37 protein-coding genes, 1 tRNA gene, 2 rRNA genes and 1 pseudogene (1 of these 41 only partly in view) are annotated in these 45,000 nt (G+C 52.1%); 17 read left to right on the top strand and 24 right to left on the bottom strand.

Annotation, left to right across the window (positions count from 1 at the left end; translation table 11 throughout):
• The 4 genes from L5220_RS08075 to L5220_RS08060 form a co-directional block, all read left to right on the top strand.
• Positions 1-3,419: ribosomal RNA gene (locus L5220_RS08075) — 23S ribosomal RNA — on the top strand (it extends 127 nt beyond the left edge of the window).
• A 125-nt stretch (positions 3,420-3,544) separates the two neighbouring features.
• Positions 3,545-3,661: ribosomal RNA gene (gene rrf, locus L5220_RS08070) — 5S ribosomal RNA — on the top strand.
• Between the two features lie 260 nt (positions 3,662-3,921).
• Entirely contained in the window at positions 3,922-5,190 is a 1,269-nt protein-coding gene (locus L5220_RS08065) for a S41 family peptidase (RefSeq protein ID WP_499572848.1), read from the top strand.
• The gene (locus tag L5220_RS08060) at positions 5,190-5,522 is read left to right on the top strand and encodes an ArsR/SmtB family transcription factor (RefSeq protein WP_099799604.1); all 333 of its coding nucleotides are present in this window, start codon (positions 5,190-5,192) and stop codon (positions 5,520-5,522) included. The genes L5220_RS08065 and L5220_RS08060 overlap by 1 nt, the downstream gene beginning before the upstream one ends.
• 2 nt (positions 5,523-5,524) lie before the next feature.
• On the opposite strand, the gene L5220_RS08055 is transcribed toward L5220_RS08060, so the two are convergent.
• Both L5220_RS08055 and L5220_RS08050 read right to left on the bottom strand, forming a co-directional pair.
• Positions 5,525-6,658 carry a cob(I)yrinic acid a,c-diamide adenosyltransferase gene (locus tag L5220_RS08055; protein ID WP_448514091.1) on the bottom strand — a complete coding sequence of 378 codons (1,134 nt, stop codon included), beginning with the start codon at positions 6,656-6,658 and terminating at the stop codon, positions 5,525-5,527.
• Positions 6,659-6,692: 34 nt separating this feature from the next.
• The gene (locus L5220_RS08050; RefSeq protein WP_448514092.1) at positions 6,693-6,860 is read right to left on the bottom strand and encodes a DUF8621 family protein; all 168 of its coding nucleotides are present in this window, start codon (positions 6,858-6,860) and stop codon (positions 6,693-6,695) included.
• A gap of 161 nt (positions 6,861-7,021) precedes the next feature.
• Here L5220_RS08050 and L5220_RS08045 point away from each other — a divergent pair, with 161 nt between their 5' ends.
• Positions 7,022-8,209 carry a 1-deoxy-D-xylulose-5-phosphate reductoisomerase gene (locus tag L5220_RS08045; RefSeq protein ID WP_448526772.1) on the top strand — a complete coding sequence of 396 codons (1,188 nt, stop codon included), beginning with the start codon at positions 7,022-7,024 and terminating at the stop codon, positions 8,207-8,209.
• 151 nt (positions 8,210-8,360) lie between these two features.
• Positions 8,361-8,433: transfer RNA gene (locus L5220_RS08040), tRNA-Ala, on the top strand.
• A 77-nt stretch (positions 8,434-8,510) separates the two neighbouring features.
• Here L5220_RS08040 and L5220_RS08035 read toward each other — a convergent pair.
• Positions 8,511-9,500, bottom strand: coding sequence for a DNA-methyltransferase (locus tag L5220_RS08035; RefSeq protein ID WP_448514093.1), 990 nt, complete (start codon positions 9,498-9,500; stop codon positions 8,511-8,513).
• Between the two features lie 272 nt (positions 9,501-9,772).
• On the opposite strand from L5220_RS08035, the gene L5220_RS08030 reads away from it, so the two are divergent.
• The gene (locus L5220_RS08030) at positions 9,773-11,443 is read left to right on the top strand and encodes an alpha/beta hydrolase (protein WP_499572845.1); all 1,671 of its coding nucleotides are present in this window, start codon (positions 9,773-9,775) and stop codon (positions 11,441-11,443) included.
• Here L5220_RS08030 and pgsA read toward each other — a convergent pair.
• The 5 genes from pgsA to L5220_RS08005 form a co-directional block, all read right to left on the bottom strand.
• A complete protein-coding gene (pgsA, locus tag L5220_RS08025; RefSeq protein ID WP_499572843.1) occupies positions 11,425-11,934 on the bottom strand; it encodes a CDP-diacylglycerol--glycerol-3-phosphate 3-phosphatidyltransferase in 510 nt (169 codons plus the stop codon). The genes L5220_RS08030 and pgsA overlap by 19 nt on opposite strands.
• Positions 11,935-12,019: 85 nt before the next feature.
• Entirely contained in the window at positions 12,020-13,063 is a 1,044-nt protein-coding gene (gene glpX, locus L5220_RS08020; RefSeq protein ID WP_448514096.1) for a class II fructose-bisphosphatase, read from the bottom strand.
• A 236-nt stretch (positions 13,064-13,299) separates the two neighbouring features.
• Positions 13,300-16,719, bottom strand: coding sequence for a phycobilisome rod-core linker polypeptide (locus L5220_RS08015; RefSeq protein WP_499572841.1), 3,420 nt, complete (start codon positions 16,717-16,719; stop codon positions 13,300-13,302).
• A gap of 183 nt (positions 16,720-16,902) precedes the next feature.
• The gene (gene thiL / locus L5220_RS08010) at positions 16,903-17,907 is read right to left on the bottom strand and encodes a thiamine-phosphate kinase (RefSeq protein ID WP_499572839.1); all 1,005 of its coding nucleotides are present in this window, start codon (positions 17,905-17,907) and stop codon (positions 16,903-16,905) included.
• A gap of 34 nt (positions 17,908-17,941) precedes the next feature.
• Positions 17,942-18,451 carry a TIGR02652 family protein gene (locus L5220_RS08005; protein ID WP_099799597.1) on the bottom strand — a complete coding sequence of 170 codons (510 nt, stop codon included), beginning with the start codon at positions 18,449-18,451 and terminating at the stop codon, positions 17,942-17,944.
• A 253-nt stretch (positions 18,452-18,704) separates the two neighbouring features.
• Between L5220_RS08005 and L5220_RS08000 the strand changes: the two genes are divergently transcribed.
• Both L5220_RS08000 and L5220_RS07995 read left to right on the top strand, forming a co-directional pair.
• Positions 18,705-19,892: an RNA-guided endonuclease InsQ/TnpB family protein gene (locus L5220_RS08000; RefSeq protein ID WP_499572837.1), complete on the top strand. Its 1,188-nt coding sequence runs from the start codon at positions 18,705-18,707 to the stop codon at positions 19,890-19,892.
• Between the two features lie 66 nt (positions 19,893-19,958).
• Entirely contained in the window at positions 19,959-20,924 is a 966-nt protein-coding gene (locus L5220_RS07995; RefSeq protein WP_499572835.1) for a sensor histidine kinase, read from the top strand.
• Here the strand turns inward: L5220_RS07995 and L5220_RS07990 are convergent.
• Positions 20,860-21,978: a glycosyltransferase gene (locus tag L5220_RS07990; RefSeq protein WP_499572833.1), complete on the bottom strand. Its 1,119-nt coding sequence runs from the start codon at positions 21,976-21,978 to the stop codon at positions 20,860-20,862. The two genes, L5220_RS07995 and L5220_RS07990, sit on opposite strands and share 65 nt — an antisense overlap.
• 123 nt (positions 21,979-22,101) lie before the next feature.
• On the opposite strand from L5220_RS07990, the gene L5220_RS07985 reads away from it, so the two are divergent.
• Positions 22,102-22,353, top strand: a complete 252-nt coding sequence (locus L5220_RS07985) for a ferredoxin-thioredoxin reductase variable chain (RefSeq protein ID WP_499572831.1) — start codon at positions 22,102-22,104, stop codon at positions 22,351-22,353.
• 12 nt (positions 22,354-22,365) lie between these two features.
• Positions 22,366-23,046, top strand: coding sequence for a response regulator transcription factor (locus tag L5220_RS07980; RefSeq protein ID WP_448533335.1), 681 nt, complete (start codon positions 22,366-22,368; stop codon positions 23,044-23,046).
• A 10-nt stretch (positions 23,047-23,056) separates the two neighbouring features.
• On the opposite strand, the gene L5220_RS07975 is transcribed toward L5220_RS07980, so the two are convergent.
• Together L5220_RS07975 and L5220_RS07970 are read right to left on the bottom strand one after the other, a co-directional pair.
• Positions 23,057-24,658 carry a dipeptide ABC transporter ATP-binding protein gene (locus tag L5220_RS07975; protein ID WP_499572829.1) on the bottom strand — a complete coding sequence of 534 codons (1,602 nt, stop codon included), beginning with the start codon at positions 24,656-24,658 and terminating at the stop codon, positions 23,057-23,059.
• A gap of 12 nt (positions 24,659-24,670) precedes the next feature.
• A complete protein-coding gene (locus L5220_RS07970; protein ID WP_099799592.1) occupies positions 24,671-25,489 on the bottom strand; it encodes a photosystem II manganese-stabilizing polypeptide in 819 nt (272 codons plus the stop codon).
• Positions 25,490-25,772: 283 nt separating this feature from the next.
• Between L5220_RS07970 and L5220_RS07965 the strand changes: the two genes are divergently transcribed.
• From L5220_RS07965 to L5220_RS07950, 4 genes are all read left to right on the top strand, one after another.
• Entirely contained in the window at positions 25,773-26,300 is a 528-nt protein-coding gene (locus L5220_RS07965; RefSeq protein ID WP_499572827.1) for a hypothetical protein, read from the top strand.
• A gap of 103 nt (positions 26,301-26,403) precedes the next feature.
• On the top strand, positions 26,404-27,951 hold the full coding sequence (locus L5220_RS07960) for a serine/threonine protein kinase (RefSeq protein WP_099799590.1): 1,548 nt from the start codon (positions 26,404-26,406) through the stop codon (positions 27,949-27,951).
• A 115-nt stretch (positions 27,952-28,066) separates the two neighbouring features.
• On the top strand, positions 28,067-28,237 hold the full coding sequence (locus L5220_RS07955) for a CAB/ELIP/HLIP family chlorophyll-binding protein (RefSeq protein ID WP_499572825.1): 171 nt from the start codon (positions 28,067-28,069) through the stop codon (positions 28,235-28,237).
• 261 nt (positions 28,238-28,498) lie between these two features.
• Complete coding sequence (locus L5220_RS07950) at positions 28,499-29,506, top strand: GntR family transcriptional regulator (protein ID WP_198406038.1); 1,008 nt, start codon at positions 28,499-28,501, stop codon at positions 29,504-29,506.
• 35 nt (positions 29,507-29,541) lie between these two features.
• On the opposite strand, the gene L5220_RS07945 is transcribed toward L5220_RS07950, so the two are convergent.
• The 5 genes from L5220_RS07945 to bchB all read right to left on the bottom strand — a co-directional run bounded on the left by L5220_RS07945 (position 29,542) and on the right by bchB (position 35,757).
• Entirely contained in the window at positions 29,542-29,694 is a 153-nt protein-coding gene (locus L5220_RS07945) for a hypothetical protein (RefSeq protein WP_499572823.1), read from the bottom strand.
• 266 nt (positions 29,695-29,960) lie between these two features.
• Entirely contained in the window at positions 29,961-31,067 is a 1,107-nt protein-coding gene (locus L5220_RS07940) for an esterase-like activity of phytase family protein (protein WP_499572821.1), read from the bottom strand.
• Between the two features lie 9 nt (positions 31,068-31,076).
• Positions 31,077-31,907: a Tic22 family protein gene (locus L5220_RS07935; RefSeq protein ID WP_499572819.1), complete on the bottom strand. Its 831-nt coding sequence runs from the start codon at positions 31,905-31,907 to the stop codon at positions 31,077-31,079.
• 333 nt (positions 31,908-32,240) lie between these two features.
• A complete protein-coding gene (gene ftsH4, locus L5220_RS07930; RefSeq protein ID WP_448514862.1) occupies positions 32,241-34,097 on the bottom strand; it encodes an ATP-dependent zinc metalloprotease FtsH4 in 1,857 nt (618 codons plus the stop codon).
• A 133-nt stretch (positions 34,098-34,230) separates the two neighbouring features.
• On the bottom strand, positions 34,231-35,757 hold the full coding sequence (gene bchB, locus L5220_RS07925) for a ferredoxin:protochlorophyllide reductase (ATP-dependent) subunit B (protein WP_499572816.1): 1,527 nt from the start codon (positions 35,755-35,757) through the stop codon (positions 34,231-34,233).
• 193 nt (positions 35,758-35,950) lie between these two features.
• Here bchB and L5220_RS07920 point away from each other — a divergent pair, with 193 nt between their 5' ends.
• Positions 35,951-37,096 (top strand): citrate synthase, encoded by a 1,146-nt coding sequence (locus L5220_RS07920; RefSeq protein ID WP_448514860.1) that lies wholly within the window; start codon positions 35,951-35,953, stop codon positions 37,094-37,096.
• Here L5220_RS07920 and L5220_RS07915 read toward each other — a convergent pair.
• From L5220_RS07915 to L5220_RS07880, 8 genes are all read right to left on the bottom strand, one after another.
• A complete protein-coding gene (locus L5220_RS07915; RefSeq protein ID WP_499572814.1) occupies positions 37,088-37,840 on the bottom strand; it encodes a cobalt-precorrin-6A reductase in 753 nt (250 codons plus the stop codon). The genes L5220_RS07920 and L5220_RS07915 overlap by 9 nt on opposite strands.
• A gap of 1 nt (position 37,841) precedes the next feature.
• Positions 37,842-38,021, bottom strand: a complete 180-nt coding sequence (locus L5220_RS07910) for a hypothetical protein (RefSeq protein ID WP_099799582.1) — start codon at positions 38,019-38,021, stop codon at positions 37,842-37,844.
• A gap of 21 nt (positions 38,022-38,042) precedes the next feature.
• Entirely contained in the window at positions 38,043-39,005 is a 963-nt protein-coding gene (locus tag L5220_RS07905) for an aldo/keto reductase (RefSeq protein ID WP_448514858.1), read from the bottom strand.
• 5 nt (positions 39,006-39,010) lie between these two features.
• The gene (locus L5220_RS07900) at positions 39,011-40,135 is read right to left on the bottom strand and encodes a GGDEF domain-containing response regulator (RefSeq protein WP_448527200.1); all 1,125 of its coding nucleotides are present in this window, start codon (positions 40,133-40,135) and stop codon (positions 39,011-39,013) included.
• A gap of 308 nt (positions 40,136-40,443) precedes the next feature.
• A complete protein-coding gene (locus L5220_RS07895) occupies positions 40,444-40,713 on the bottom strand; it encodes a CD225/dispanin family protein (protein ID WP_448514855.1) in 270 nt (89 codons plus the stop codon).
• 221 nt (positions 40,714-40,934) lie between these two features.
• The gene (locus L5220_RS07890; protein WP_448514854.1) at positions 40,935-41,252 is read right to left on the bottom strand and encodes a c-type cytochrome; all 318 of its coding nucleotides are present in this window, start codon (positions 41,250-41,252) and stop codon (positions 40,935-40,937) included.
• Positions 41,253-41,451: 199 nt separating this feature from the next.
• Positions 41,452-43,944, bottom strand: coding sequence for an HAD-IC family P-type ATPase (locus L5220_RS07885; protein WP_499572810.1), 2,493 nt, complete (start codon positions 43,942-43,944; stop codon positions 41,452-41,454).
• 3 nt (positions 43,945-43,947) lie between these two features.
• The gene (locus tag L5220_RS07880) at positions 43,948-44,379 is read right to left on the bottom strand and encodes a universal stress protein (protein ID WP_448524397.1); all 432 of its coding nucleotides are present in this window, start codon (positions 44,377-44,379) and stop codon (positions 43,948-43,950) included.
• A 475-nt stretch (positions 44,380-44,854) separates the two neighbouring features.
• Between L5220_RS07880 and L5220_RS07875 the strand changes: the two are divergent.
• Positions 44,855-45,000: pseudogene (locus tag L5220_RS07875) on the top strand (photosystem II D2 protein (photosystem q(a) protein)); the annotation flags it as partial.

Below are 45,000 nucleotides of genomic sequence, written 5' to 3'. Positions count from 1 at the left end.
CCAGTAACTCTAACGCCAATCCATAACGTTAGAGAGCCAACCCGGCGAACTGAAACATCTTAGTAGCCGGAGGAAAAGAAAGAAAACTCGATTCCCCGAGTAGCGGCGAGCGAAACGGGAACAGCCTAAACCAACGAGCTTGCTTGTTGGGGTTGTGGGACAGCAACATGGAATTGAGCGGCTAGACGAAGTAGTGGAATGCTACACCAGAGAAGGTGAAAGTCCTGTAGTCAAAAGCTTAACAATCCTAGCTGTATCCCGAGTAGTCCGGAGCACGTGAAATTCCGGATGAATCTGCGAGGACCACCTCGTAAGGCTAAATACTCCTGTGTGACCGATAGCGCATAGTACCGCGAGGGAAAGGTGAAAAGAACCCCGGAAGGGGAGTGAAATAGAACATGAAACCGTAGGCTTACAAGCAGTCGAAGCTCGATTTAACGAGTAACGGCGTGCCTGTTGAAGAATGAGCCGGCGACTTATAGGTACTGGCAGGTTAAGACGAAAATGTCGAAGCCATAGCGAAAGCGAGTCTGATAAGGGCGTTCGTCAGTATTTATAGACCCGAACCCGGGTGATCTAACCATGGCCAGAATGAAGCTTGGGTAACACCAAGTGGAGGTTCGCACCGACCGATGTTGAAAAATCGGCGGATGAGCTGTGGTTAGGGGTGAAATGCCAATCGAACCCGGAGCTAGCTGGTTCTCCCCGAAATATGTTGAGGCATAGCGGTTGTGACTATAGCAGGGGGGTAAAGCACTGATTCGGTGCGGGCTGCGAGAGCGGTACCAAATCGAGTCAAACTCTGAATACCCTGTGTACACACAGCCAGTCAGACGGTGGGGGATAAGCTTCATCGTCGAAAGGGAAACAGCCCAGACCACCAGCTAAGGTCCCTAAATTGTCACTAAGTGGTAAAGGAGGTGGGGATGCATAGACAACCAGGAGGTTTGCCTAGAAGCAGCCATCCTTAAAAGAGTGCGTAATAGCTCACTGGTCAAGCGTTCCTGCGCCGAAAATGAATGGGACTAAGTGACGTACCGAAGCTGTGGACTTACTACGTAAGTGGTAGGGGAGCGTTCTGCATTAGTTTGAAGCACTAGCGTGAGCAGGTGTGGACGAAGCAGAAGTGAGAATGTCGGCTTGAGTAGCGAAAACATTGGTGAGAATCCAATGCCCCGAAACCCCAAGGGTTCCTCCGGAAGGCTCGTCCGCGGAGGGTTAGTCGGGACCTAAGGCGAGGCCGAAAGGCGTAGTCGATGGACAACTGGTCAATATTCCAGTACTCATCTTGGTTTGTGCAGAGGGACGGAGAAGGCTAAGTCAGCCGGATGTTGGTTACCGGTTCAACTGTCCGAGGTGTTGAGGAGCGGCGAAAACGCTCTGAGCTGAGGCAGGAGTACGACCCACTACGGTGGGGAAGTGATTGATGTCATGCTTCCAAGAAAAGCTCTAAACACGCTAAGCCAAGATACCCGTACCCGAAACCGACACAGGTGGGGGGGTAGAGTATACCAAGGGGCGCGAGATAACTCTCTCTAAGGAACTCGGCAAAATGGCCCCGTAACTTCGGGAGAAGGGGTGCCACCGAGAGGTGGCCGCATTGAAGAGATCCAGGCGACTGTTTACCAAAAACACAGGTCTCCGCTAAGTCGTAAGACGATGTATGGGGGCTGACGCCTGCCCAGTGCCGGAAGGTTAAGGAAGCTGGTTAGCGTAAGCGAAGCTAGCGACTGAAGCCCCGGTGAACGGCGGCCGTAACTATAACGGTCCTAAGGTTAACGAAAGCTAGCCTTAGTAAAACTGAACCATATGCGGGAAAATCCTCTGACAGCTTGTCACTACTCGTTCAGCGAGGTGCTGGTCTTTCTTGAATTGAGAAAGCTTATTTTTGGGCACTGCTGTGCTGTTCAGTAAAAATGTGAAAGACATGGGGATAATCCGCAGGAAAGACCTAGAGGTATCTAGGAATCCTCAGAGACTTGATGTTCAGGTGCGACAAATGAATTTAGATGTTCAATGGATTGTTGGCTTTGTTGATGGTGAGGGGTGCTTCCATGTTGAAGTTAATCACCATCAGCAGATGGCAACTGGTTATCAGGTGTTACCTGAGTTCACCGTTGTTCAGCATCGGCGAGATGTAAAGGTTCTCTATGCCTTAAAAGCCTACTTTGATTGCGGTGTGGTTCGGGTGAATCACGGCGATCGCATGGCTTATCGGGTGCGTAGTATCCATCATCTTGCAGAGCACATTTGTCCTTTCTTTATGAAGCATCCCTTGAAAACCAGTAAATCGATAGATTTCCTGAAATTTAGGGATGTTGTGCTCCTGTGTCAGTCAGGAGATCACCTCAAGGAAGAAGGACTATTAAAAATCCAACGCATTGCATCGCAAATGAATCGTGGTCGCACAAGGTAAAGTCCAGCTTTATCAGAAATGGTAGAGATCAACTGAGCGAAATTCCTTGTCGGGTAAGTTCCGACCCGCACGAAAGGCGTAACGATCTGGATGCTGTCTCGGAGAGAGGCTCGGCGAAATAGAAGTGTCTGTGAAGATGCGGACTACCTGCACCCGGACAGAAAGACCCTATGAAGCTTTACTGTAGCTTGGAATTGGGTTCGGGCTTTGCTTGCGCAGGATAGGTGGGAGACGTTGAAGTATTCCTTGCGGGGAATATGGAGTCATCGGTGAGATACCACTCTGGCAAGGCTAGAATTCTAACTCTCTGCCGTTATCCGGCGAGGGAACAGTTTCAGGTGGGCAGTTTGACTGGGGCGGTCGCCTCCTAAACGATAACGGAGGCGCGCAAAGGTTCCCTCAGGCTGGTCGGAAATCAGCCGTAGAGTGTAAAGGCATAAGGGAGCTTGACTGCAAGACCTACAAGTCGAGCAGAGACGAAAGTCGGCCTTAGTGATCCGACGGTTCCGCGTGGAAGGGCCGTCGCTCAACGGATAAAAGTTACTCTAGGGATAACAGGCTGATCTCCCCCAAGAGTTCACATCGACGGGGAGGTTTGGCACCTCGATGTCGGCTCATCGCAACCTGGGGCGGTAGTACGTCCCAAGGGTTGGGCTGTTCGCCCATTAAAGCGGTACGTGAGCTGGGTTCAGAACGTCGTGAGACAGTTCGGTCCATATCCGGTGCAGGCGTAGGAGCATTGAGAGGAGTCCTCCTTAGTACGAGAGGACCGGGAGGAACGCACCTCTGGTGTACCTGTTATCGTGCCAACGGTAAACGCAGGGTAGCCATGTGCGGAGAGGATAACCGCTGAAAGCATCTAAGTGGGAAGCCCACCTCAAGATGAGTGCTCCCATGGCATAAGCCAGTAAGGTCACGGGTAGAACACCCGTTAATAGGCTCTCGATGGAAGTCCAGTAATGGATGAAGTCTAGGAGTACTAATAGACCGAGGGCTTGACCTCATCACTCAACAGGTGTCTGATAATACTGACAATCACTATTTAGTTTTAATTCCTTGTTTTGTTGCTGAAGCCTAGCAGTTAAATTATCTAGGTTCTAAAGTTTTCTAAAGTTATTAACCTATTTGCCTAGTGTTTATGGCGCGGTGGAACCACGCTGATCCATCCCGAACTCAGAGGTGAAACATCGCAGCGGTGAAGATAGTTGGAGGGTAGCCTCCTGCAAAAATAGCTCAATGCTAGGCAAAATATTTTTCCCCATCTAGTCTCTAGGTGGGGAATTGTTTTTTAAGAAGTGTTAAGTTGGGACGGTTTTTGGATAGGAGGGTGGCATGGGATTGTAGATGGGCTATAGTGCATCCAATAACATGGGTGTACTAGTTCTAGTATGCTAATTGTCTCTCCTCACAGGGTTTGTGTTGCTATGCCTCAGGTTGATGTTTTGAGTTTGCGTTATTGGGCAGTTGTTGCATCGTCGGTTTTGGTGTCTGGGGCAGTCGCTTTCTTGCCTGTTCCTAGTTACGGTGCTTTGAAAGATAGTCCTAAGGCATTGGTGGATGAGGTGTGGCAAGTTGTGCAGCAGGAGTATGTGGATAGTTCGTTTAACCGTCTGGATTGGTTGGCGGTACGGCAACAATTGTTGGAGCAGCATTATACCTCTCGTGAGCACGCCTATAGCGCCATTCAGGGGATGTTGCAGCGATTGAATGATCCTTATACGCGGTTTATGACTCCGGAAGAGTTTGCGATTTTGCGAACCCAGACATCGGGGGAAGTTTCAGGGATTGGTATTCGCTTGGGGATGGATGAAAAGACGCAGCAATTAACTATTTTGGAGCCGCTGGCTAACTCCCCAGCAACTCGCGCGGGTATTGAGGCGGGCGATCGCCTCCTTGCGATCGATGGCCACTCAACACGGCGAATGTCTATTGAAGAAGCATCACGGCGGATTCGTGGTCGGGTGGGTACGCCGATTGAGTTGCAATTATTTCGCCCAAATCGAGGCACATTTCGCTTGACGTTGATGCGGGCATTAATTGAGTTGCCAGCGGTGCGATCGCTCGTGAAGGAGGAAGGGGATCAACGGATTGGTTATATTTATCTCAGTGAGTTTACTTCCCATGCGGCGGATCAAGTACAGGCAGCAATCCGGCAGTTACAAGCAGAACAGGTGAATGGGTTTGTGCTAGATCTGCGGGGAAATCCGGGGGGGTTGCTGCAAGCGGGGATTGATATTGCTCGTATGTGGCTTGATCAGGGAATGATTGTGCGCACTGTGGATCGCAGTGGCCATAGTGAACAGGCTCGAGCAACGCAATCTGCCCTGACTACGTTGCCCTTGGTGGTGTTGGTGGATCAGCGTTCGGCAAGCAGTAGCGAGATTTTAACAGGGGCGTTGCAGGATAATGGTCGTGCTATTGTGGTGGGTACAAAAACTTACGGTAAGGCTCTTGTGCAGTCTATTCATCAACTCAGTGATGGCTCGGGGTTATCTGTGACGGTGGCGCACTATTACACGCCAAAGGGTACTGATATTAACCGTATGGGAATTACCCCTAACATCATGGTGACGTTGCCCCAAGAGGTGAGTCGTAATCCACGCCTGTGGGCAACTGCTGCGGATCCGCTGTATCAAGAGGCGGTGGTGCAATTACGACAGGCAATTTATCGGTCGCAATTCGTGACTCCTGTCAATACAGCACAAACATCCAATAGCGAGGCAGGTGCTGATAATATGTGCCAAGTTGATGATCCCTGTTCTCCGGTGAAGTAATGCTGCAAGGGTCATCGAATTTGGTTTGCGATCGCCCCGATGGCATGATACAGCTTGGTTTTCATGCGCTTGCAGAGCCGCTGCGCCTTGAGGTGATTCAAATCTTACATAACGAGGAAGTGTGTGTGTGCGATTTGTGTGCCCGCCTCAACCTCTCGCCGTCAAAGCTATCGTTTCATTTACGGGCATTGCGGCAGGCAAATTTAGTATTGTCTCGTCAAGACGGTCGCTGGGTGTACTATCGCTTGAACCGTCCCCAGTTTAAGGTGCTAATGGACTATTTAGAGCAGTTCTCTGCCGGAGACACTGTCATTGGGCGGGTCTGCCTTTAGGTTTAGAAATCAACGCCGCGCTTGAGATCAATCCCTTTTTCGGCATAATGCTTATGGCAAATCATTTCGGAGTGGACACTAGCGATGTCAAAGTAGCTGGGGGGATTTTTACAGCGTCCAGTAATAATTATTTCAGTGGTACGGGGTTTGCGAAGCAGGCTTTGAATGATGGACTCAACGGGCAGTAATTCCAGATCAACGGTGGGATTCAGCTCGTCGAGAATAATGGTTTTGTAGAGTCCAGAGGCGATCGCTGCCCGTGCAATTTCCCAGCCGCGCTCGGCTTCGATGTAGTCAATTTCCTGTTGCTGCCCGCGCCAGACGATGGCATCCCGACCGCAACGCTGGTGATCCACAAGGTGAGGATAGCTTTCTTTGAGGGCAGCAATGGCGGCATCCTCGGTATAGCCTCGTCCTCCCTTAAGCCACTGGAGGATTAACACTCGATGGGACTGATCCCGACTGATGCCGGTGCCAATTGCTTGCAGGGCTTTACCAAGGGCGCTGGTGGATTTGCCTTTGCCCTCGCCAGTGTAAATTTCAATACCTTCGATCCCCTGCTGGTGGGCGGTGGGATGTACCAGTGGCCGCATTTCTGAGTGGAGATCTGCAATTTGTAGCAGTGCCGGAGGGGCACCGCGACCGGTGGCAATGATTTCGAGATGATCGGGTTTGCGGCGCAGGGTTGCCACGACTTCGTCAACGGGTAATAAGCCGAGATCCAGTACCGGATTCAGTTCATCAAGGACAATGACTGAGTAAAGACCGGAGGCGATCGCCCCTTTGGCTATATCCCATCCCCGCTGAGCTTCTTGGCGATCGAACGTGGTGATTTGTTCGGCATTAAAATACTCAGCGCGACCGGTGCGCACTTGGTCAATCAAATGGGGAAACCCTCGTTGCAGGGCTTCAATGGCAGCATCTTCCGCGTAGGTACGACCGGGGCCTTTAAGAAAGCGCAAAAGTAGCACCCGTGTTGGCCACGCGGAGGCAATACCTAAACCAATGGAGCGCAGGACAACACCAAGAGCGGCCTGAGACTTGCCCTTGCCGGTACCATCATAGACGTGAAGCTGGCCGCTGACCCGTCCGGGGCGAGCCTGAGCCGTTTGAATGCCGATACCAGCGCGTGTCATGGGAAAGTGTAAAGCTGAATATGTAAGGATTTTATCAACTTCCGTCCTTGAGGATCACAGCTTCAATGGTTAGGGTTTGGGGGCTGACGGCAGTAATGGCCCAACGCAGTGGTCTCCCCTGCTGCCGCAAATACTCCTCAACAACATGATCAAGGTTGTTAGGCGTCGTAGGACGTTGCAGGGTGGTGTGGATCAGGTCCATTTGCATCATTTCCATGATGGGTGGAATCTTACTTGGCTCCATCGTAGTCCCTTGGCTAGTTTTTCTATTATCTCTAGCCTTGTCACCTGCAAAGGGACGATTGCCTTCTGTCCCCTCCTGCGGTAGATATTAAGGTGTCCACTGACCCTACCCCAACCACTGTGAAAGCACTGAATCTGCTCGGCTCCACTGGCTCTATCGGCACCCAAACCCTTGATATTGTTGCCCAATACCCCGATCGCTTCCGCGTGGTTGGCTTGGCAGCAGGTCGGAATCTAGAGCGGTTAATCCCGCAAATTCGTCAGTTTAGACCTGAAATTGTTGGTATTGCTGATCCGAACCAATTGCCAGAGTTGGCAGACGCATTGCGCGATCTGCCCTATACACCGGAACTCGTGGCTGGGGAGGCGGGTATTGCTGCAGTTGCCGCCTATGGCGATGCCGATGTGGTTGTGACAGGGATTGTGGGATGCGCCGGTTTGGTGCCGACGATCGCCGCCATTAAGGCCGGTAAGGATATTGCCCTTGCCAATAAAGAAACCTTAATTGCGGGTGGGCCTGTAGTGTTGCCACTGTTACACGAGTACGGTGTGAAGCTGCTACCTGCAGATTCTGAACACTCAGCTATTTTTCAGTGTTTACAGGGGGTACCTGCGGGGGGACTACGCAAAATTATTCTTACTGCCTCTGGTGGTGCCTTTCGCGACTGGTCAGTGGAGCAACTCGCTGATGTGACGGTGGCGGATGCCCTCAAGCACCCCAACTGGTCCATGGGGCCGAAAATTACCGTGGACTCGGCCACGCTGATGAATAAAGGGCTGGAAGTGATCGAGGCTCATTATCTCTTTGGCATGGACTACGATAACATCGACATTGTCATCCACCCGCAAAGTATTATTCACTCCCTCATTGAGCTACAGGATACATCGGTGTTGGCGCAGTTAGGCTGGCCGGATATGCGTCTGCCCCTCCTCTACGCTCTCTCTTGGCCGGAGCGGCTACCAACGAATTGGTCAGCTCTTGATTTGGTCAAAGCGGGAGACCTTACCTTTCGTACCCCCGATCACCATAAATATCCCTGTATGGGGCTGGCCTATGCCGCAGGTCGTGCTGGAGGAGCAATGCCAGCGGTACTGAATGCTGCCAATGAACAAGCGGTGGCTCTATTTATTGCCGAGGCGATTTCATTCCTTGATATTCCCCGCCTCATTGAACTAACCTGCGATCGCTACCACCACCAAAACATCAGCACCCCTACCTTAGAGGATATTCTGGCTGCTGATTGCTGGGCACGGCAGACGGTGCTTGAATTGGCACAGCAGGAGCGATCGCCCGCCCTTGCTCTTTAGCTTAATCGGCGGCAAGCCCCGCACTGTATGCGTGAATTGTGTTTACTCAAGAGCAAGCTCAGTGTCGGGAGTCGTTCATCATTTTCGAATCCAACTGGTAAACAGTTGACAAATGCTATCGCTGTAGGGGATGATAATTTTCTGCTGATCAGGGGCTATAGCTCAGTTGGTAGAGCACTTCAATGGCATTGAAGGGGTCAGCGGTTCGAATCCGCTTAGCTCCATACGCATTTCAGGTACCCATAAGGGGATTTCAGGATCTTTAGGCTTATCCTGTTGAAAGAGTCAATTCCGGCGACGATCATTCGTATTCACCCTGTTTTTCTAAAAGTCGCACCTGAGACGTTTCCCGCCACTCTTCGGGAATTTGAGCCACTTTTTCCTTGCCTGTGGGCTGATGAACTGGCTTTCCGAGAGGACGGTAACGAAGCGTGCCATTAAAATAATCTGAAAGACGTTCGCGGGCTATCTCGACGTATTCTGACTCTTTCTCGCACCCTATTGCTCGACGATTGTGCATTACAGCAGCGATAAGAGATGAACCTACGCCCATATAGGGGTCAAAAACCCAATCATTTTCATTTGTAAGAGCAAGAACACAACGCTCAACCAGCTCAATAGGGAATTGGCAGGGGTGAATTGTCTTTTCAGGATGATTTGATTTTACATTAGGAATATCCCATACTAATTCTTCCCAATCTTGTAACATGATTTCCCAGATGTCAGAGGGATTTTTCCCTAAAGGATTGCCTGAAGGTTCTCCCTTACGTGGTCCCTTGAAGTGACGTTTGCCAGGGTACTTAGCTGGCACACGAACTGAATCAAGATTAAAGATATAGTGGTCAGATTTTGTAAACCAGAGAATAGTTTCATAACGACCTGAAAATCGTCTCGATGCATGTAATCCGTGCCCAAATTTCCAAATAATCCGATTGCGCAACTTCATCCCAAGTTCTTTGAAAATTGGGTAATAGAGACTATCCAGAGGGTAAACTTCACCATTCTGAATAAAGTTGCCTACCTGCCAACAAATGTTGCCATCATTTCGTAGAACTCGATAAAGTTGGGTAATAACCTTAGCTTGTGATTGTAAGTAGTGTTCAATTGAGACACGATTCTCGTATTCCTTACCCAAGTTATACGGTGGAGAAGTCACAATGAGAGCGATCGAGTTGTCTGGAAGTTGGGCAAGGCAATCAATAACATCTCCAGAAAAGACAACAATCTCAGCTTCTGGACTAAAACTTGTTTCAATAGGCTTTGCAAAACGAAATAGGGGCAATTCACTCACATGCCATACCTGCTATCCCAAACTTGGGATGTTATCTCAATCCTACCGCATTTATTGGGCAGGCTAGCGACTGAACTCATCCGCCGTCACTGACGTTGGATGATACAAATAGTTTTATTTAGCATACGGTCAGGTGCAGTGATTTGTGATTCAGTCATTGACTCGGTAGCATCAAGGGTATGTGCCACGTGCAGTTTGCCTATTAGCGGATAGTGTGCTGAGTCAACTATAGTATTCTAAGTATCCTAGCAATGTGTGAGGATGTCCTCAGAATGGCGATTGTAAAAACCAAGCTCTCACGGCGGCCTTGGCAATGGCTTTCATTAGTCGGTTTAGCTGCTGCCCTCTGGGGACAGGCTGGTTTAACGGCGGAAARAATTAGCTTAGTGTATCCTCCCTTTGGCACGTTTAATATTGATGTTAGTGATCTTGCTACCTTTGCTAGAACTGGCAATGCTAGTCCGGAGCTAACGTTTCTCATTCGTCTCCTTCCGAGTGATCAAGGGGCGCACCTGCGGGAGGCGCTGAATGAAAGTGTGCGACTAGAAGCCACCAGTGTTCGCCAGTTTGTGAATAGTCCCATCGGTCAGGTCTTTTTGCAGCGCATTGGAGAAGTCATTCGGACGGATAATGATCGCAATGGGGGGCAGGCACTCGGTCAAGCCTTGAAAACAGCCGCCTCGTCCTCCTCAGGAATCAATTTTTTGACAGTGTTGCAGGCGTTTCCGGGTCAGAGTGTCAACGTCAATGGTGATTTGGGGCTAAAGGCTGTAGGTGCGTTTACCCGTGCCATCAATGAGGAGCGCCGGACACGTGAATTTATCGCGCGGTTGGCGGCACTTCAGCCTCCAGTGACTTTGCCTACTCATGTGCCCAACCCTAGCCAAAAGGGACCGTTTCAGTGGCAGAAACAGACGATTCAATTTGTGAATCCGAACCGCTCTGCTAACGGTATTCCCGCTGATCTTTACGTACCAACGGGCACCCCCACCGCTGCACCGTTAATTGTCATTTCCCATGGGTTAGCATCGGATCGATTGACCTTTGCCTATCTGGCAGAGCACTTAGCGAGTCATGGATTTGCGGTGCTGGCCGTCACTCATATCGGATCAGATGCACAGCGAATTGGCAGTTTTCTCTCTGGTGCTCCTGTAGATTACGAAAACCTACCAAAGGATTGGGCGCAGCGCCCTCTTGACTTGAAGTATGGCATCGATGCGGTGGCGGCGTTGGTACAACAAACTCCCACACTAAATATTGATACCAATAATGTTGGCCTATTTGGGCAATCGATGGGGGGGTTCACGGTCTTGGCCGCCGCAGGGGGGACGGTGGATTGGACGGCGGTTCAGCAACGCTGTCAGGCGATCGCCAACGACCTCTTTGTCTTTAATATTTCTGCTCCTCTGCAGTGTCGCAGCTTGGGAGCACCCTCTCAGCCCACAAACTATGCTGACCCACGGGTGAAATCGGTGATTGCCGTTAATCCGGTGAGTAGTGTGTTGATTGGCTCGAGTGGCATGGCCAATATCAATGTCCCTGCTCTCATTATCTCGAGTAGCAAGGATGTCTTTGCGCCGCCCCTGATCGAGCAGGTGCAGCCCTTTACAGAGCTGGCTGCTTCCCCCAAATACTTGGCGATGCTGGTGCCGGGAACCCACTTTTCGACGATTGGGGTGAGTGAGGCTGGGGTCTTACCAGTACCCAATGATTTAATTGGCCCTGATCCGCGCCAAGCAGAACCGTTTGTCAAGGGCATTGGCGGTGCCTTTTTTGGGGTATTTAACCAACGCAATGAACAGTTACGTCCCTTTTTAAGCCAAACCTTTGTGAATCAAGTTGCACAGCCATCCTTTCAGGTCTATTGGGTGGATCGCATTAATCCGCAACAACTCCAAGAGGTTATTGCGGGACGGGTTGGCACTCAGCCCGAACGCAGGTAAGTCCAGCCAGAGATTAGGGTGAGGGCGATCGCCCCCCCATAAACCATCATCGTGGGCACGTGCCATGGGGCCGGTAAGGGTGCAAGCAACAGAGTAACCGCCAGAATCTGGCTCACGGTTTTTGCTTTGCCCCAAACACTTGCCCCCTGAATCTGAGATTGGTGAATGCGCCAACTCGCAATGCCCAGTTCCCGCACCAGAATAAGTGCCACCGACCATGCGGGCACCTCTCCCCACTCAATACACAGCAATAATGGCACCAGTATGAGCAGCTTATCCACAAGCGGATCCAGTACCTTACCCAGATCGGTGACTTGATTGAGTCGCCGCGCCAAGTACCCATCTAGCCAGTCGGTCAGTGCTGCCGCCAAAAACAAGCCCACTGCCCACCAGCGATGCTGTGAGCTAGGGTCAATGCTAAGCACTGCCACAATTACGGGAATCACGAGCAGGCGAGCAAGGGTAATGCGAGTTGCAAGGTTTAAGGGCACGAGGAATACCTTGCCTTAACGGGGGTAAACACTCCCTCTGGCACTTGTCGGCTCTAGCGAGGGAGTTTATCAGTACTGGGTTGGTTTAGTGCAATTGTAGCGATCGCAGCTGCTTGTCAAACATGTGGATGGTATCAACAAAGCGAGCGGTTTTGGACTGTGTAGAGATGACAAGGGATTGAGTACGTGCCCCACCATTAAAGAAGCGCACGCCCTTCATCAGAACCCCGGGGGTAATGCCACAGGCAGCAAAGAGAACCGTTTCCCCGGAGGCGAGTTCATGGGCATCGTACACCTTATCGGGATCCGTAATCCCTGCCTTTTTCAGTTCCTCTAGGTTTCCCTCTCGGGTACGCCCTGCCCACTCTTTGGTCATCACCACTGCTGGATCATAGACCAATTGCCCTTGGAAGTGTCCTCCCAAGGCTCGCATGGCTGCTGCCGAAATCACCCCCTCCGGAGCCGCGCCAATTCCCATGAGGGCATGGATATTCGTTCCAGAAAAAGCACAGGAAAGGGCAGCAGACACGTCTCCATCGGAAATTAGTTGCACCCGTGCCCCAGCTTCGCGAATTTCCTTGATCAGGTCGTTGTGGCGATCGCGCTTCATCACTACAATCACCAGTTCATCAATGGCACGATCAAGACATTCAGCAAGAATTTTTAGGTTTTCTGTGGCTGACTTGCGAATATCAACTTTGCCTTTGGCTGCAGGAGGGGCTGCCAACTTTTTCATGTAAAAGTCAGGAGCAGCAAACAACCCACCTTTTTCAGAAATGGCCAGCACCGCCATGGATCCAGGTTGGCCATAGGCACAGAGGTTGGTGCCCTCACAGGGGTCAACCGCAATATCAATTTCTAGTAGCTCTTCGGGGTTACAGTACTGAGCCGCATCTTCGCGGGTGCAAATGCCCACCTCCTCGCCAATATAAAGCATCGGCGCTTCGTCTCGCTCCCCTTCGCCAATCACAATCCGACCGCGCATGTGGATCTGATTCATGCGGCTGCGCATGGCATCCACAGCTACCTGATCTGCCATGTTTTTATCGCCTTTCCCCATCCAGCGTGCCGAGGCGATCGCCGCCTGCTCTACTACTTCAATAATTTCTAAGCCGATGACGTTATCCACGCAACTCTCCTAAATGCACAAATTAACCTTACGAAGCAACCTCCTGACGCTCCTTCAGGGGTCTCCTATCCGAGCTTACAGAACTTTGGTTCCTCCAAAATATTTTCTTGGTGCAAATTATTTAGACATTCGCCCCTAGGGAAAAAGATGCCAAAAAATAGGGGGACAGGAACAACATCCCTGCACCCCTATAGCATCGTAAACAACACTATTGCTAAGCAATCCTAGCAAAAGAGCTAGCTGCGATTGGTGGACTGGCTTCCCACCAAGGAGGGTGAGAGACTAGACCACGATTGTTTCACCAGATCCGCATCTGCTTTGACGCTGCCGATATAGTTCCCCGCTGGAATGGTTGGGAACCGCTTGTAGGGCACCACATCTTCGCCAAAGTAGCGGCTGTACTCTGGGCTGTTGACCATCGTTTCCACTGCTGCTTTCAGCCCTTGATCCGCCAAAATCTTGTTGTACTGGCGAATTTCGGTTTGAGTGGCCGGGGCACGTCCCAACAAATGCCGGAACAGAAACTCAATCACTTTTGTATTCGGGTAAGGGGTATAGAAGCGATTGCGATAGATCTCGGAACTGGCCAAGGTTCGCACAAACTCCCGCACCGTAATTTCGCCGTTGCGCAGGCGGCTATCGAGGTCACTGCGGCGGAACTGGCTGGGAACCTTACCGCTGAAGACATCCATCACTTGGCAGTAGATGGCGTTGATCACCTGCTCCACTTCGGACGCGGGTGCCCCCATCGTCATGCGGAAAATACGCGCAGGCCGACGACGAGTGGTACCCACCCCCACCTCTACGGACTGGCCATCCCCATTGCTGAAGGAACGACCCAATTCCACAAAGCGCGGTTTGCTGGGATCTGGCTGCCGAGATTTTGCCTCCTGCTCGGCGATCGCCCGGCTTAAGAGGGGCAGCTTGGTATTATCAAGGCGCGACTTCACTGGGCTAAAGCTAGGCACCACAATTGCATCACTCTGCTTCGTGAGTTGATTGTGGAGTTTTTCTGTGTTCGGGAAATTAGCCGCCGGTAGCGTCGGGAAGCGACGATAGGGCACCGTATCTTCCCCAAACACTTGGGCGTATTCGGCACTACTGACCAGCGCTTGAACAAACGCTTTTAACCCTTGAGTGGCCAGAACTTGGTTGTAGTGGCGAATTTCCGCTTGGTCTAAGGGGGCACGACCCAAGAAGTGTTTTGTCCCCAGCTCAATCACCTTTGTATTGGGGTAGGGAGTGTAGAACTCTTTCTGATACAGCTCGGAGCAGCCTAGGGCTTCAATAAACTCCTTGAGGGTAATTTCGCCATTGCCCAGCTTCGACTCGAGCGCCGTAAACTCGTTACGGACAATGTAGGGGGCAATATCCCGCTCAAAGACTTGGCGATAAGCTGCCTGAACCACCAGTTGCAAATTTTGCTTGTCGTTCAGTTGCGTTAGCTTAAAGACCTTGGTTTGCTCCCGCTGTTTGCTAACCCCTTGGTTGGCACGGAACGCAATGGCAGGCTCAGTGCGCAGCTCTGTTACAGCCCCTAGCTCGACAAAGCGTGGCGTTTCTGCTTTTTCTGGTTTAATGCCAGTTTCTCCAATACTGCCCGTGCGTAAGGAACGCAAGGCTAACCCTTGGGGAGTAATATACCGCTCGTAGGGAACCGTATCTTCACCAAAGGTTTCGCTGTACTCGAGGCTGTCAAGGATCGCATCGACTAAGCCGTACAACCCTTTCTTCGAGGCAATATCAAAGTAGGTGTTCATTTCTTGGCGGCCATAGGTTGGGCGACCCAACAGGCGCCGATGAATGTACTCCACCGCCTTGGTGACGTACAGCGGGGTCCAGTAGAGGCTGCGGAACAGATTAGACTTGGCTAAAATTCGCACAAACTCCCGCACCGAGATTTCACCGTTTTCCAGCTTGATCTCAGCCACTTTTTGGCGCTGACCTTCGTAAACATCGCGGCCAAAGACTTGCAGGTAGGCAGCCCGAATAACCCGCTGTGTCGAGCTTTCGGCAAACTTGACACTATCGCCACCGGTGGCCACAGACCGCTTGCCAATCCGGACATTGATGCTGGGCAACTGATCCAGTTTGAAGACTTTTGGGCCTAGGCTACCGGGGGCAACCCCACGGGCAGCTGGGTTACTGACTTGGTTATTAATTCCGGGGCCACGGTTAATGAGAATACGGCGCGTATCTTTGTTGAAGGGTTGCGGACGGGTGTTGGGGTTTTTCTTCTCTTTCGGGAAGATGGCTCCAAACTGAATTTCGAGGGGATCGTTGCCTGCGCCATAGGGATGCTGATCGGGCAGGGGTTGATCTTGGGCAGCAAAGGTGGTGATAAATTGTGGCACTTTGCGGAAGGGAGCACTGTACTTGAATAGGTCTTGCTGCGCCCCCCAGTTACGGCATTCTTGGGCTTCTTGCCCCAAGCCCCGCAGGTAGGGCACGGTCTCTTCGCCAAAGTAGTCGCTGTACTCCTGAGAATCCACTAGGGCATCCACTAAGGCTGGCAGACCACCGTTAGAGATAATGGCAAAGTACTTTTGCACTTCTTCGCGACTGGAGGGGCCGCGCCCAAGGATATGGCGGAAGGCTAGCTCAAGGGCACGGCTGTTAATGTAGGGTTCGTAGAAGTTTTTGCGGTATAGCGGAGACTTTGCCAGTCGTCGCACAAATTCCTTCATGGAAATGGAGCCGTTTTTCACCTTCGACTCTAGATCCGAAATCCCTAGACCATAGGCACGGGAAATATCCCGCTCAAAGATTTGCCGATAGGCGGCTTTGACAACTTCGGTTTTCTCGGAGGCTGAGAGACCGGGTTTCATGACAAATTTGGGGCGGCGCTCCGCAGCATTGAAGTAAATTTGCGGTAGTTGCAATCCTTGTAGGTCACTGGAGGTACGCTGCCGCAGTTTATCTGATGGGGCGGGGGCAATAAATTCCTTCAGCAGTACGTCAAAGTATTGCTCGACAATGGCGCGACCCTCGGCATCTTTGTCAAAATAGCTGGCGGCAGCACGGCTCATTTCTTGCAGTGCGGCAATGGTGGCATCGGTGGAGCAAGCGGCTTCAATGATTTCCCGCAGGCCACGGGTATTGACGGCGATAATGTTTGGATCCCCTGCCACAATGGCGTAGGTGGTGTACCGCAAAAACCAATCTAAGTCCCGCAGCGATTTTTGCATCCGCTCAGGGCCATAGCGGGCGATGTTGATGGGCTTAAAGCCTGCTGGCGCTCCCCCTCCTGAGGCACTGAACACTGACCGTAATCCTTCTAGGAAACCACCGCGGGTATCTACGTAGGTTGCGGTACCCAGTTTCATGGCTTCTTGCATGTCAATGGCTTGGCCAGTTGCCCCTGTGGTGAACTGCGGGGCATCTTCAGTGCTGGGACGGGAGAGGAAGGCCATGGGAGAGCCACCGACAAAGATGCGGTTGGCGGCTCGGGAGACAATAATATCCGCGTTGCGGGTGAGGGTGGTGGCAATTTCCAGCCGTTTACTGCCAGAACGCAGATAGACAGCAAGCTCGTCTAGTTCACCACGATTCAAAAAACGATCCTGCTGCTCTGCTTGAATAATTGTTGAAACGGGGACAGTTTGATAAAGTTGCGGGCGGGCAACCGAGCTTCCACCACTTGCTTTGACAACCATGGTTACTAAGAGGCTCCCTTTACTTTTGGTTAACGCGCTAACTTAGATTAGAACGATTCGGGGATGGGTCAGCTATTTTTTAAGAAATGTATAAATTCATGGGCACTTGGCGGCGATCGCTGCGACTATTTATGAATTTTTGTAATATTCCTTGACTTTTTCGCCATAATTTTAGGGGGATCATTAGCGGCTAAAGTGTTGAAAAGTTTGCTGATGCTGAAGCGGACGCAAGGCCTTGCCCTGTTGCAGGAGAACCTCAGGGGGTGCGGTAATTTCGCCAAGGATTGCCGCATGGTTGCCTGCCATAGCGCAAAGATCCGGGGCGATCGCTGGGGGTAGGCACAGCACAAGTTCAAAATCTTCACCGCCGTAGAGTGCCCAAGCTAAGGCTTGTTCTGGGTCTAGGTAGGGCAGCTTGGGAATAGCCTCCGCTGAAAGAATAGCGCCAACACCACTAGCGGCACAAATTTGTAGCACTGCATCGGCTAACCCATCACTGCTATCCATCCCACTCACCCGTGGCGCAGGAGACTGCTGCCAGAGCCACTGCACCACATCTAGACGCGGTTGGGGGTGCTGATGGGCGTGAACCCAAAGCTGCCGTAGTTCTGTGGGCACTGTTGCAGCCCATTCTGGTTGGAGTAAGCATTCGAGGCCAGCGCGGGCAGCACCGTGCAGACCAGTTGCAAGAATTAGATCTCCGGGGCGGGCAGTATGGCGGTAAATGAGTCGCTCTGGTGGGGCAGCGCCCAAAATACTAATGCTTAGGCTGAGTACCCCAGAGCGGCAGGTGTCCCCTCCGAAAATAGCAGTGCCATAGGTGTGGCAACAGGCCGCCAGTCCTTGGTAAATGTCCTCGATGACTGCTACCGGACAGTGACTAGGGGCAGCCATACCCACGGTCATCCCGATCGGTGTTGCCCCCATGGCGGCGATGTCGGAAAGGTTGGCAGCGGCGGCACGCCACCCCACATCAAATGGGGTCATGGTCACCACTGGGCTGGCCATCCCCAAGCTAAAATGCACCCCATCCACCAGTACATCTGTACTGAAGACCATCTGTTGATCTTGGGGCGGTGCGAAGACAGCGGCATCATCTCCAATCATTGAAGGGGCGCAGTAGAGCCGTAACCGCTCGATTAATTGGTGCTCGCCACAGTCGCCAAGGGTCATTTCTGGGTCTGACACACCTAACTCCATTCTCTTGCTTGGGCGGCGTGGCCTAGTCAAACATCCGAAAGTAGGGAGGACGGATGGGAGCACCCGGTTCCTTTTCCAGATCAAAGTTAATCACGTCCCAGCGTTCATCGGTGTTAGCGGGGGGGCTAAACTCGACGGGTAGGCCAAACAGGCGCAGCATTTGTGGATCTGTGGAGCCACGCCAAGGGGTATTGCGTTCGAGGTAGGCACAAAATAGGTCGCGGTAGCGTTGGGCAATAATGACCTTTGTTGCTCGGTAGCCTTGGGTATAGAGGCGATCGAGGGCATCGTGAATTTCAAAGCGAATACCGTCGGGGTGAGTATGTTGGCGATACCACTCGCCGTCCCAGAGTCGCCAAATCCGCCCTGACTGTAGATGCATGAGTTCTTGAGTTTTTGCATCCGCTTCAAAGGGGCCATGGCGAGGGCAAAGGTAAGTATCCGTCAGCGTTAAGGCCGAAATCACTTGTCGGCAGTGGGGGCAGCGGATTTCAGGACCAAAGATCGGGTAGTGAGAGCCGGATGAGAGCATGTACAGTTACCACACAGCGGCAGTGGTTCCACCGCGATCGCCCTTATTATAGCGACTGGTCTTTAGGCGACGCTAAAGTGAACGTGAGCCTTGCCAGCCTTTCATCCCCTTTAATGGGCACCCGATGAATGTTTAGCCTCAGGGTTTTATCGAATGTGAGCGAAAAACCCCGTCCGCTTGCATCGGGGATGGATCGCGAACCAATCACCGTGCTTAGTACTGCCTTACACAAATACACGGTACAATCCAAGCCATGGAAAAAGCCTACAGCTACCGTTTTTACCCAACGACCGAGCAAGACACCCTCTTGCGCCGGACAGTGGGGTGCGTACGCCTCGTCTATAACAACGCCTTGGCGTTGAGGACGGACGCATGGTACGAGCAACAGCAACGCATTTCCTACGTGCAGACCGCCGCTGCGTTGACGGCGTGGAAAAAGCAGGATGACCTGCAATTTCTCAACGAAGTCAGCAGCGTTCCTTTGCAGCAAGGATTGAGGCATCTGCAATCCGCTTTCAGCAACTTCTTTGCAGGTCGGGCGAAATATCCCAACTTCAAAAAGAAGCGTAACGGCGGCAGTGCAGAATTTACTAAGTCTGCCTTTAAGTGGAAAGACGGCAAGGTGTTTCTGGCAAAGTGCTCCGAGCCATTGAACATCCGGTGGTCTAGGTCGTTGCCAGACGGTGTTGAGCCATCCACCGTTACCATCCGATTGAATGCTGCGGGGCAGTGGTACATCAGTCTGAGGTTTGACGACCCGCGCGATTTGACCTTGCCACCTTCCGCCAACGCTGTAGGCTTGGATGTGGGGATTAGCAGTCTCGTCACCCTCAGTACTGGGGAAAAGATTGCCAATCCTAAACATTTTGATAGACGTTACAAACGCCTCCGTATGGCTCAAAAATCACTGAGCCGCAAACAAAAAGGGTCTCGCAACTATGAGAAAGCCCGCCGCAAGGTTGCAAAGACCCATCAACAGATTTCCAATGCCAGAAAAGACCATTTGCACAAGTTGACGACTCGGCTGATTCATGAAAACCAAATGATTGTCGTTGAGTCGCTGGCTGTGAAGAATATGGTCAAACATCCCACGCTTGCCCGCGCGATTAGCGATACCGGTTGGGGTGAAATGGTACGGCAGTTGGAATACAAAGCCCAGTGGTATGGGCGAACGTTGATAAAGCTCGACCGTTGGTTTCCCAGTTCTAAACGCTGCGGAAATTGTGGTCACATTGTTGAGCGTTTGCCGCTGAATATACGAGAGTGGGATTGTCCCAACTGTGGAGCACACCATGACCGAGATATGAATGCAGCGATAAACATGTTGGCCGTGGGACACACGGTTACAGTCTGTGGAGCTAACGTAAGATCTGATGGGCATAAGCTCAAAGGGCAGTGGCGAAATCCCGTAAGGGAAGGAAACAGAAACCCTAAGTCGTGAGGCTTAGGAATCCCCGCTGCTTGCGGCGGGGAGGATGTCAACCCGTCAGTATTAGGTTCACGCTCTATGGAACAGCATGCTCCAGTTGAAATTGAAATTACTCATATCCCAGAGTTGTCTGAGGCAGAGCAAACGCTGCTTGATATGCACAGCATTTTGAACACGCTCAATATCTTGATGGGTGAAATTCAGTTTCTGGGCTTGGAGATTGATAACCTTGAGGTGCTACAGCCTAGTTTGCAGCTTTTACAGCAGGTTCTCGATGCTCTCAGCGATCGCCCGACTATTTTGGCCTACCTTAAGAAAATCAGTGCCTTGCGGCAGACGATAACCGACAATTTAGAGGCAGCGCTGCAGCAGTATTCCCACCTTGCAGACACACCCGACGTTAAAGAGGCGATCGCTAACATCCATTCTGTATTTGACATTGTTGAAATTCGCGTACAGCAACTCCTCTCTCGCGAAGCGAACCCCGATGAATGGGTTAGAATGCCTATCCATGAATTGCAGAAACAATTTGAGCAGGTTTTCCAAGCGATTGAAAAAAATAGTAAGGGGCGCTATCGTATCCTCCACAATATCGCCGCCCAAAAAGCTTCAGACTACTATTTGGTGTTTGATATTGCCTCTCCCGATGGTAAGGTCATATTGATGCCACACATTTTTGAAGATGTGATGCGGGATCTCATTGCTAATGCCCGCAAATATACCGATCCTGGGGGGAAAATCATTGCTGGTTTAGCAGAGTGTGCTGATCACCTTAAATTTGTGGTTGAGGATACTGGCTGTGGCATTCCCAGCGATGAATTGGCTAAAGTCGTGGGCTTTGGCCAGCGCGGTTCAAACGTACAGCAGCGGCGAACCATGGGAGGTGGGTTTGGTCTTACCAAAGCTTTTCTTGTTACCAAGCGCTTAGGCGGGCGCATGTGGATCCGGTCTGCGGTGGGAGCAGGCACGCGCATTACCCTCAAGGTGCCATTGCCGATAGAAGGTGCTGCAAGTGCTGTTGTGCTGGCTGATAGTGCGGATTAAACTCAAGGGTTTTCTGAAAGTACGTAATGGCACGTTCCTGTTCTTGGAGGGTCATATAGGTAAACCCTAGGCTATAGGCAGGCTGAGTCGTCATCCACTGGCGATCAAAGGGTTCGCTGCGATCGTAGGTGCCACTACTGAAGAGGTCTAGGCAGCGATGAAAGTAGGGCAGTGCCCCTCGTGGTAGCCCTAGTTCAAAGACAATCAGACCTGCCGCGTAAAGTAGTGGCGGGTAGGCATTAAAGTACCTGAGGCCATAACTGGCATAGTACTGTGCAGTGTCGTAGTCCTTCGCCTCGAATGCCGTGTAGGTTGCCCAAAACAGTAGGTGACGGAGCCAAGTGGTCTCTTGGGGAAGCCGCTGCTGCTCAATATCCTCGGCGATCGCGTCAAGGGCTTGATGGTACCAATCGCGTGACTGCTCGGTTCGACCACAGGCGGCATAGTGATCCCCTAGGCATACCAAGTTCATCAGCCGCCGATCGCCCCGCTCTACCATCTGCTCCAGAATCGGGATATTGCGATCGCGGATTTTTTTGAGAAATTGTTCCTGCGTTTGCTGGTTATGGTGCAACAGATGTATCCCTTTGAGTGTCCCAACCTTGCCTTGAGACGTATTGAATTGTTCATGTAACGCCCCCACAAACCTCAGCCTTGGCTGACGACGGGCAAAGCGAACGTTGGCAAAGTCACTCCAGTTGTGGTGCGTGCCTGCTTCTTGCCGCAACACGCTAAAGCAATCAATCCCTTGATCAAGGAGCTGCGATCGCCAGTGGGAATCCGTAACAATGAGTTCTTCATCGGCATCGATATAAAAAATCCACTCTCCTGTTGCCCACTGTAAAGAATAGTTGCGAGCTGCCGCAAAATCCTGTTGCCACTCAACGGCATAAACATGGGGAGTAAACTCGCGGGCGATCGCCACCGTGTCATCCTCAGACCCTGTATCCACAAGGATGATTTCGTCCACCCACGGCTGCACCGCGGTTAAGCAGCGCCGTAACTGGTGGGCTTCATTTTTAACAATCATGCACAGAGACAGGAGGGGAGCCATTGAACCTTAGGCTGCAATGACGGGATTATTTCCAATTGTGGCAGAGCGATCGCCCATGCCAATCCGTATGCGACCATAAAAATAAAACCCCTGCCAGTCGAGGAGCAACACTGAATGAGTGTCATGGAACAACCAACCTTAAGTGTGGGGTTGCGGGTGCGTGTTAAGCCTTCAACCATCATGTACCACCATCCTGAGCACCGGAATCAACCCTTTGACATTCAAGGGCTGGAAGGAGAAATCATCGCCATCCTCAGCGATTGGCAAGGTCGCCCCATTAGTCCCAACTATCCCTGTCAAGTTCGCTTTAGCCCTAAATTTATCGCACACCTGCACCCCGATGAACTCGAAGTCATCTCTGATCCACCCCGATAGAGGAGCTGACCTGTGGCCGCAACCTTACTGTTAGTTGATGATGAACCTGGGCTGCGAGAGGCGGTCACCGCCTATCTTGAAGACAGCGGCTTTGAAGTGACGGCGGTTCCCAGTGGCCAAGCGGCGCTGGACTATTTGCAACACCATGTGCCAGATCTCATCATTACCGATATCATGATGCCGCAAATGGATGGCTATGCCTTTCTTGAGCAGGTGCGGCAACAACCTCATCTCAATCATATTCCCATTGTCTTTTTGACTGCCCGCGGTATGAAGCGCGATCGCATTCAGGGGTACGATGCTGGCTGCGATGCCTACCTCTCTAAGCCCTTTGACCCCGATGAGTTGGTGGCTATTATCAATAACCTCTTACGACGGCAAGCCGCCGCCCGGGATGACGCAGAACCCAACCTTGCCAGCCTTGCCCAACAAATTGCTGAACTGCGCGCCATGCTTGTGCAAGACGGGGGACGACCGAAACCGCCACCGTCCATTCAACTGGATTTAACCCCCCGTGAAGCCAGCGTGTTGCAACTGGTGGTGCAGGGGCTGATGAACAAAGAAATTGCCAGCCAACTCAATACCAGCGTGCGCAACATTGAAAAGTACGTCAGCCGTCTCTTTGTCAAAACGGGCACCAGTAGCCGTACCGAGCTAGTGCGCTTTGCCCTTGAAAACCATTTAGCGCACTGAGACGGGCAGGTTAGAGGCTTGGTGCTGCCGCCAAGAGCTTTTGGGTGTAGGGATGCTGCGGTTGGGCAAAGAGGGTTGCCGTGGGAGCCACTTCAACGATTTTACCAGCGTGCATCACCGCGATGCGATCGCAAAACCCCCGTGCCACCGCTAAATCGTGGGTAATAAACAAATAGGTAAGCTGGAGGCGTTCTTTCAACTGCTGCATGAGCACTAAAATCTGACGTTGAATATGGGCATCTAGCATACTCACAGGTTCATCACAGACTACAAACTGTGGCTGAGTAATCAGGGCGCGGGCGATCGCCACCCGCTGCCGCTGTCCCCCGGACAACGCATAGGGATAGCGCTGGTAATACTCCCTACTGGGGGTGAGTTCCACTTGGTTGAGCATCTCGAGCACTCGCTGCTGCGCTCTCCCACGGTCAAGCAGGCGATGAATGAGCAGTGGTTCCAACAGGTTTTCCCCCACTGTCATTTTCGGGTTTAGGCAGGCATGGGGGTCTTGAAACACCATTTGAAAGCTGCGCCGCGCGGCTCGCAGGTCTTGAGGGGACAGTTTGCCAAGGCTCTGCCCCAAAAAGACCMCCYCCCCCGCCGTAGGGGGAATTAACTGCAAAATCAAACGGGATAGGGTACTTTTGCCACAGCCCGACTCCCCGACCAAGCCGAGGGTTTCGCCCCGCCGTAGGCACAAATCGACCCCATCCACTGCCGGAATGATGGTTTTGGGTTGCAGCCAGCCACCCAAGCGGTAGTGTCGTTGTAGCCCTTGTACCTCCACTAGCACCGGTGCAGCCTCAGGGAGAGCAGACGTGGTTAAGGGGTGGGGGTGAGCCGCGGCAAGAAGGGATTGAGTATAGGGGTGCTGGGGCTGGGTCAATACGGTTGTGGCGGTATTGATCTCAACAATTTTACCGGCGTGCATCACCGCCAAGCGATCGCAATAGCGCGCCATCAAGGCCAAATCGTGGGAAATCAGCAACAACCCTTTTTGCTGCTCTTGACAGAGGCGGGTCAGTTCATCGAGAATTTCAGCCGCCACCGTTACATCTAGGGCAGTTGTTGGCTCATCGGCAATGATGAGCTGCGGGTCTAACAGCAGCGCTAGGGCGATCGCCACCCGCTGCCGCATCCCACCGCTAAACTCATGGGGATACTGATACAGGCGACTCGCAGGAATTTTAACCATTTCTAGCGTCTGCACAATCCGCTGCTGCCGCGATCGCCGACGTAACTGCGGCCAATGGCTGCGCAACAGTTCATCGCAATGCTCATACACACTCATCAAAGGGTTCAAGCGAGTCATCGGGTCTTGAAAGACCAACCCGATCTGCTCTCCTCGCAACTGCTGTAGGTCTTTACGGCTCAACTGGGTGAGCGATCGCCCCCGCAGCACAATCGTTCCCTCAACGATTGACCCCTTGGGCAACAATTGCAAAATTGCCTTACCCAGCGTGGACTTGCCGCAGCCTGACGCTCCTACCAAGCCCAGCCGCTCTCCCGCTGCGAGCGCAAAAGAAACATCATCCACCACAAACCCTGTAGCAGATGATGATCCAGTAGGGGGATAGGCGACCCGCAAATGGTGCAGTTCCAGTAGAGTCGCCATTAACCGTCGATCCTAAGCAGGCTCAATGCGAGCGTAAAAGACCCCTTGAATTTTTACTTCATGCGCTTCGTGGGCACCCATATCATCGTCAGAGAGTTGCTCACTCTCAAATGTACCGGCAATTTCGCCAGTGCGCCCATCAACTTTAGCAACATTCAAGGAAATGTTACCCTTCGTCAGCGAAAAGCGCTTGACATTTGCCCGAGCCAACTGCTCATCGCTGGACTGGGGAATTGCGACTGCCGAATCATAGCCCGCTGCCAGCCCCCGCCCCTTGGGATCAAGGAAATTAGAGGTGCGGTAGGAGGGCACGTTAAATTGGCCACTAAAATCCGTGGAGGTAGTGATACTGGTGATATTGGGCTGCGTCGTTGCCACGAGGTTTTTCACCGTAAACAATAATGGAATCCGCTCACCACCAGGCATTTGCACCGTAATCGGCTGAAAGTCAATCCCATCCTCTTCCACAAAGGTGAGGCTACCATCGCTGTTGACCTTGAGTTCCCCTTGAATCTGATCTAGGCTCGTGGTTTCGCGAGTAACCAACTTTGTTGGCACAAACTCAGCTTCTTGCCGTTTATTCTTTGGCTCTTCTTTCACTAGGAACGTGGTAGGTTGTAAGCACAGTTGCACCACCCGATAGGATTTTGAACTATCAATGGGATAGGAACCCCGCGCAGAATCATCCAGTGTCGGGCAAGTATTGGCCAGACCCGTACCAACAATATCATCGTAGGTTAAAGTCTGTTTTGCGGCCATAGCTGGCGTACTCCAGGAAACTATTCCTAGGCATACCGCCAATAGAGTCGCCATTAAAATGCGATATTTCATGGTTAACCTCAGAAGTCAAAGCATCTCAAAGCAGTCAGAGTTGGGAGATACCCCCGGTTAAGAGTCCAGTGAAGGCAGTGTTACGACTCCCTTTCAATCCATGATTATACGGAGGTTTGCGATCGCCTCAGAAAAGAAATTTCTTGGCGGGTTTTAATTTKCCAGCAATAAAATACCAAATACCATCCGTTGGCAGAGGTGGGCGTCTGCGCCTCCCTGCAAAGTGGGTACACTGGTTACTAAGCGGGAATTGCGGCAAACTGCGGTGGAGAAGGGGTAACCTATGGATGATGCAGAACTCTTTGCGGCTTTCATTGCCGATGCCCTCAGGGGAATTCCAAGTCTGCTCTCTAATGCCAACTATCGGGTGGAGTCTGCCTTTGGCACACTGCAACTGGTGGATAATAAGGCGGGGGTTGTTGCCACCGCCAAGCGTCAAGCGGGCGATCCTCACGATCTCCAAATCATTGTGAAGCGACACTCCGAGGCATGGGAACCCTTGCGTCAAGCCTTGATTACCGCCTCGTTTTTTCCAGACCTAGCAGACAACAACGCACAATTGGTTGCCTTTAGGGCGGTTGATATGCCTGCCGGATGGCAACTCTACGATTGCACCGCTAGCGATATGTGGCGAAGTTGGCGGCGGCAAGCGGTGGATCAGGTGCTAGTTTACACGGCGGGGGCGTGGCGCTCTATTGGTGCAATCTCCTGTAGTGGCGGCGTTGTCTTTATCCCGATCCCCGAACTCAACAGCGAACTCCAGATCACCGGTTCTACTCTGATGTCGTGGTTAGCCGTGCCAGTGACTTAGTCCCTTAATCTAGGGTAGGGGCAGCCACCGTTGGCGATCGCCTTGCCAAATCAAGTACAACCAAAATAGGGCAACCCAGACGGCACCACCACTGAGGCACACTATGTCAGACCAATACCGCGACGACAACATTGGCCAAACCCTCATGAATCGGTATCGCCTTACTGAACTCATTGGCAAAGGTTCCATGGGGCGCGTTTATCGCGCTGAAGACGTGCTGTTAGGCGGTGTGCCTGTTGCCGTCAAATTTTTGGCACAAACCCTACTGAACGACCGCATGAAAACCCGATTTGCCCAAGAAGCGCGAGCGGGTGCTCTCTTGGGGCAAAAAACCATGCACGTCGTTCGCGTTCTCGACTACGGCATGAATAACGAAGAGGTTCCCTTCTATGTGATGGAATTTTTAGAAGGAGATAACCTGAGTGATCTCTTACTGGAGGAACCACTGCCGCTGGCTCGCTTTCTGCGTATTGCGCGGCACATTTGCCTTGGGCTACAGGTGGCTCACGAAGGAGTCATCATCGAAGGCCAAAAATGCCCTATCATCCACCGCGACATCAAGCCCAGTAATGTGCTTGTCATCAACGATGGCACCATGGGTGAACTGGCCAAGGTGCTGGACTTTGGCATTGCCAAGTTTTTAGGCGATATTTCAGAGCAGGGGCAAACCTCCTCCTTTATGGGCACCCTTGCTTACTGCTCTCCTGAGCAAATTGAAGGCCGGGAATTAGATCACCGCTCCGACATCTATAGCCTAGGCATTACCATGTACGAGCTACTGACCGGCAAAATGCCGATCCAAGCCGAAACCCACTCCATCGGCAGTTGGTTCAAAGCCCACCATTTCCAAAAACCCGTACCTTTTCATGTGGCCAGCCCCGGACTCTACGTACCGCCAGCCCTCGAAGAGTTGATCATGTCCTGCATGGCCAAATCTCCGGGAGAGCGCCCCCAAACCACAGCGGAAATTATCCAAACGGTGAGTAGCATTGAGGAACAGCTTGGGATTAGCCGCATCACCCAGCCCGGAAGTGAGCCAGTTGCGGCTAAAACCTCTCAACCTAGTGCTCCCCCAGAGTTACCTATTGCCCTTGCTACGGTAGAAGAGGCGTGCTGGCAAAGTACGTGGCCCAGTGACAAACCCGTTGCTGAAATTGTCTTTCCCGCCCCTCTGTATGCCCAGCGGGAATCAGCGGCGAGCCTTTGGGTGATGCTCCCGCGGGCAGAAATTGATCGGCGGATGCTTAATATTCGCTATAACCAATTTCTGTTTACAACTAGCCCGCATCCGATGATCCTCTGGATTACCGCTATCTACGATCCAAAGCAAGGCCCCCGTTGGCTCCCCTGCTATCTCGATATGAAGCTGCCCCGCAACCAAGAGCTATGCCTACTGCTCTCGGAAACGGGGTACTATCCGCTGCTGTTCTTCTCCCTTGAAGATCCCTTGCACTGCATCAATGTGCGGAACTTTACCATTGCCACCTTTCAACGACAACTGCTGCGCGATTGGGTGGAAACCAGTAAAAACCTGCCCTCGTCAGCCTCAGCGGTCATTAGCCGCAACCTGCTCAAGGCAGAGTTTGAGAACTACAAGCCGCAAATTCTCACCAAGCTAGAAACTGTGAAAACTGCTGCCATGATTGACTAAGCCTAAGGGCGATCGCCTCTTGGCTAGCAATAGAGAAAAATATATTAAGAGATATTGCACAATCGGTAAAGAATTGTTACATTAGGACTACAGGGTTCGATCAGGAGTCAAAACCATGGAAGATACCAAAACCATCAAGTCAGAGGATCGCAATGCATGGGTGTTTGGGTTTACGCCCCAATCCGAAATTTGGAATGGCCGCCTTGCCATGATTGGCTTTGTGGCTGCCCTTTTAACAGAATTGATCACCAAACAAGGCGTGCTTCATTTCTGGGGTCTGCTCTAGACCTTAACTCTCTCCCAATTTTCAGCGGTCAAAGTGTCTTGAGGGGTCAGCAATGGCCTCTTTTTTTTGTGCTTGTTGCGAGGGCTGGCAGGACTGGTTGGCATGGGCCAGTCTCCACGGCAAGCGGCAGAACGTGCGGTAAAATTACTTATCGATTGTGACGGTTTATGCAGCCATTAGGGGTAGGTTTTGCATCTGGCATAGCTCTAGCACGGGGTGCGTATCCTCGTAGGACAGTTCTTGAACGGCGGAAGGGAGATTATGATTCAATTCCACATCCAACCAGATAGCGAAATTCCTGCGTCAACCCAACTTTTTAACCAAATTAGTTTTGCGATCGCCGCTCGCCAGTTTCCGCCGGGGTATCGTCTGCCCAGCACGCGACAATTAGCCATGCAAACCGGGTTGCACCGTAATACGATCAGCAAGGTCTATGAACGCCTTGAAGCCGCCGGTCTGGTTGTTCCCCAAGTGGGTTCCGGCATTTATGTGCGCGCCCTTGGCCAAGAAGAAACCCGCCCCCGGCAGCGGCGACCCGCAGTGGTGCCCGTTCACCGCATTGTCCAAGAAAGTATGGACACGCTTCTGGGCATGGGCTACTCCCTCGGCCAAATTCGGGAGCTATTCTTAGCAGAAATTGATGCCCGCCAGAAAGCGGGAGTGCGGGTTATTGTCACCGTCCCCCGCCATGACCAAGGGGCAGGGGAGTTAATTGTGCAGGAGCTACAACAACTGTTGCCTATCCCTGTGGAGTTAGTGTTTCTAGAGGAACTGGATACGGCATTGCAACCGGAGAATACCGCAACCCTAGTTACCGTTCGCTATTTTGCCAGCATGACGGAAGCCATTACCCGCGACAAGGATGTGCGCGTGTTCTTCATTGACATCTATAGCTATCAGCGGGAGCTTGAGGTGGTGCGGCAATTACCCAAGGGATCCTGCCTTGGCTTGGTCAGCCTCAGTTCCGGCACCCTCGGCGTGGCGGAGGTGATGATTCATAGCCTTCGCGGTGAAGAGCTACTGCTGGTCACTGCCCAAGTCAACGATAGCTATAAATTGAATGCCCTTGTCCACCGTGCGCATACGATCATTAGCGATCGCGCCAGCGGGGATCGCGTCAAGGAAGCCATTGCTGCGGCCCGGAATGATTTGATTCGTATTCCACGCCTGATCTGCTGTGAGAGTTACATTGATCCACGATCCGTGGAGTTGCTCAAACGGGAAATTGGCTTAACTGAGGATTTAACACTGCAAGCCAAAGCGTCTTGAAAGCAACCGTAGCCCCCACAGCTTGGATCGGGCTGTTACTCGAGGGTGTTCAGGCTGTGGGTCAATTGCAAGGCCATTGCTTGATCTTGCATAGCATCAAGTTGCATGTTCGTAAGATACCCTAGGCCAGCGGCCAAAACACAGTAAAGAATGCCTAAAGCACTGAGTTTAGACCAGTGAAGACTCATAAAACGTAGCATAATTCCAACCCCTCGTTACCACATGAGACACCAAAAGCGTAACCAATACGGGATTTCAGGCTACCCTAGGTCAGGCATCGCTACCCGCGACCGCACGTCGTTTGGGTATCAGGCAGCCCCTAAATGGAAAACACCAAAAATTACTTCTAATTCTAGCGATCGCTCTCAGGGAGTGGGCGCAAACGTTACAATTGTTCAACTTGAGCTGAATTAACAGCCACAGGAAACTGCTGCCTCGGTGTTCAAATGGCTTTTCAAAATTGCACTCGAAATACCAATACTTGGGTAGGAATCTGAGCATCAAAATTATTGTCGCCAATGATCCATAGCGATCGCGATCCATCGGCAAAGGGATATCCTAAGGCCATCCCTTCAAGATTGGTTAATGGTATTCCCAAGGTCGTCAAGTCCAGGATCAAGCGTTTGCGCACCGGCTGCAGCGATGGTAAATCTACAGGCAATATGGCCATGCCGAGGGTATCGGTGGCTCCCGCAAGGGACATTTCAAAGAGTTTGATGCCATAGCCATTCTGGGGGCTGTAGGTGCGCTCCAAGCTGAGAAAATGGCCACCATTATCCAGTGCCAGCAGCTCCACCAAGCCATTGGCAATTGACCCCGCTGGAGCCGGATCAAGGGGGTACACATGCTCCGCTAACAGCACTGGCAGCACATCCCCCCGCAAATAGTGCAGCAGCCGACAATAGATTGGCTGATTGGGGCGAAGGTCTTGGCTAAGGGCAGACTCGACCCCGACAAAGAGGCGATCGCCCGTCGGGGAGAGGGTGAGTGCCTCAAAACCAAGATTATTACGAATGCCCTTTTGCCCTGTCTCCTCTGGTAAATAATAGGCCGGAATCGGTAACGCCCGCTCTTGCTGACCGTTTAGGACAAACTCCTTAATCCACGGCAAACTGCTCGTGGCAGTCACCCCTTCACTACTGATCATCAGACGACCGTCAGGGGTAAGGCCAATCCCCTCCGTATCCGCCGTATTGGCAGGATACAGATCACCGTTGGCCTGCGTCAAAAAGGTCACGAACTTTGGCTCAATGGCTCCCTCGTGGGTAGAAACCGCTGACGGCAAGGAGAGCGCCAGCCCATAAAAGCGTGGCTGCTGGCGATCGTCGCTAATGGCATAAAACTGCTGTTGCTGGGGGTTATAGGTCAACCCTGATATCCCCCCCACCACAGTGCCCTCAACGAGCGTACCCGCAGGCAGGCTAAGTTCGCCACGATACTCAACAGTAACATTCAAAAAGAGCCGATCTTCAGCCCGCACCTGGGGCAATGCACACCCCCACAGCAGACTGACCAAAAGGACGCAACCAATACAACCTAGCCAAAAGCGCGGCAAGGGCATGAGCTTGTCCTAGCGATTTCCTGCTTGGTTACTGCCCCCTTGCTGTTGCACCGCAAACTGGATCGCATCAGGGGTTTGAATCAGTTGAATTTGCCCCGCCACCGGATCATTACTCGAGAGCATGGTCGAGACCAGATTATCTAACATAATCACCCGAATGCCCGTATCCCGCGCAAGCTCGGGGCGTTGCTGTCGGGCTTGATCCACCTCTCGTTGCAGTTGAGCGTTATCAAAGTAAAAGGGGATAAACCGCTGCGTGCGGGTTTGGCCATTTTCCCGCACCTGAGCTTCCACTGCAATTGGGTTGCCAGTCTTGGTATCGGCTAAAAAGAATAACGGTGTTCCCCCAGTAAACGGCTGCCCATTTTTGGTGAGAATACGCCCATCCCGCTCGACCAGATCACCACTTTTTTTGAGCATATCCACAGCGGCTTGAAGTTGCTGACTGGAGGGAATAATATCCACCCCGACCGCAGGGTTCTTTTGGCTTTCAATCGCAATTTTCAGAGCGCCACTGAGCGCTGCTGCTGAAACTCGCGCGACACGACCCACGTCCGGTTGCTGGGTCTTGATGGTATTGAGTGCCGTTTGAGCATCCTGTTGATTAATAAAGAAAGTAAACACCTGAACTTTTTTACTTTGATCCTGAGGATTAGGAATCTCAAAGGTGAGGGGTTCCCCTTTATCGTTGGTAATCATGAAAACGGGAACATTATTTAAAATCCGCAGCACTTGTTCTTCGGGCAAGGCAGTGGCCACGTGGTAACCGCCCATGGCTGGTGCCAGCCACAAACTACTCATCAGCCCTGCCAAAACGCCCAAGCGTGCTAATGTTTTCATACTGTCTCCTGTTGGTTTAGTTCAATCTTGGTCTTACCCCTCATTAGAGGAATACAGGGAGCGGTGGCACGGTTCATTCCTCGACAACTCCAACGTTAGCCCTGCCAGCAGCAGGGAATGACTACAAGATGGTATCGAGCCAGACCAGAGACTATGCAGCGGCAATGCTCTAGGAGAGCGAATTAGGTATTTATGCATACTCATATCGCTACGCTTACCCACCCTAAGCTAATTTGACGCGATTCACAAGGGGCGAGTTTTTTATTTGACCATTGAAAAATACCCTGATAAGGCCAGTAGGATGGTTTCAGCGTCACCTGATGCTCCCCGCCCTTAGGCTGCAACCGGGTTTTTGACCTCTGCGAGTAGCTCGTGGAGTTCTGCCCCCTCAACAACCTCTTTTTCAAGGAGTACCTTAGCAATTCGTTCTAGGAGATCGCGGTTTGCCTTTAGGATCTCTAGAGCCTGCTGATGAGCCGTTTCCACAATATCTTTGACTTCCCGGTCAATGGCTCGGGCTGTTTCCTCACTGACAGTACGCAGCATTGCCCCGTCCCCAAGAAAGTTGGCCCGCTGCTCTTCAAAGGCAAGGGGGCCTAATACCTTACTCATGCCATAGCTACGAACCATGCGCTCGGCGAGGTCGGTGGCACGTTGGAGATCGTTGGCTGCCCCGGTTGTCACGCTGCCAAAAATAATTTCCTCTGCCGATCGCCCCCCCAGCAGTGTGGCAATTTGACCGCGAAGCTCTTTCTCGTCGAGTAAGAACCGGTCTTCCGTCGGCAGCTGTAAGGTATAGCCCAAGGCTGCCATCCCCCGCGGCACAATAGAGATTTTTTCAACCCGACCACTCCCCGGCAAGACATAGCCCACCAAGGCATGCCCCACTTCATGGTAGGCAACAATTTCTTTTTCTTTGTCACTGAGGACGCGACTTTTCTTCTCTAAGCCCGCAACAATGCGTTCAATGGCTTCAGCAAAGTCCTGTTGCTCAACATATTCGCGGTGATTGCGAGCCGCCAGCAAGGCAGCTTCATTCACTAGGTTGGCCAAGTCTGCCCCCGCAAAGCCCGGTGTCCGGGTGGCAATAGCCCGTAGATCAACACTGGGGGATAATTTGACTTTTTTGGCATGGATTTTGAGAATTGCTTCCCGGCCACTGAGATCGGGGCGATCGACGAGTACTTGACGATCAAAGCGACCCGGGCGCAGCAACGCCGGGTCTAAGCTTTCAGGTCGGTTCGTTGCCGCCAGCACAATGACCGTCGCCTCCGCAGCATTAAAGCCATCCATTTCCGTTAGTAACTGGTTGAGGGTTTGCTCGCGCTCATCGTTGCCACCATAGAAACCGCTGCTGGAGCGGGACTTACCAATGGCATCCAGTTCATCAATGAAGACAATACAAGGGGCTTGTTTCTTGGCCTGCTCAAACAAATCCCGCACCCGCGCTGACCCCACACCCACAAATAATTCCACAAATTCAGAGCCAGAAATCGAGAAAAAGGGTACATTAGCCTCCCCCGCAACGGCTTTAGCCAACAGGGTTTTACCCGTTCCCGGTGGCCCTACTAGCAATACCCCCTTGGGAATCCGGGCACCAATCTGGATGTAGCGCTGGGGATTTTTGAGGAAATCAACGATTTCCACCAGTTCTGTTTTTGCCTCTTCAACMCCTGCCACATCGTCGAAGCCAATCTTGACGTTATCCCCCTGTACATAGACTTTGGCGCGACTTTTGCTGATGGAGAGCACACCTTGGGCACCTCCCCCCGCTTGCCGATTGGCAAAAAACTGAAAAATTAGCACAAACACAATTGGTGGAATCACCCACCCCAAGATGTTAAAAATCCAGTTGTTTTTTGGTGGCGGTGCAGCAGCAAATTCTACCCCTTGAGACTCTAGAAGTTTTGGCAGTTCTAAATCAAAGATGGGTGTGGTGGACAAAACTTGGGGTGGCTTGTCTCCCTCGGGTTTTAACTGGTAGAGAATCTCGTTTTGACTAACGTAGGCGCGTTGCACCTCCCCTTCTTGTACCTGATGGATGAACATGCTGTAGGGCACTTGGGGAGGGCGCGGTGAAAATAGTTGTGGGAAGAACAGATTAATCAATAAAAAACCAAACCCCAGTAGGAGCAGTACATTGCCAATCCAACGGCTACGGGGGACTTCGGGAGAGTTTTTGATGGCCATAGTACTTATCTTTTACGGTTCTATTACCGATCATGGTGACACTGTTCTGCTACAAAGGGCAAGGCTAGGTCATCTCCCTTCTTTGCAGGACTACCGAGGGAACATACGCCCTAAAGACTAGCTTGCGGGCAGGCTACGCGCCAACCGCTTCCTTGGCCGCATAGAGTACCTCCACGGTGATCTCGGTGATGCCCTGCTCCCTGGCAAATTTTTCGGTGTTGCGCTTGACTTTACCGCGAACAAATCCGGGGATTTTATTCAGTTCCGCTAAGCCATCCGTTGTCCAAGTCAAATCTGTTGCTGCCGACAAGCCTTTATGAATCACTTCTTTGGTGTCGTGACCGCCAAAGATTTCTAAGAGGTGGTCTTCCATGCCGAGGGTAAAGGAGTTATAAATTAAGTCCACCAGTTGATTCGTGCCTTCGTACCCCAAAAAGGGACGATAGCCCACTGGAAAGTCCTGAATATGGATGGGCGCGGCAATGACTCCGCAGGGAATATTGAGGCGTTTGCCAACGTGGCGTTCCATTTGGGTGCCAAAGATGGCAGCCGGTTCAACGCGGGCAATGGCATCACCCACAACGGTGTGGTCGTCGGTAATCAGCACCTCGTCGCACAGGCCAGTCACTTCTGCGCGCAACCAGTCGGCATCGTACTTGCAGTAGGTGCCTGCCCACACCACATGAATTCCCATTTCTCGGGTCAGGATTTTGGTCATGGCAGCCGCATGGGTGTTGTCCCCAAAGACGACGGCTTTTTTGCCGGTGAGATTTTGGCAGTCAATGGAGCGAGAAAACCAAGCAGCTTGGGAAACGTCACGGGTCTGGCGCTCAATCAGGGGTTCATAGTTGACATCTGCCCCTTGCTCGTTGAGGACGGATTGGATGGCGCGAATGCAGCGAGCGGTTTCTATCACGCCCATCGGTGTGATGGTGACGCTGGGCATCCCAAATTCATTGGCAAGGTACTGGGCACTGAGGCTGCCAATTTCTCGGTAGGGCACAAGGTTAAACCAGGCCTGAGGCAGCCGCGCTAAGTCGTGTACCGAGGCACCGGCTGGCAGGACAAGGTTCACTTGAATCCCCAAATCGGCCATGAGGTGTTTGAGTTCGCGGCAGTCGTGCTGGTTGTGGAAGCCTAGGGTGGTGAGGCCAATAATATTAACGCTGGGGGTTGGGGTTTTGGTTGTGCTGAGGGTACCCTGACGGCGGGCTTTTTCAATATAGAACTGAACAATCTGATCGAGGGTGCGATCGGCGGCTTGGAGTTCATTGACGCGGTAGTGGTTAACATCCGCCAAAATGACATCGGCAGTGGTACTCAGGCTGGCGCGCTGGACAAAGTTTTGTAGGTCTTCTTGAAGGATGCTGGAGGTACAGGTGGGGGTTAAAACAATTAAATCAGGATGCTCTTCGCTGTCTTTGCGGGTAATGTTATCGACGACTTTTTCTTGGGAGCCCCGGGCTAAGACGTGGCGATCTACGATACTGGCGGTAAMGGGGGKAAAGTCGCGCTCCCGCTCGAGCATGGATCGCATGACGTTGAAGTAGTCGTCACCAAGGGGGGCGTGCATAATGCCATGGACGTTCTGAAATGAACTGGCAATGCGGAGGGTGCCGATGTGAGCAGGCCCAGCGTACATCCAGTAGGCAAGTTTCATAGGTGACAGTCCTTGGTGTGAGGGTAGGCAGGGGCAACGAGCCTCTGACTAGCGATCGTAACAGTGACGTTTTCATCCGCTGCAAAACTTAGCAAAAGTTTGGAGGAATGGGGGGGCAGCTTAACATACAAACATCATTTCCCCCTGTCTCCTAGAATTGATAGAGATTTGTTGCCACTAAGGACACCCCAGCATGGTTGCTTGTGAATTTAGTCCCGGTCTTGACGGTATTCCCGTTGCCCAATCGGCTATTAGCTATGTGGATGGCCAAGCGGGTATTCTTGAATATCGCGGTGTCCCTATTGAAGAACTGGCGGAAAAAAGTACGTTTCTGGAAACCTCTTTCCTGTTGATCTGGGGGTATTGGCCGACTCAGGAGGAGTTGGCGGCGTTTGAGCACGATATCACCTACCATCGCCGCGTTAAGTACCGCATCCGCGATATGATGAAGTGTTTTCCAGATAGTGGCCACCCGATGGATGCGCTGCAAGCCTCAGCAGGAGCTTTAGGGCTGTTTTACTCGCGGCGAGCACTGGATGATCCGGCCTATATCCGGGCCGCAGTCATTCGTCTGTTAGCTAAAATCCCAACGATGGTGGCAGCTTTCCAGCTGATCCGCAAGGGAAATGACCCGGTGATGCCCTGCGATGAGCTAGATTATGCGGCTAATTTTCTCTATATGCTCAATGAGCAACGGCCTGATCCGTTTGCGGCGCGGGTGTTTGACATCTGCTTAATTCTGCATGCTGAGCATACGATGAATGCCTCAACCTTTTCGGCGCGGGTGACGGCTTCAACCCTCACCGATCCATACGCTGTGGTGGCATCGGCGGTGGGTACGCTGGCAGGGCCGTTGCACGGGGGGGCAAATGAGGATGTGATCAATATGCTTGAGGAAATTGGCAGTGTTGAGAATGTCCGTCCCTATGTGCAAAAGTGTGTGGACAATAAAATTAAAATTGCTGGCTTTGGCCATCGTGTCTATAAGGTGAAGGATCCGCGGGCAACGATTTTACAAAAGTTAGCGGAGCAGTTGTTTGATAAGTTTGGTGGCGATCGCTACTACGAGATTGCCCTGAAGCTGGAGGAGGTGGTGGGCGAGTACCTGAGCTATAAGGGGATTTATCCCAATGTGGACTTTTACTCTGGCTTGGTCTATCGTCGCCTCGGGATTCCCAGTGATTTGTTTACGCCGGTGTTTGCGATCGCCCGGGTGGCTGGCTGGCTAGCTCACTGGAAAGAACAATTGGAAACTAATCGCATCTACCGTCCCACCCAAATCTATACCGGTGCCCATCAGCAGACCTACGTGCCCATGGCAGAGCGAGCATCACGTTAGCTGCTCTAGAAAGGCCACTACCCCCGCCCAGTCCGCCGTTTGCTGGGGATAGGTGATCACTGGCCGCTGCAAGGTGATGAGAGTGACCCCTAGCTCTTGCGCGAGTTCCTGTTTGATCTGTTCACTCTCGGTGCCCGAGGCTTTGGTGACAACCGTGGTAATCTGCCAGTGCTGCCAGAGGGCGCGCTCTAGCTCCCGCGAAACCGGTGGAAATATGGCCACCAGTTGCTGCCGCGCAAACCCCGCTTCTAGGGCAAGGTTTAGGGCATTAGGGGTGGGTAAAATGCGCGCAAACAGGGTGGCGCTTTTTTGTAAAGGGGCAAACGCAGCAAGGAGTTGGCTGCCAATGGTCAGCAGCACCCGCTCACCCACAAGGGAATGGCTCTGGATCAAGGTTTCGACATCGATACAGTTGGGTCGCTCAAGGCTGTAATCGGGACGTTCAAATCGTAGGTAGGGGAGGTGCAAGTCCCGGCTCAGCCCCATGGCTAGGGTGGAAATCGCTGTGGCAAAGGGATGGGAGGCATCCACAATTGCCTGAACCTGTTGCTGCTGAACTAACTGCCGAGCTGTGTCTGGCGTTAAGCGCTCCCCATGGCAGATGAGGCGGGGATGCGGGGGGTATAGGGTACACGCCTCGTCGGTGGTGACGGTTACCCAGCAGGTATAACCAGCGTTGAGCAGGTTGTTGGCCAACCAGCGGCTGTCACTGGTGCCACCAATCAGCCAAATGCACGTGGCCACTCTAACTCAGTAAGGCGCGACGAAAGTTTTCGCGGTAAGAGGCATTGAGTAACAGAGGTAACCACAGGGCACTGAGCAGAAAACGCGATTGACTATAGTAAGTGCGATCAAAGCGTTGCCAAAAGCGAATTGCAATAAACAGATACAGGGCGATCGCCCCGACTGTGAGCATAGTTCCCATAGACACTCAGCCTTTGCGACGTTACCACTTCCACATTACCGGATTGCTGGGGTCGAGGGTGGCGATCACTGGCTGGCTCAGATCATCGAGCATCTCTAGAATTGAGGGATCGAGGCTCAGTTCCGCTGCCTTGAGATTTTCGAGCACCTGCTCTGGATGGCGGGCACCCACAATGGCACAGGTTTGCGGTTGATGCAATAGCCATGCCAAGGCTAAGTTACCGACCGTTGTGCCAAGACTGGCCGCAATGGGTTTCATCAGTTCAATGGCTTCAAGGGCACGGGCATAGGTTTCCCCTTGGAACAGTTGATTTTTGGCACGGTTGTCCTCAGGAGCAAAGCGGTGCTCGGCACCGAAACGCCCGGTCAGTAACCCTTGGGCTAGGGCGGAGTAAGCCAAGATAGTAATGTCGTGCTCAATACAAAAGGGCACTAATTCCGTCTCTGCCCAGCGCCAAAAGAGAGAGTAAGGTGGTTGAACACTGTCAATGCGGCCATACTGCATGGCTTCAAGGAGTTGGGCACGGGAAAAGTTAGATACCCCAATTGCTCGAATTTTGCCCGCTTGCTGTAGCTCCACCATGGCTTGCATGGTTTCACTAATGGGCACAACTTCAGTGCCAAAGGAACCTGAGGGCCAGTGAATTTGATAAAGGTCAATGTAGTCAGTGTTCAGGTTGCGTAGCGATCGCTCACAGGCAGCAATCACCTCTGGGTAGCGCAGATGATTGGCAAAAACCTTAGTGGCATACACACAGCGATCGCGCAAATCGCCAACCGCAGCAGCCACGATCTGCTCCGAGTGACCATCCCCATACACCTCTGCGGTATCAATGGTGGTCATCCCCGCCTCAACCGCAGCACGAATCGTGCGGATGGACTCTTGGTCGTCAATGCCGACCCACCAGCGTTTACCGGCTTGCCACGTGCCCAGAATCAGGGGCGTGATCCGCAGGTTTGTGCGACCAAGAAGACGGGTTTGCATAAGCATTAGCAAGGAACCGTAGGAGAATTATTGATTGAATTCACAACAATGCAGTTACGCCCTTGGCGTTTGGCATCGTAAAGCGCCTTATCCGCAGCATTAAACAACTCTAGGGGGGAAGCGACCCCAAGGGGGATGAGGGAAGCCACACCGAAACTGAGGGTCACACAGTGGCTCACCTGCGAATGTTCATGGACAATGTGACAGTCTTGAAGGGTGTGCTGTATCTGACGGCCAATTAGCTCTGCTTCGCCAAGGTCGGTATTGGGCAACACTATCACAAACTCTTCACCGCCGTAGCGAGCCACAAAATCCCGCGGACGTTGCACTGCCTGCTGCAACACTTGTGCTACTTTTTGGAGGCACAGATCCCCGGCATGGTGCCCGTAGTGGTCATTGTAGGCTTTGAAATAATCCACATCCGCCAAAATTAGGGATAGAGGCTGGCGATCGCGAATCGCTGCAAGCCACTCTTGGCGCAGATAAGCATCAAAATAGCGCCGATTGGGCAACTCAGTGAGGGGATCGGTCACCGATAAATGCATCAACTCCTTATTGGCTGCTTGTAGCTCTGCGGTACGGGCAGCAATAATGGCTGCTTGCTCATTCACAACCCGCTCTAGTTCAATATTGGCCTGCCGCAGCTGCTCATTGAGGAGTTGCAGGCGATAGTTTTGCTCGTCTAGCTTCCGATCTTGGAGGTAACTATGCACAGCTTCTAACACCGTTACCTTTAAGTCTTCAGGAGTCCACGGCTTTGCCATGTAACGATAGAGTTTTGCTAACTTGAGCGCATTGCCCACAGCTTCTAGGTTGGCTTGGCCGGTGAGCATAATTTTTAGGGTATTGGGAGACATCTGATGCATCCGTGCCAACAATTCATCCCCTTTGATATTGGGCATGATATAGTCCGACAGCACAAGCGCAATTTCGTGATCGTCTTCCTGAAGCTCGCTCATCAGAGCAAGAGCATCCTCGCCATCTTCTGCCGTTTCAATGAGACAGTCTTCACCCAAGGCTCGCCGCAGCTCAATGCGCAAACTTTCCAATACGGCTGGTTCATCATCCACACAAATGACAACTGGCTTGCGTTTGGTTGCTTCAGAAGGGAAAAGGGCTGGGTTATCCAAGGTACTGTTCCAAGGGGGTAAAAACAGGGAGTTAAGGAATTCAGACCGAATTTTATTTACGATAACCTATGCAACCAGAAATAATCTAGTGCTCCGAGAACTCAGTTAGCCGTCTCAAGAGAACGTTCTGTAAAAAACTTCAAGAAAAGCGCTCATCACAGTTGTAGCATGCCCCCGTTGTTGCGATAGATCGGTCTGTCTCAAATTCTCATTTGGGACAACTAGACACGTCCTTGCTACTGTGATTTTTGCTGTTAACTTTTCTGGGGTTAATCTAATCAAGACGCAGTCGTTGTTTGACAGCCCATTTACATGCCGCTTTGCTCTGCCATAATGGCTAGCACTGTAATAATAATGTAAACTGCTGATCCCAGAAACCCCAACCCAAAGGCAATCCATGTGAATAGTTTGGCTTTGTTGGATGCATCGAGGGCACCAGCGCGATCGCCGGCGGCCAATTTGGAGTTCACCTGTGCAGCAAAAATAATGGCGACAACACCAAAGGGTAAGCAGCAGCAAACCGTCGAAAGAATCGCTGGTATTAAATAATTAGGAATAGTCTCTTCAGAAGAGGTCATTGCCAAGTTCCTTAAAATAAGTTTATGATTGCTGCGGTAACTTAATAGAGGCACATAACCCCTGCTAAATTGCCAAGCACAGGCTACCTTATTTCCTTAAACAAAGCAATAGTGCTAATCGTTCAAGAACTCCTACCTACTAATGTGAGGTGGGGGTTTCTCGGAGGTTTTTTGATGAACGTCCTCACCCATGGGCAGATGGGGAATGCCGCGAAACGAAGTCAAAGAGTTTTCAAATAGCTCAGCAGATCGGCCATGTCTTGGGGCTGAGCTTGGAACTTTGGCATGGGGGGTGTTTCACCACTTACAATTTGATGAATGAGCTGTGGTTGCGATCGCCGCCGACTAATTTGAATCAGGGTTGGCCCGACTTGCCCTTTTCCCTCCAGCCCGTGGCAGCCTGCGCAATTCATGATATAAATTTGCTCCCCCCGCTTGACATCCGCCACTAGCGATCGCACTGATTGCACGTAGGGATCCGTTAAGGGCAGTAGTAGAGCTACGCCCCAGCAACCGAGCACTGTCAGCAGAATGGCCAACGGGAGTMCCCACCGCCATAGGCTTGAACCAGACGCTACTGTGCTGACTAAACGCATTATATGGATTGGGAAAAGTTAAAAAATGTTTATTATTGTTGCACTTTGCATTCTAAACCGTAATGAGAAGCAGGTTCAAGGCATTGGCACCTATCCTGCCCCAAATTTCCAGCTGCTAGTACTCATTTCAGTGAGTGCTGGCCTAGGTTGGGTAGCAGCCATCTAGGCTCACCCCTAAAAAGCGATCTAAAAGCCGGTAGCGCCAGAAGGTGCGCAACATCAGCACCCATAGGATGACAATCAGGACTGTTCCGGCCCATAACTGCCACGGCATCGGCTCCAGCTCCATCAGCGATCGCAGGCGGGGGGAGACATTCATACCGATAAATAGCGCCAGTAGAGCCACCACAACACCAACATAGCGCCAGTTCCCCACTAAGGGGGCGCCGCCCACCCATACAGGATGGGGAGGTTTCAGGAACAAGACCAAGCAAAGGGATGCCAAGAGGAGGGTGGTCACCAATGCTGTGCGGGCGATCGCGATGCTGTGCTGAATATCGCCAATGACCTCTTGACGGTTTAATAAGGCTGAGTCAAACCCACTCTGGAACAGTGCCATGAGGGGAGTTAGCTCTCGTGCCAATACACCGAGGTACACGAAAATTGCCAATAAAGCCAAGCTGAGGGTAGCAGGGACAACAAAGTGCAAGAGCGAACGAATCAGGGAACGGTAGGGACGCGGCCCCGGCACGGCCCAGAAGGCGACCGCTAAGGTGGGTAACCCCACACCCCACAGGGTTAACAGGGTGTTGTGCTTAATCAGCAGCGGAAAGGCGCGTCCCGCCATGACGGTGACTAGGGACAGTAAACTAAAACTCAGCACCCGCACTAAAAACAGCTTGGTGACATCCTGAATGCCGTTGTAAATGCGCTGACCTTCGCGAAAGGCTTCCGGCAGGGCGGCAAAGGAATCCTTCAGTAGCACAATATCCGCCACATTGCGGGTAATGGCGCTGCCGCTTTCCATGGCAATACCCACGTTGGCCTGCTTCAGAGAGAGGACATCGTTGACCCCATCGCCAATCATGGCGACTTGGTGCCCCTGTGCGCGCAAACGGCTGACCAGTTGCGCTTTTTGATTAGGGGTAATCCGCCCAAAAACCGTGGCGTTAACCGCCATCTGATCAAAGCTTGGCTCATCCAGTCGCGCTAATTCTTGGCCGGAGACCGCGATCGCCTCAGGGTCTAGCCCCACCTGTTTGCCGAGAGCAACAACGGTATCCGCATGATCGCCGGAAATAATTTTGATACGAATCCCCGCCGCCTGAAACCGCTCTAGCACCTCCTTAGACTGAGGCCGCAGGCGATCGCCCACCCAAATCACAGCTAAGGGGCTGAGGTTGGCAGGCAGCAATGGTGCGTCGTTTTGGGCATCCCATTGCGGGAGTGCTGGGCTGTGGGCGAATAACAAAACCCGTAGCCCCTGCTCTCTGCCTTCGTGCAGGTACGCCTCTATTTCAGGATAACTCTGAGCACCCTCTAACAGCACATCCGGCGCACCTAAAATATAAGCGCCGCTCTCATCCCATGCCGCGGCACTCCACTTATAAGCTGAAGAAAAGGGAATTTCGCAGCCTAAGGGGGCAGGGGTTCCCCCCAAGGCCTCACACAGAGCCGTCACGGTACGGTTGGGGGCACTCACACTGGCGGCTAGGGTTGCTAGCTGCTGCTGGGTATTGGCCGGTGCATGGGCTAACAGGTGAATGCTGTGTAACTCAAGGGTATTGGCGGTTAGGGTACCTGTTTTATCCAGACAAAGAATATCAATACTGCTGAGGGACTCAATGGCATTCACTTGCTGTACCAGCACATCTGCGCGGGAAATGCGAATGGCCCCCAACGCATAGGTGAGGGTAATGGTTAGGTACAAGCCAACCGGGACTAAGCCCGCGACCACCGCTGCGGTTTGCACACTCATGGGTAGGGTGGTTAAGCGTACTAGCAGAGATAGCAGCACTAATAACCACAGAAAAATAGCGAGCGCCAGAATCACCCGGATAATTAGGTTGATTTCCTGTTGTAGAGGGGTGAGCTTACGGTGATGGGTTTTCGCAGCCGCGGTAAGCTGTTGTGCCGTACTGGCACTGCCCACCTGCTCAGCCACATAGGCTGCTGCCCCCCGCACGCAAAAGCTGCCGGAGTAGAGGCGATCGCCAGCTTGCTTCGGAATTAAGTCTGACTCGCCCGTCAGTAACGATTCATCAACGTGGATGCTGCCGCTGCCTACCACGGTGCCGTCCGCCACGACCTGATCGCCTGGCTCCAGCAGCACAATATCCCCCACAACCACCTCCGCTGGGTCAATGACTTGATTGTGGCGATCGCGCCGCACCTTCACCCGGGGTCGAGTCAACACGCTAATGGCATCCAGTTGGCGTTTGGCACGAATTTCTTGGACGATACTGATAATGGCATTCAAGAACACCACCAAAACAATAGCGATGACATCCCCTGGCCGTCCTAGCCCCAGTAAGATCACACTAATAAAGGCAAACACCCCATTAATAAAGGTGAAAAGATTTTCTTGGAAAATCTCGCGATAGCTGCGATGATTCTCATTCACCTGTCGATTGCTCTGACCCTGTGCTTGCCGCTTAGCCACCTCAGCAGCGGTTAACCCAGTTAGGTCGTCCATGGTCTAAACATCTGCTGACTTGACCACCAACACCGAGCAGGCAGCATCCGCCACAACCGCACTACTCACGGAGCCTTGCACCACTCGCCGCACTCCCGTTAAGCCCCGACTGCCTAAAACAATCAGGTCAGCACTGTAGATATTGGCCAGTCGTAAAATTTCCTCCACTGGCTCTCCGGTCACAATTTCGATCTCTGAGTCACACGGAAGCCTGCCTTGGAACTGCTTTAAGTGTTGCTCAATACTGCGATAGGTGCCGATCTGCGGATTCGGTGAGGGGCGATCGGCACTCACCCCAAAGCCAGACTCCGTAGGGGAAATCACATGACTTAAAATAATGTGGGCATCGGGGTCTAAGTTCAATTGATCAACCGCTTTCATCACCTGCTCTGCTAAATCACTGGTATCAAGTGCCACCAGAATCGTTTTGAACATTACCCGTTGACTCACTGCCTGTGCTTTCCTAGTCTGCCATAAGACACCAGCCGCCGTAAGCTACGTGCCGATAGGGTTTCTTTACAAAACTTAAAGATAAGCTAAAGCACAGAGCAATCCTCCAAAGCAAGACGCCTAGTGCATCAAGGGGTTTCCCAAGGGAGATCAATTATGAGAACGCTGAAAAAGCTCCCCCGATTCACCTTGATATTTCGTAAGAATTCCGCTATCACGTTAATATAGTTCTCCCGCAGTAAACACTGATGGGAACCTAAGCCTACCGCTAGCCCTTGCCATACGTAATAGGTAAAAGCGCCTAATAATGTTGTGGCAAGGTTAATGGTTGGATTTTAATTTATAAGCCAAATTAACAGGATGCTGGGGCGATCGCTCCCTTTGGGGGTGACAATAGCAATACCAGCAACTGTCATCTTCTAAATCTGGCATCTAAATATCTGCAAGAGGATTTAATTCCATGACAATAGCAATCGGACGTGCGCCAGCGGAGCGAGGATGGTTCGACATTCTCGACGACTGGCTCAAGCGCGACAGATTTGTGTTTGTGGGCTGGTCAGGCATCCTGCTGTTTCCCTGTGCCTACCTTGCCCTGGGTGGTTGGCT

Origin of the sequence: Synechococcus sp. PCC 6716 (genome assembly GCF_022570815.1) — a bacterium.
Lineage (GTDB): Bacteria > Cyanobacteriota > Cyanobacteriia > Thermosynechococcales > Thermosynechococcaceae > Thermosynechococcus > Thermosynechococcus lividus.
Note: the sequence above shows the minus strand (reverse complement) of the source record. Positions and strands in the feature narration are given on the sequence as shown.

Coding starts and splice junctions, on each gene's coding strand:
- L5220_RS07940 (WP_499572821.1), bottom strand. CDS start 31,067: ATGCCCTTGCCGCGCTTTTGGCTAGGTTGTATTGGTTGCGTCCTTTTG.
- L5220_RS07965 (WP_499572827.1), top strand. CDS start 25,773: ATGGATGATGCAGAACTCTTTGCGGCTTTCATTGCCGATGCCCTCAGG.
- L5220_RS08050 (WP_448514092.1), bottom strand. CDS start 6,860: ATGGACCTGATCCACACCACCCTGCAACGTCCTACGACGCCTAACAAC.
- L5220_RS08005 (WP_099799597.1), bottom strand. CDS start 18,451: ATGCTCTCATCCGGCTCTCACTACCCGATCTTTGGTCCTGAAATCCGC.
- L5220_RS08055 (WP_448514091.1), bottom strand. CDS start 6,658: ATGACACGCGCTGGTATCGGCATTCAAACGGCTCAGGCTCGCCCCGGA.
- L5220_RS07945 (WP_499572823.1), bottom strand. CDS start 29,694: ATGAGTCTTCACTGGTCTAAACTCAGTGCTTTAGGCATTCTTTACTGT.
- L5220_RS07955 (WP_499572825.1), top strand. CDS start 28,067: ATGGAAGATACCAAAACCATCAAGTCAGAGGATCGCAATGCATGGGTG.
- L5220_RS08060 (WP_099799604.1), top strand. CDS start 5,190: ATGCTGCAAGGGTCATCGAATTTGGTTTGCGATCGCCCCGATGGCATG.
- L5220_RS07910 (WP_099799582.1), bottom strand. CDS start 38,021: ATGGGAACTATGCTCACAGTCGGGGCGATCGCCCTGTATCTGTTTATT.
- L5220_RS07995 (WP_499572835.1), top strand. CDS start 19,959: ATGGAACAGCATGCTCCAGTTGAAATTGAAATTACTCATATCCCAGAG.
- L5220_RS08015 (WP_499572841.1), bottom strand. CDS start 16,719: ATGGTTGTCAAAGCAAGTGGTGGAAGCTCGGTTGCCCGCCCGCAACTT.
- L5220_RS07935 (WP_499572819.1), bottom strand. CDS start 31,907: ATGAAAACATTAGCACGCTTGGGCGTTTTGGCAGGGCTGATGAGTAGT.
- L5220_RS07895 (WP_448514855.1), bottom strand. CDS start 40,713: ATGACCTCTTCTGAAGAGACTATTCCTAATTATTTAATACCAGCGATT.
- L5220_RS07970 (WP_099799592.1), bottom strand. CDS start 25,489: ATGAAATATCGCATTTTAATGGCGACTCTATTGGCGGTATGCCTAGGA.
- L5220_RS07905 (WP_448514858.1), bottom strand. CDS start 39,005: ATGCAAACCCGTCTTCTTGGTCGCACAAACCTGCGGATCACGCCCCTG.
- L5220_RS07885 (WP_499572810.1), bottom strand. CDS start 43,944: ATGGACGACCTAACTGGGTTAACCGCTGCTGAGGTGGCTAAGCGGCAA.
- L5220_RS07960 (WP_099799590.1), top strand. CDS start 26,404: ATGTCAGACCAATACCGCGACGACAACATTGGCCAAACCCTCATGAAT.
- L5220_RS07920 (WP_448514860.1), top strand. CDS start 35,951: ATGGTTGCTTGTGAATTTAGTCCCGGTCTTGACGGTATTCCCGTTGCC.
- L5220_RS07880 (WP_448524397.1), bottom strand. CDS start 44,379: ATGTTCAAAACGATTCTGGTGGCACTTGATACCAGTGATTTAGCAGAG.
- L5220_RS07985 (WP_499572831.1), top strand. CDS start 22,102: ATGGAACAACCAACCTTAAGTGTGGGGTTGCGGGTGCGTGTTAAGCCT.
- L5220_RS07990 (WP_499572833.1), bottom strand. CDS start 21,978: ATGGCTCCCCTCCTGTCTCTGTGCATGATTGTTAAAAATGAAGCCCAC.
- L5220_RS08000 (WP_499572837.1), top strand. CDS start 18,705: ATGGAAAAAGCCTACAGCTACCGTTTTTACCCAACGACCGAGCAAGAC.
- L5220_RS07950 (WP_198406038.1), top strand. CDS start 28,499: ATGATTCAATTCCACATCCAACCAGATAGCGAAATTCCTGCGTCAACC.